54 protein-coding genes and 2 tRNA genes (2 of these 56 running past the window's edge) are annotated in these 57671 nt (G+C 71.6%); 27 read left to right on the top strand and 29 right to left on the bottom strand.

Annotated elements, in window-relative coordinates:
• Positions 1–575, bottom strand: partial view of a TetR/AcrR family transcriptional regulator gene (locus RMN56_RS11560; RefSeq protein ID WP_313723805.1) — the 5' portion only. The gene continues 151 nt to the left of window position 1, outside the view; 575 of the gene's 726 nt are visible here — the first part of the coding sequence; the start codon lies at positions 573–575; the stop codon falls past the left edge of the window.
• Between the two features lie 24 nt (positions 576–599).
• Between RMN56_RS11560 and RMN56_RS11565 the strand changes: the two genes are divergently transcribed.
• The 8 genes from RMN56_RS11565 (at position 600) to RMN56_RS11600 (ending at position 7375) form a co-directional block, all read left to right on the top strand.
• On the top strand, positions 600–1730 hold the full coding sequence (locus tag RMN56_RS11565) for an FAD-dependent oxidoreductase (protein ID WP_313723806.1): 1131 nt from the start codon (positions 600–602) through the stop codon (positions 1728–1730).
• Positions 1731–1799: 69 nt separating this feature from the next.
• A complete protein-coding gene (locus RMN56_RS11570; protein WP_313723807.1) occupies positions 1800–2390 on the top strand; it encodes a GrpB family protein in 591 nt (196 codons plus the stop codon).
• Between the two features lie 137 nt (positions 2391–2527).
• Positions 2528–3352 (top strand): MarR family winged helix-turn-helix transcriptional regulator, encoded by an 825-nt coding sequence (locus RMN56_RS11575; RefSeq protein WP_313723808.1) that lies wholly within the window; start codon positions 2528–2530, stop codon positions 3350–3352.
• 81 nt (positions 3353–3433) lie between these two features.
• Positions 3434–3886 (top strand): tyrosine-type recombinase/integrase, encoded by a 453-nt coding sequence (locus RMN56_RS11580; RefSeq protein ID WP_313723809.1) that lies wholly within the window; start codon positions 3434–3436, stop codon positions 3884–3886.
• Between the two features lie 60 nt (positions 3887–3946).
• Positions 3947–4642 carry a hypothetical protein gene (locus tag RMN56_RS11585; protein WP_313723810.1) on the top strand — a complete coding sequence of 232 codons (696 nt, stop codon included), beginning with the start codon at positions 3947–3949 and terminating at the stop codon, positions 4640–4642.
• 368 nt (positions 4643–5010) lie between these two features.
• Positions 5011–5391: a VOC family protein gene (locus tag RMN56_RS11590; protein WP_313723811.1), complete on the top strand. Its 381-nt coding sequence runs from the start codon at positions 5011–5013 to the stop codon at positions 5389–5391.
• 691 nt (positions 5392–6082) lie between these two features.
• Positions 6083–6778, top strand: a complete 696-nt coding sequence (locus RMN56_RS11595; protein ID WP_313723812.1) for a hypothetical protein — start codon at positions 6083–6085, stop codon at positions 6776–6778.
• A 9-nt stretch (positions 6779–6787) separates the two neighbouring features.
• The gene (locus tag RMN56_RS11600) at positions 6788–7375 is read left to right on the top strand and encodes a TetR/AcrR family transcriptional regulator (protein ID WP_313723813.1); all 588 of its coding nucleotides are present in this window, start codon (positions 6788–6790) and stop codon (positions 7373–7375) included.
• Between the two features lie 390 nt (positions 7376–7765).
• Here RMN56_RS11600 and RMN56_RS11605 read toward each other — a convergent pair whose 3' ends face one another.
• Positions 7766–7942, bottom strand: a complete 177-nt coding sequence (locus tag RMN56_RS11605) for a hypothetical protein (RefSeq protein ID WP_313723814.1) — start codon at positions 7940–7942, stop codon at positions 7766–7768.
• Between the two features lie 30 nt (positions 7943–7972).
• Between RMN56_RS11605 and RMN56_RS11610 the strand changes: the two genes are divergently transcribed.
• On the top strand, positions 7973–8275 hold the full coding sequence (locus RMN56_RS11610; protein ID WP_313723815.1) for a hypothetical protein: 303 nt from the start codon (positions 7973–7975) through the stop codon (positions 8273–8275).
• A gap of 22 nt (positions 8276–8297) precedes the next feature.
• Positions 8298–8792: a site-specific integrase gene (locus RMN56_RS11615; RefSeq protein WP_313723816.1), complete on the top strand. Its 495-nt coding sequence runs from the start codon at positions 8298–8300 to the stop codon at positions 8790–8792.
• 62 nt (positions 8793–8854) lie between these two features.
• Here the strand turns inward: RMN56_RS11615 and RMN56_RS11620 are convergent.
• From RMN56_RS11620 to gyrB, 6 genes are all read right to left on the bottom strand, one after another.
• Positions 8855–8930: transfer RNA gene (locus tag RMN56_RS11620), tRNA-Ala, on the bottom strand.
• A gap of 39 nt (positions 8931–8969) precedes the next feature.
• The gene (locus tag RMN56_RS11625; protein WP_208818042.1) at positions 8970–9098 is read right to left on the bottom strand and encodes a DLW-39 family protein; all 129 of its coding nucleotides are present in this window, start codon (positions 9096–9098) and stop codon (positions 8970–8972) included.
• A gap of 43 nt (positions 9099–9141) precedes the next feature.
• Positions 9142–9215, bottom strand: a tRNA-Ile gene (locus RMN56_RS11630).
• 150 nt (positions 9216–9365) lie between these two features.
• Positions 9366–10283 carry a DUF3566 domain-containing protein gene (locus RMN56_RS11635; protein ID WP_313723817.1) on the bottom strand — a complete coding sequence of 306 codons (918 nt, stop codon included), beginning with the start codon at positions 10281–10283 and terminating at the stop codon, positions 9366–9368.
• Positions 10284–10286: 3 nt separating this feature from the next.
• Entirely contained in the window at positions 10287–12812 is a 2526-nt protein-coding gene (gyrA, locus tag RMN56_RS11640; protein ID WP_313723818.1) for a DNA gyrase subunit A, read from the bottom strand.
• Between the two features lie 130 nt (positions 12813–12942).
• A complete protein-coding gene (gene gyrB / locus RMN56_RS11645) occupies positions 12943–14889 on the bottom strand; it encodes a DNA topoisomerase (ATP-hydrolyzing) subunit B (RefSeq protein ID WP_313723819.1) in 1947 nt (648 codons plus the stop codon).
• Positions 14890–15472: 583 nt separating this feature from the next.
• Between gyrB and RMN56_RS11650 the strand changes: the two genes are divergently transcribed.
• Complete coding sequence (locus RMN56_RS11650) at positions 15473–16027, top strand: hypothetical protein (protein ID WP_313723820.1); 555 nt, start codon at positions 15473–15475, stop codon at positions 16025–16027.
• On the opposite strand, the gene RMN56_RS11655 is transcribed toward RMN56_RS11650, so the two are convergent.
• Positions 16012–16506: a MarR family winged helix-turn-helix transcriptional regulator gene (locus RMN56_RS11655; RefSeq protein WP_313723821.1), complete on the bottom strand. Its 495-nt coding sequence runs from the start codon at positions 16504–16506 to the stop codon at positions 16012–16014. The two genes, RMN56_RS11650 and RMN56_RS11655, sit on opposite strands and share 16 nt — an antisense overlap.
• A 95-nt stretch (positions 16507–16601) precedes the next feature.
• Here RMN56_RS11655 and RMN56_RS11660 point away from each other — a divergent pair, with 95 nt between their 5' ends.
• Positions 16602–16832: a hypothetical protein gene (locus RMN56_RS11660; RefSeq protein ID WP_313723822.1), complete on the top strand. Its 231-nt coding sequence runs from the start codon at positions 16602–16604 to the stop codon at positions 16830–16832.
• Between the two features lie 3 nt (positions 16833–16835).
• Here the strand turns inward: RMN56_RS11660 and RMN56_RS11665 are convergent, their stop codons facing one another.
• The 5 genes from RMN56_RS11665 to dnaA form a co-directional block, all read right to left on the bottom strand.
• Positions 16836–17450 (bottom strand): DciA family protein, encoded by a 615-nt coding sequence (locus tag RMN56_RS11665; RefSeq protein ID WP_376787293.1) that lies wholly within the window; start codon positions 17448–17450, stop codon positions 16836–16838.
• Positions 17440–18573, bottom strand: a complete 1134-nt coding sequence (gene recF / locus RMN56_RS11670; RefSeq protein WP_313723823.1) for a DNA replication/repair protein RecF — start codon at positions 18571–18573, stop codon at positions 17440–17442. Before recF ends, RMN56_RS11665 begins: the two co-directional genes overlap by 11 nt.
• Positions 18574–18589: 16 nt before the next feature.
• Complete coding sequence (gnd, locus tag RMN56_RS11675; RefSeq protein WP_313723824.1) at positions 18590–19462, bottom strand: phosphogluconate dehydrogenase (NAD(+)-dependent, decarboxylating); 873 nt, start codon at positions 19460–19462, stop codon at positions 18590–18592.
• A gap of 40 nt (positions 19463–19502) precedes the next feature.
• Positions 19503–20636: a DNA polymerase III subunit beta gene (gene dnaN, locus RMN56_RS11680; protein WP_313723825.1), complete on the bottom strand. Its 1134-nt coding sequence runs from the start codon at positions 20634–20636 to the stop codon at positions 19503–19505.
• Positions 20637–21396: 760 nt separating this feature from the next.
• A complete protein-coding gene (gene dnaA / locus RMN56_RS11685; protein ID WP_313723826.1) occupies positions 21397–23232 on the bottom strand; it encodes a chromosomal replication initiator protein DnaA in 1836 nt (611 codons plus the stop codon).
• Between the two features lie 573 nt (positions 23233–23805).
• Between dnaA and rpmH the strand changes: the two genes are divergently transcribed.
• The 9 genes from rpmH (at position 23806) to RMN56_RS11730 (ending at position 33898) form a co-directional block, all read left to right on the top strand.
• Positions 23806–23943, top strand: a complete 138-nt coding sequence (gene rpmH / locus RMN56_RS11690) for a 50S ribosomal protein L34 (protein ID WP_117668129.1) — start codon at positions 23806–23808, stop codon at positions 23941–23943.
• A 34-nt stretch (positions 23944–23977) separates the two neighbouring features.
• Positions 23978–24391: a ribonuclease P protein component gene (rnpA, locus tag RMN56_RS11695; protein ID WP_313723827.1), complete on the top strand. Its 414-nt coding sequence runs from the start codon at positions 23978–23980 to the stop codon at positions 24389–24391.
• A 41-nt stretch (positions 24392–24432) separates the two neighbouring features.
• On the top strand, positions 24433–24672 hold the full coding sequence (gene yidD / locus RMN56_RS11700; RefSeq protein ID WP_262285170.1) for a membrane protein insertion efficiency factor YidD: 240 nt from the start codon (positions 24433–24435) through the stop codon (positions 24670–24672).
• Positions 24673–25674: a membrane protein insertase YidC gene (gene yidC / locus RMN56_RS11705; RefSeq protein WP_313723828.1), complete on the top strand. Its 1002-nt coding sequence runs from the start codon at positions 24673–24675 to the stop codon at positions 25672–25674.
• A 218-nt stretch (positions 25675–25892) separates the two neighbouring features.
• On the top strand, positions 25893–26477 hold the full coding sequence (locus tag RMN56_RS11710; RefSeq protein ID WP_313723829.1) for a Jag family protein: 585 nt from the start codon (positions 25893–25895) through the stop codon (positions 26475–26477).
• Between the two features lie 434 nt (positions 26478–26911).
• Entirely contained in the window at positions 26912–27691 is a 780-nt protein-coding gene (rsmG, locus tag RMN56_RS11715; RefSeq protein ID WP_313724719.1) for a 16S rRNA (guanine(527)-N(7))-methyltransferase RsmG, read from the top strand.
• A gap of 248 nt (positions 27692–27939) precedes the next feature.
• Entirely contained in the window at positions 27940–29304 is a 1365-nt protein-coding gene (locus tag RMN56_RS11720) for a ParA family protein (protein ID WP_313723830.1), read from the top strand.
• A 27-nt stretch (positions 29305–29331) separates the two neighbouring features.
• A complete protein-coding gene (locus RMN56_RS11725) occupies positions 29332–30399 on the top strand; it encodes a ParB/RepB/Spo0J family partition protein (RefSeq protein WP_313723831.1) in 1068 nt (355 codons plus the stop codon).
• 2644 nt (positions 30400–33043) lie between these two features.
• A complete protein-coding gene (locus RMN56_RS11730; RefSeq protein ID WP_313723832.1) occupies positions 33044–33898 on the top strand; it encodes a hypothetical protein in 855 nt (284 codons plus the stop codon).
• 23 nt (positions 33899–33921) lie between these two features.
• Here the strand turns inward: RMN56_RS11730 and RMN56_RS11735 are convergent, their stop codons facing one another.
• Entirely contained in the window at positions 33922–34920 is a 999-nt protein-coding gene (locus tag RMN56_RS11735) for a D-alanine--D-alanine ligase family protein (protein WP_262285010.1), read from the bottom strand.
• A gap of 7 nt (positions 34921–34927) precedes the next feature.
• Entirely contained in the window at positions 34928–36241 is a 1314-nt protein-coding gene (locus RMN56_RS11740; protein ID WP_313723833.1) for an aminotransferase-like domain-containing protein, read from the bottom strand.
• Between the two features lie 295 nt (positions 36242–36536).
• Between RMN56_RS11740 and RMN56_RS11745 the strand changes: the two genes are divergently transcribed.
• Positions 36537–37202 carry a GNAT family N-acetyltransferase gene (locus RMN56_RS11745; RefSeq protein ID WP_313723834.1) on the top strand — a complete coding sequence of 222 codons (666 nt, stop codon included), beginning with the start codon at positions 36537–36539 and terminating at the stop codon, positions 37200–37202.
• A gap of 14 nt (positions 37203–37216) precedes the next feature.
• Here RMN56_RS11745 and RMN56_RS11750 read toward each other — a convergent pair whose 3' ends face one another.
• From RMN56_RS11750 to murJ, 7 genes are all read right to left on the bottom strand, one after another.
• Entirely contained in the window at positions 37217–38377 is a 1161-nt protein-coding gene (locus RMN56_RS11750) for an N-acetylmuramoyl-L-alanine amidase (protein ID WP_313723835.1), read from the bottom strand.
• A 188-nt stretch (positions 38378–38565) separates the two neighbouring features.
• Positions 38566–38889: a thioredoxin gene (trxA, locus tag RMN56_RS11755; protein ID WP_073836974.1), complete on the bottom strand. Its 324-nt coding sequence runs from the start codon at positions 38887–38889 to the stop codon at positions 38566–38568.
• A 38-nt stretch (positions 38890–38927) separates the two neighbouring features.
• Positions 38928–39881, bottom strand: coding sequence for a thioredoxin-disulfide reductase (gene trxB, locus RMN56_RS11760; protein ID WP_313723836.1), 954 nt, complete (start codon positions 39879–39881; stop codon positions 38928–38930).
• Between the two features lie 179 nt (positions 39882–40060).
• Positions 40061–41029: an RsmA family anti-sigma factor gene (locus RMN56_RS11765; protein ID WP_313723837.1), complete on the bottom strand. Its 969-nt coding sequence runs from the start codon at positions 41027–41029 to the stop codon at positions 40061–40063.
• Complete coding sequence (gene sigM, locus RMN56_RS11770) at positions 41026–41757, bottom strand: RNA polymerase sigma factor SigM (RefSeq protein ID WP_376787294.1); 732 nt, start codon at positions 41755–41757, stop codon at positions 41026–41028. The genes RMN56_RS11765 and sigM overlap by 4 nt, the downstream gene beginning before the upstream one ends.
• Positions 41758–41800: 43 nt before the next feature.
• Positions 41801–43414, bottom strand: coding sequence for a protein kinase family protein (locus RMN56_RS11775; RefSeq protein ID WP_313723839.1), 1614 nt, complete (start codon positions 43412–43414; stop codon positions 41801–41803).
• Positions 43415–43843: 429 nt separating this feature from the next.
• Positions 43844–45583 carry a murein biosynthesis integral membrane protein MurJ gene (murJ, locus tag RMN56_RS11780; RefSeq protein ID WP_313723840.1) on the bottom strand — a complete coding sequence of 580 codons (1740 nt, stop codon included), beginning with the start codon at positions 45581–45583 and terminating at the stop codon, positions 43844–43846.
• Positions 45584–45715: 132 nt separating this feature from the next.
• Between murJ and RMN56_RS11785 the strand changes: the two genes are divergently transcribed.
• Both RMN56_RS11785 and RMN56_RS11790 read left to right on the top strand, forming a co-directional pair.
• Entirely contained in the window at positions 45716–47176 is a 1461-nt protein-coding gene (locus RMN56_RS11785; protein WP_313723841.1) for a CCA tRNA nucleotidyltransferase, read from the top strand.
• Positions 47177–47351: 175 nt separating this feature from the next.
• On the top strand, positions 47352–49397 hold the full coding sequence (locus RMN56_RS11790) for a S8 family serine peptidase (RefSeq protein ID WP_313723842.1): 2046 nt from the start codon (positions 47352–47354) through the stop codon (positions 49395–49397).
• A 59-nt stretch (positions 49398–49456) separates the two neighbouring features.
• On the opposite strand, the gene RMN56_RS11795 is transcribed toward RMN56_RS11790, so the two are convergent.
• The 4 genes from RMN56_RS11795 to RMN56_RS11810 are packed head-to-tail and all read right to left on the bottom strand — an operon-like array spanning position 49457 to position 53145.
• A complete protein-coding gene (locus RMN56_RS11795) occupies positions 49457–50962 on the bottom strand; it encodes a flotillin family protein (protein WP_313723843.1) in 1506 nt (501 codons plus the stop codon).
• A gap of 25 nt (positions 50963–50987) precedes the next feature.
• Positions 50988–51530 (bottom strand): NfeD C-terminal domain-containing protein, encoded by a 543-nt coding sequence (locus RMN56_RS11800; protein ID WP_313723844.1) that lies wholly within the window; start codon positions 51528–51530, stop codon positions 50988–50990.
• A 17-nt stretch (positions 51531–51547) separates the two neighbouring features.
• Positions 51548–52639 carry a TolB-like translocation protein gene (locus tag RMN56_RS11805; protein ID WP_313723845.1) on the bottom strand — a complete coding sequence of 364 codons (1092 nt, stop codon included), beginning with the start codon at positions 52637–52639 and terminating at the stop codon, positions 51548–51550.
• Entirely contained in the window at positions 52636–53145 is a 510-nt protein-coding gene (locus RMN56_RS11810) for a SigE family RNA polymerase sigma factor (RefSeq protein WP_313723846.1), read from the bottom strand. The genes RMN56_RS11805 and RMN56_RS11810 overlap by 4 nt, the downstream gene beginning before the upstream one ends.
• Positions 53146–53215: 70 nt before the next feature.
• Here RMN56_RS11810 and RMN56_RS11815 point away from each other — a divergent pair, with 70 nt between their 5' ends.
• Positions 53216–53695 carry a methylated-DNA--[protein]-cysteine S-methyltransferase gene (locus RMN56_RS11815; protein ID WP_313723847.1) on the top strand — a complete coding sequence of 160 codons (480 nt, stop codon included), beginning with the start codon at positions 53216–53218 and terminating at the stop codon, positions 53693–53695.
• Between the two features lie 63 nt (positions 53696–53758).
• Here RMN56_RS11815 and RMN56_RS11820 read toward each other — a convergent pair whose 3' ends face one another.
• A complete protein-coding gene (locus RMN56_RS11820) occupies positions 53759–54838 on the bottom strand; it encodes an inositol-3-phosphate synthase (protein ID WP_091264990.1) in 1080 nt (359 codons plus the stop codon).
• Between the two features lie 24 nt (positions 54839–54862).
• The gene (locus tag RMN56_RS11825) at positions 54863–55501 is read right to left on the bottom strand and encodes a PadR family transcriptional regulator (protein WP_313723848.1); all 639 of its coding nucleotides are present in this window, start codon (positions 55499–55501) and stop codon (positions 54863–54865) included.
• A 174-nt stretch (positions 55502–55675) separates the two neighbouring features.
• Here RMN56_RS11825 and RMN56_RS11830 point away from each other — a divergent pair, with 174 nt between their 5' ends.
• Positions 55676–56122: a DUF5318 domain-containing protein gene (locus tag RMN56_RS11830; RefSeq protein ID WP_313723849.1), complete on the top strand. Its 447-nt coding sequence runs from the start codon at positions 55676–55678 to the stop codon at positions 56120–56122.
• Positions 56123–56316: 194 nt separating this feature from the next.
• On the top strand, positions 56317–57671 hold the beginning of the coding sequence (locus RMN56_RS11835) for a transglycosylase domain-containing protein (RefSeq protein ID WP_313723850.1). Its footprint extends 1468 nt past the window's final position; only the first 1355 of its 2823 coding nucleotides appear in the window; it begins with the start codon at positions 56317–56319; the stop codon falls past the right edge of the window.

Below are 57671 nucleotides of genomic sequence, written 5' to 3' on the forward strand. Positions count from 1 at the left end.
AGACTTGCCTGCCAGGCGGACAGGTCGGTGCCGGTGGAACGGGCGGTGCGTCGCTCGGTGACCTCTCTGCGGAGCGCTCCGGTGATGAAGGCGTTGAGGGCGCCCAGGGCTCGCTGGAGGTCGTCGATGTCACGTACGCCCGGGGCCTGACTGAGCGCCGCCGCGGTCGATTCGCCCACGGCGAGCGCGTGGGGTCCCAGATGTGGCCTTGCGCCGAGCAGGTCGGCGAACCACTCGTGCGCGAGGGCGGCGTCACGGGTCCGGTGAACGATGGCCAGGACCGTGGCGCGCCACCCGGATGGCTGGCCGGCCTCGGCGATCTCGGCGTAGACGGCGTCGACCATCAGGTCGAGCAGCTCGGATCTGTTGACCACGTAGTCGTAGAGCCGCATCGGACCGACGCCGAGCTCCTTGGCGATCTTGCGTACGGACAGCCCGTCGAGGCCGTGTGCGTCGGCGAGCCGGATCGCCGTGGCGGCGATCTTCTCGCGGCTCAGCGGCACGGGCGCCGCCCGGGGCTGGGGCTCGGGTCGTTCCCACACGGGCACGGGTGAGCTACCGTACGGCGTATCCACGAGATACAGCGTACGGTAACGGAGATGAAGATGCGAATCGCGATCGCCGGTGGCGGCCTCGGCGGCCTGACCCTGGCCCGGATCCTCCACCGGCACGGCATCGACGCGGTGGTGTACGAGCGCGAGGCGACCCGTTCCGCGCGCACGCAGGGCGGATCGCTCGACCTGCACCCGGAGTCCGGGCAACTGGCCCTGGCCGAGGCGGGTCTCGCCGGCCGGTTCCGCACCGAGGCGCGGCCGGAGGGCGAGGAACACCGCATCCTCGACCCGGCCGGACGCACCCTCGTGCACCACAGGCCACAGCCCGGTTCGTTCTCCGGACGTCCCGAGATCGACCGGAGGGCACTGCGGGATCTCCTGCTCGATTCGCTGCCGGGCGATGCGGTCGCGTGGCAGCACCGGCTCGTCGCGGCGACCCCACGACCCGACGGGGGCTTCGAGCTGACGTTCGATGGCGGCCACCGCGCCGACTGCGACATCCTCATCGGCGCGGACGGCGCGCGCTCGGTCGTCCGGTCGCTGCTGACCGACGCAAAGCTGTCCTACGTGTCCACCGTGGTGGAGCTGACCATCAGCGACGCCGACCGGCGCCACCCGGATCTCGCCGAGCTGGTCGGCCCCGGGAACCTGTGGTGCGTCGGCGTGAGCCAGATCCTTGCCGCGCAACGCCTCGGCGACGGCACCATACGAGTCGGGATCTCCCTGCGCGCAGAAGATCGCGACCTCGAGACCTACCGCAGCAAGCGGGCTCTGCTGGACCTGTTCGAAGGCTGGGACCCGGGCCTCACCGCACTCATCGAAGCCGGCGACGGCACGCCGACGCCTCGCCGGATCGAAGCGATGCCCATCGGCACGCGCTGGGCCCACCAGCCGGGCATCACCCTCATCGGTGACGCCGCGCATCTCATGCCGCCGGTCGGCGAGGGCGCCAATCAGGCCATGCTCGACGCCGCCGAACTCGCCGGCGAACTCGCCGCCAACCCCGCCGACCCCGACTCGGCGATCCGGGCGTACGAGGAGGCGATGTTCACCAGGACCCACGCGATCGCCGAGATGTCCGCGCGGGTCCAGGCCATGATGCTGTCTCCCACCGCGGCGGAAGAAATCACGCGATTCTTCACCCCGCGCCCCAGCGAGCCGGCACCCGCAGGATGAGAACGCAGGGGACTCCCGGCCAGGCGAACAGGGCGGTGAATCACGGGCGACCTCACTAAGGTGCCTCCGATGCGCATTCCACCTCTGCCTGAGGCATCGCTGGATCTCACCGGCGACAAGGCCGCGAAGCGAGCAGTCGGCAACCGGCCGGCGAACGTCACCTCACCCATCACGATCGACGCCTACAACCCGGAGTGGCCGGCAATGTTCGCCAAGGAGGCGGCGGCCATCCGGACCGCGCTCGGCGACAGGGCGCTTGCGGTCGAACACGTCGGGTCGACCGCTGTGCCCGGTCTCGCGGCCAAGAACCGACTCGACATCGACCTCATCGTTGCCGACCCGGCGGATGAAGACGCGTACGTGCCGCCGCTCGAGGCCGCCGGCTACTTCCTCCGCACCCGTGACCCCGACTGGTACCAGCACCGCTGCCTCTGGACCCACGACCACGGCGTGAACCTGCACGTCTTCGGCCCTGACTGCGATGAGTATCTCCGGCACCTGCTCCTCAGAGACTGGCTCCGCAACCACCCGGAAGATCGCGATCGCTACGCGGCCGAGAAGTATCGAGTCGCCCAGGAACACCCGATGGACATGGCGTTGTACGTCCAAGGCAAGTCGGCGATCATCATCGACATCCTCAAGCGCTGCGGGCTGCGCTGAACAGCACAGGGACATCATCGGCAGGATGGGCCGCGCCTGTTGCACCCCCGGAGTTGTCGTATCCGGGCCGCGTTGTTCGTAGCTACGGTGAGAGGCGGTCCACAAAGGCGCCGTCACGACCACAGGAGCTGCGACCGATGACGCACCCGCAGACCAAGGTCCACCGCATGTTCGAGCTCGTCGAGCCGATCGCGACCGTCACCTTCTCCGAGGTGCCGAACGAGGCGTTCCTGGCCATCGGCATGCGCAACTACTGGGACGGATACTTCGCGGGCCGGGCCGCGCCGCTGGGGCTGGCACCGGCCGCGGTGGTGCACGCGGTCTTCTACAACTTCGCCGACGGCGAGGTGGCGCGCCACATCCCGTGGGTCTGGGGGAAGACCACCCCGCAGGAGGCGATCGCGGTGCGCGAGCGGGGCAGCGCCGCCGCGCTGCGGCAGATGATCGGGCAGCTCGCCGACTCCCCCGATCTGGTGCGGGTCGCCGACCTCGCCACGCGAGCAGCGGTCAGCGCGCCGACCGAGGGCCGGGCGCTGTACGCAGGACTCCGGGCGCTCGACGTGCCCGCGGAGCCGGTGGCCAGGCTTTGGCACGCGGCGACGCTGCTGCGAGAGCACCGCGGGGACGGCCACAACGCCGCCCTCCTCGCCCACGGCATCGGCGGCACCGAGGCCCATGTCCTCCTCGCTCTCTCCCTCGGAATGCGGGCGGAGGAGTTCGGCCGGATCCACCACCTGCCCAAGGCGCAGCTGGCCGCTGTCGTCGACAGGCTGCGCGGCCGCGGCCTCGTGAGCTCGGCTGGCGGATTCACCGACGCCGGCCGGGAGACCAGGGAGCGGATCGAGGCCCTCACCGACGAGCTGGCGGCGCCGGCGTACGACGTACTCAGCGTGGACGAGCTCGACGAGCTGGTCGCGGGGCTCGAGCCGATCGCCGCCGCGGTACAGGCCGTCGACGGCTGAAGGGGTGCATCAGGCGACGGCCACGACCCCCGCCCGCTGCCACTGTGGGTGCCGGCTGTCCGGGCGTTCGAGTCGCAGCGGGTGCGCCAGGCCAAGGAACGGCTCGCCGCCGGTGAGGTGCGGTCGGATCTGAACCTGGTCTTCGCCAGCACCATCGGCACGGCGATGGAACCGCGGAACGTCAACCGGCGCTTCGAGCAGCTGCGCACGGCGGCCGCTCTGGACTGGCTCCACCTGCACGACCTGCGGCACACCTTCGCCACGTTCCTGTGCTGGTGGAGCCCAGGGGACTTGAACCCCAAAAACGCGATCATGGAACGTCGGAGGTGTGAGCGGTCTCTGACCTGCTGTTACCTCCGATCGACTTCCATCGCCCGAGATCTGTTTGCGGCCTCAGCTGGTCCCGATGTGGTCCCGATGATCTTGCCGGTCCTATCTCAGCCCACCCCTGCCTCGCAAAAGATCAAGACGTATGTCCGGCTACGTCGGCTACTGCGGCTGACCTGCTCGTTCCGTCGGCTCGCGTCGACGTAGGACCGGCTAGGTCTGCTGGCTTGGCTGTACGGTTGGCTGTACAGCCAACAGGATGGGACTGTGCACGCCGAACCGACGATGCTCCTCGTCCACAGTCCGCTCCTCACCTCGGCGACGTGGGACGCCCTGCGGCCACACCTCGAAGCAGCGGGGTGGCGCACGGCGGTACTGGACCTTCGCCCCTTGGTCGAGGCACCGTCCTTTCACGCGGCGGTCTGCGCGGAAGCGGCAACCAGCGTCTCCCCTGGCGCGCTTACCGTCGTCGGCCATAGCCGCGCAGGTGCTTACCTGCCCGGCATCGCCGACGCAGTCGGCAGCCACCGGCTAGACGTCGTCTTCCTCGACGCCCGCCTGCCGCACCCCGGCACCAGCTGGGTTGGGTCACTACCGCGGGAGCGGGCCACGTGGCTGCGGGAGATGGCGGTCTCGGGCCGGCTGCCGACGTGGGATACCTGGTTCCCCACCGCCTCCCTTGACGATCTCCTGCCCGACCCCGGCCAGCGGCGCCATGTCCTGCACGACTTACCCGAGCTGCCTTGGAAGCTCGTCTCCGAGGTGCTGCCCGCGCCAGGCGCAACGTGGAACTCCGCCAGGCGGATCTACCTCCAACTGAGCGCTGCATACGGGTCCACGGCAGAGCGGGCGGAAGAAGGCGGCTACCTGGTCCGGCGCATGGACGGCGATCACCTGGCGATGGTCACGCAACCCGCGATGGTCACGGATCTGCTTCTGTCGGCGATCGGGACGTCCGACTGAAAAGCAGCCGCCCGGTAGCATCGGAGGGCTAGGACGGCGGCTTCTACCTGAGTACGCCCAAGGGCGGCTCGGCCGGCACGATCGACCTGGACCAAAGGCGGCTCCACACAGTTGATGCTTGCTGATCAATGCCGACGACTGGTGTTGTCGTCCGGGACTTTGCTGTCCCGTACCAACGGTTGACGGCTGTTGGCGTCTCGCTGACTTCCTGCTGACTGACGGCCGTCAGGGCTCAGCCCGACGGGCACCTTCGTCCAGCCCCGCTCGCCTCGCCCGGTAGGATCGCGAGCTTGTTCGCACTGCAGGGAGCCCATGAGTTCCGCGTACGGCCGCCCCGGCAGTTCCCATGCTGAGAGTAGGTTTCGTCAATGGCATGCCGTATCGGTGAGCTCGTGCTCAAGTGCCACGACCCCGAGGTGCTGGCGCGGTTCTGGTGCGAGGTCTTGGACTTCATAGAGCTCGATCGCGAAGAGGGGGTCTACATCGAGATAGGCCCGCGCGAAGGGTTCGGCGGCCCGCAGCCGACGATCTTCCTCATCCGCGACGACGAGCCGAAGAACGGGCATGCCCGGCTGCACATCGACGTCAACCCCACCGACCGCGATCAGGACGCCGAGCTCGAGCGCCTCCTGGCCGCCGGGGCCAAACTCGTCGACATCGGTCAGCCTGCGGATGCGTCCTGGCACGTCCTCGCCGATCCGGAAGGCAACGAGTTCTGCCTGCTCAAGCGCCGCCTCGACCCACTCTGACCGCCCTCGCCCAAACGATCGACGTAGCCGCCACCCTGCAGCCGCCGACAAGATCTGGCGACCCCATCAATAGCTGGGGGGCCGGGTGGATGCTCGACCCGCCCCGTGTCGCATGCGTGTGCCTTGACGCACGGACGCTGGCGGTCCCGGCGGCGGTCTGCTCGGCTCGCCCCGGGTCTTCGGCGGCGGGATGGCGCTACCGCAACCAGCACGGACCGCGACCCGCCGACGGAGCCCCGGGCCATCCTGGAGCCGGAGCGCCCCCGCCGGAGGCGCACTAGCCGCAACCCCGCGACCGCCGCCAGCTCGCCGACGCGGGCCGGTGTGCGCTCCCTTACGCCGCGCGGGCACGTGGCCGCGCGGCCCGGCCGGCTGCCGGCCCACCCCTCACTCGTCAACGATCTGTCGTTCTGCGGCGGCCCCCGGACTTCCCGCTGTCCGCGCCAGCCGCCGGGCGTCAGGCGTGACGGCCGCATTGCGGCCTCAGGTGGTCCCGATGTGGTCCCGATGATCTTGCCGATCGAGGCGGCCCGAGCCGGCGCCGTCCGCCTGGTCCTCGACGGCTCGGTCAAGTCCGCCCCGGTGGCTCCACGCGTGGCTCCCAAAGGCCCCTCATGGGGCGACTTGACACGCGAGGTTAATGGGCCTAACTTCTAGGTTAACTCCACTAACAAGCCGCCAGGAGCTGGTCATGGCCATGCTGTCGTCCCTTACCAACCTCGACGCCGCCGCGTCACGGCAATCCACCTCGACGCCGCCCCGGCGGCGCGTGGCCCCCGTGCTCGCCGGCGTCGGCTACTCGCTCGCCTGGATCGCCGGCCTGACCGTCGCGTCCGCCTCCACCGACGTGACCTCCACGGGCGCGGCGCTGGTGGCGGATTCCGCCGGCCACGAGGTCGCCTCGATCACGCAGTACGTGCTGACCGAGGGCGTCGCCGCGGTCCTCCTGGCCGTGGTGGTCGTGCTGCTGGGCCGGGCCGTGGGCGAACACCGAGGTTCCCGGCTGCTCACCGGCACGGGCCTGGTCGCGGCCGGCATCTCACTGGTGCAGTGCGCGCTGGGCGTCACGCTCGCCGGCTGGGCGGCGCCCGCAGGCCATGCCGACGTCGCCGGGGCGCTCTTCGAGACGGTCAACCGGCTCGACGGGCTGAAGATGTTTGTGCTAGCCGCGATGGCGCTGGCAGGTGCCGGCCTGGCCCGGCGCGCCGCCATTCTGCCCCACTGGTTCGGGTACCTCGGACTGGCGCTCGCCGTCACGCTGGTCGCCTCCGGCGTGGGCTATCTGTTCCTGATGAGCACCACGGCGCTGGCGGCGTACGTGTCGTTGCCGTTGCTGCTGGTCTGGGTGACGATGGCGGGCCTGCTCGTGCGTCGGACCGGTCGGTAGGCTGCGGTAATGCCCCGTTCGGGTCTGACCCGCGACCGCGTGGTCGCACAGGCCGCGACGGTGGCCGACGAGGTGGGCTTCGACCGGCTCGCTCTGGCCACCGTCGCGAAGCGACTGAACGTCTCCCTGCCCGCGCTCTACAAGCACATCGACAGCCTGGCCGGGCTGCAACGCGACGTGGCCGTGCTCGGCGTGCGGGAGCTGACCGTAGCGATCTCCACCGCCACGGTGGGCCGGTCCGGTCGCGACGCCCTGCACGCGGCGGCACGGGCGTACCGCGAGTACGCGCTCGCGCATCCCGGCCGCGCCGCCGCCGCCGTCCGGGCACCGGACCCGGCGGACGCCGAGCACCTGGTCGTCGGGCGGGCGGCGGTCGAGGTGCTGCTCGCCTTGCTGAGGGGCTACGACATCACCGGGGACGACGCGATCCACGCGGTACGCGCGATGCGCGTGGTCCTGCACGGGTTCGTGACCCTGGAGGCGGCCGGCGGGTTCGGGCTGCCGCAGTCCCTCGACGAGACGTTCGACCGGCTGGTCGACTCCCTGGACGCTACGTTCCGCGCCTGGGCGGCTGGCGTGCCGACGAAACCGTCGTAGCCGTCTGCGGGTAGGCGTCGAGCAGTCCCTTCGGTGCCAGTCCCGGCGCTGTTCTGGGCCGCGTTCACGATCCTCGAAGGACAAGGTGGAGCGCCCTACCGGACGAGTCTCAATGGCGGTTGTCAAGCGGCGGCGGCGGCAGGAGTGGCCTGGGGGTTAGAAGAAGATCGCGGATGGCTGGTCAGGTAGCTGCTTCCCTGGTCCGCTCGTCTGCCGTTGTCGGGTGGCGTCGTCTTCAGCGGGTGGTCTTGGCTGTACGGCTGGCTGTATGGGCGCACGGTGTAGGAATTGTGGACACGGCCGAAAGTCGCTCGGCAATGACCGGCTTGACCTGCGCCGCCGTACCGTCCGGCACGTCCAGGAGGTGACCGCTGTTGACCGTCGCCTTCCTCATTTGCTCGACGGCATCGGCTCGCCGAACAGGACCCCGTAGACGAGACCGATCAGAATCATTACGCCGACCGCAGCGAAGATCACGCCAATCGCCCGTTCCAGCAGAACGAAGCGCGCCAGACGCTTGTCGTACTGGGCATCCGGAAGCCAGCGCCACGGCGGAAGCTGGACCAAGGCGAGCGGAACGTTACCTTCGCCGTGTACGTGGACCGTTGGCGCCTGGCCCGGAACATCGGATGGGCGTTGGAGACTCGGCGGCGCATCGAGTCGAACGTGCGGCGGCACCTGATCCCGGACAACCCGTGTGATGGGATCAAGCTGTCGCAGGTGTTCCGGGGACTCAGCCGCGCGCCGAAGTGGGTGCCCGATGAGAGCGACGTGCTCCGTCTGTTCGATGCGGTGCCCGACCGCTATCACGGGCTGCTGTGGCTCGGCGCGGGCGCGGGTCTGCGGATCAGTGAGGCGCTCGGTTTTGAGCACGGGCCGCTGCCTGGACACGGAGCGTGAGGAGCTACACATCGTCCAGCAGTTGCGGTACGCGCCGCAGGAGTACCAGGGCGGCTTCTACCTCAGTACGCCCAAGGATGGCTCGGCCGGCACGATCGACCTGGACCCGATGGTCGCCTCCGCGCTGCGCCGCCATGTGCAGGAGTACCCACCGACCGAGGTCGAAATGATCGATGTGACCTCGGGCAATCCGGTGCGCCGTCGCGTCCCGCTGCTGTTCACCACTACCCACAAGAACCCGTTCACCGACCGCACCTGGTCGGCGGAGTGGGTCAAGTGGCGGGAGAAGGCGGGCTGGCCCAAGGAGCACGGTGGCTTTCACGCTCTGCGGCACTTCTTCGCCACGACGCTGATCACCAACCACGTGGACCCGAAGGAAGTCCAACGGGCACTGCGGCACAGCACGCTACAAATCACCCTGGAGACTTACGTCCACTTCTGGCCACGCCGAGAGCGTCGGCGCGGTGTCGTGGGTGACGTGCTGCGGGCCGCCGTCAGCCGTCGGGACCATCGGTAACGTGGTCCCGGTGTGGTCCGAACGATCTTGCGAGGTGTTCCGCCGCAGGTCAGAGGCGAGTTTGGTGGAGCCCAGGGGACTTGAACCCCTAACCCCTGCCTTGCAAAGGCAGTGCTCTGCCAGTTGAGCTAGGGCCCCGAGGCGGGCGGATTCGCCCGGTGCTGAGGTCAGGCGTGGTCAGCGCAGGTCGGGCGCGGTGGTCGCCTCGTGCCAGAGAGCGCGCTCGTCGTTCGAGGCCTTGATCTTCTTGGCCACGACGGCGGCGACGCCGACGACGCCGGCCAGGATCAGGAGCTTCTTGAACATGGGCTTGACCCCTCGCGCTCGACGACCGTCGGACGGTGTGCGGTGGGGCTAGCTGGAATCGAACCAGCGACCTCAGAGTTATCAGCTCTGCGCTCTAACCGACTGAGCTATAGCCCCGCGTAGCGACGAGCAAGGTTAACCCATCGCCGCCGTGCCGCCCAAATCGGGGGGCCGTGGCGGCGTACTCACCCGCGCCACTTCGAAACTACCCGGATACGCGACGCCGGGGCGACCGCTTTACGCGGTGCCCCGGCGTCGTACGTCAGGTCAGTCCCGCTCGGCGAGCGTCAGCTCGATCCCGCCGACCAGGTCGGCGCAGACGTTGTAGACGAACGCGCCCAGCGTCGCCAGCGCGGTGAAGAGCACGACGTTGACCAGACCGATCAGCGCGGAGCTGAGGATCACGCCCTTGGCGGTGATCCGGAAGCCGCCGCCGCCCTGACCGCCGCCGGCGTTCACCAGGTCGGTGAGGCTGTCGTTGACGCTCTTGAACACACCCATCGCGTCCAGCGCCAGGTAAAGCACCGAGGTGGCCACGACCACCACGATGAAGAGCACCACGGAGACCGCGAACGCGAACTTCATCACGGACCACGGGTCGATCCGCTTGAGGTTCAGCCGGGCCCGGCGCGGTCCGCGCGACGCGGCCGAGCTGACCGAGGTACGCGCGGCGCGTACCGCCTCACCCACGCGGGCGGCCCCGACGGCGGCCGCACCACTGATGCCCGGCGGCAGGCCGCCCCCGTTTGCGGGGCGGCCCGTGGCGGCGGGACGGCCGCCGTCCGGTGACGGCTTCGGCGCGGTGCCCAGGCCGGCGCCGACGCGCGGCTGGGTGCCGGTCGTGCCGGTCGTGCCGGTGGACGGCCGGGCGGCCGCCGCGGGCTTGGGCGGCTGCGGGGTCGTGCCGGGCTTCGCGGCGGCCGGCGCGGCCAGGCCGTCGGCCGACGTCGGAGCGTCGACCTTCGTCTCGGCCTGGTCGGCCGGCGGCGATCCCTCGCCGGAGGTTTCCGGCGGCGGGGCCATGCCAGGAGCCCGGGTGAATTTCGGGGCAGGCGCGTCGGCGGGGACGGTGGCCCGACCCACGGCCGCGCGGCCGGTCGCTGGTGTACCGCCCTGTGCGGCCTCCTCGTCGACCGGGTTGGCCGAGGTCCCCGTGTTCCCCGACTTCGCCTGTGTCTCCGTCATCAACTAGTCCTGTTCGTCAGGCTCGTCGGCATTGCGAGCAATCGCCACGATAGTCACGCCGTCCGGGAGGTCCATCAGCTTGACCCCCATTGTGTTCCGGTCACGCGTACGGCGTACAGGCTTCACCGGAGTCCGGATGACGCCACCGTTGCTGGTGATGGCGAACAACTCGTCGTCCGGGTTGATCACCACCGCGCCGACCAGGCCACCGCGTCGCTCGGTGATCTTCGCAGTCAGCACGCCCTTACCTCCCCGGCCCTGGACCGGGTATTCCTCGATCGGGGTTCGTTTCGCGTACCCCCCGTTCGTCGCGACCAGCACGTCCATATCCATGCCCTCGCGGACGACCTCCATCGCCAGCAGGACATCCTCGTCGCTGAACCGCATGCCGATCACCCCGGACGTGGCCCGGCCCATCGGGCGCAGCGCCTCATCGCTCGCGTTGAAGCGAATGGCCTGGGCGTTCTTGGAGACCAGCAGCAGGTCGTCGGTCGGGGCAACGAGGGCAGCACCGACCAGCTCGTCCTCATCGCGCAGGTTGATCGCGATGACTCCGCCGGAACGGTTGGAGTCGAACTCCTCGAGCCGCGTCTTCTTCACCAGGCCGTTCTTCGTGGCCAGTACCAGGTAGGGCGCCACCTGGTAGTTCGGGATTTCGATGATCTGCGCGATCTGCTCGTCCGCTTGGAAGGCGAGCAGGTTGGCCACGTGCTGGCCCTTGGCCACCCTACTGGCTTCGGGAAGCTCGTACGCCTTGGCCCGGTAGACCCGGCCCTTGTTCGTGAAGAACAGGATCCAGTCGTGGGTGGAGCATACGAAGAAATGGCTGACGATGTCGTCCTGCCGCAGCGTGGCCCCGCTGACGCCCTTGCCGCCCCGTCGCTGCGAGCGGTAGAGGTCGACCTTGGTGCGCTTGGCGTACCCGGTGCGGGTGATCGTGACGACCACGTCCTCGCGGGCGATGAGGTCCTCCATGGAGACCTCGCCGTCGAACGGCACGATCTTGGTGCGCCGGTCGTCGCCCCACTTGGCGACGATCTCGCCCAGTTCCTCGGAGACGATCCGGCGCTGCCGCTCGGGCTTGGCCAGGATGTCCTTGAGGTCGGCGATCTCCACCTCGAGCTTGGTCAGGTCGTCCAGGATCCGCTGCCGCTCCAGGGCGGCCAGCCGGCGCAGCTGCATGTCCAGGATCGCGGTCGCCTGGACCTCGTCGATCTCCAGCAGCCGGATGAGGCCCTGACGGGCGTCCTCGACGGTGGGCGAGCGCCGGATCAGGGCGATCACCTCGTCGAGCGCGTCCAGCGCCTTGGCCAGACCGCGCAGGATGTGCGCCCGCTCCTCGGCCTTCCGCAGGCGGAACGCGGTCCGCCGGCGGATGACCTCGATCTGGTGCTCGACGTAGTAGCGGATGAACTGGGCCAGGTTGAGCGTGCGCGGCACGCCGTCGACCAGCGCCAGCATGTTGGCGCCGAAGGTCTCCTGGAGCTGGGTGTGCTTGTAGAGGTTGTTCAGCACCACCTTGGCGACCGCGTCGCGCTTGAGCACGAGCACGATCCGCATGCCGGTACGACCGGAGGACTCGTCGCGGATGTCGGCGATCCCGGCGAGCTTGCCCTCCTTGATCAGCTCGGCGATCCGCTCGGCCAGGTTGTCCGGGTTGACCTGGTAGGGCAGCTCGCTGACCACCAGCGCCGGCCGGCCGCGCTTGTCCTCCTCGACCTCGACCACGGCGCGCATGCGGATCGAGCCGCGCCCGGTCCGGTAGGCGTCCTGGATGCCGGCCTGGCCGACGATCAGGCCGTGGGTCGGGAAGTCCGGGCCCTTGACGATCTCCAGCAGCGCCTCGAGGGTGGTGGCCTCGTCGGCCTCCGGGTTCTCCAGGCACCACTGCACGGCCGCGCCGATCTCGCGCAGGTTGTGCGGCGGGATCTTGGTGGCCATGCCGACCGCGATGCCCTCGGAACCGTTGATCAGCAGGTTGGGGATGCGGGACGGCAGGATGGTGGGTTCCTTGGCCCGGCCGTCGTAGTTGTCCTGGAGGTCGACGGTGTCCTCGTCGATGTCCCGGAGCATCTCCATGGCCAGCGGGTCGAGCTTGCACTCGGTGTACCGCATGGCCGCGGCCGGGTCGTTGCCCGGCGAGCCGAAGTTGCCGTTGCCGTCGACCAGCGGGTAGCGCAGCGACCAGGGCTGCGCCATCCGGACCAGCGCGTCGTAGATGGCCGAGTCGCCGTGCGGGTGGAACTGGCCCATCACGTCACCGACGACCCGGGAGCACTTCACGTAGCCGCGGTCCGGGCGGTAGCCGGAGTCGAACATCGCGTAGAGGATCTTGCGGTGGACCGGCTTGAGCCCGTCCCGGACGTCCGGCAGGGCCCGACCGACGATCACGCTCATCGCGTAGTCGAGGTACGAGCGCTGCATCTCGACCTCGAGCCCGACCGGCTCGATGCGGTCGTGCGCGACGACCGCGGCCAGTGTCTCCGGGGTCTCCGGCTCGTTCGGCGTGGACTCGGGAGTATCGGTCACTGTTAACCCTTATCAGACTCAGAGTCGTTTTCGTGCTGTGGATAACGGCTGTGGATACCGGTCAGACTGTGGATAACTCTGTGGACCGCCGGGCCGGCCGGTGGATCTCCGGCCGGCCCGGCGAGGTCCGTCAGATGTCCAGGAACCGCACGTCCTTGGCGTTGCGCTGGATGAACGACCGGCGCGCCTCGACGTCCTCACCCATCAGGACGCTGAACAGCTCGTCGGCGGTTGCGGCGTCGTCGAGCGTCACCTGGCGCAGCGTGCGGGTGGCCGGGTTCATCGTGGTCTCCCACAGCTCGGGATAGTTCATCTCGCCGAGACCCTTGAACCGCTGGATGTCGTCCGGCCGGGCGTTGGGCTTCTTCTGCTGGCGCAGCGCGATGAGCCCGTCACGCTCCCGGTCCGAGTACGCGTACTGCGCGTCGTCGCCCTTCTTGTTCCACTTGATCTTGTAGAGCGGCGGGGCGGCCAGGTAGACGTGCCCCAGCTCGACCAGCGGACGCATGAAGCGGAACAGCAGGGTGAGCAGCAGCGTCTGGATGTGCTGGCCGTCGACGTCGGCGTCGGCCATCAGCACGATCTTGTGGTAGCGCAGCTTCTCGATGTCGAAGTCGTCGTGGATGCCGGTGCCCAGCGCGGTGATGAGCGCCTGGACCTCGTTGTTCTTCAGCACCCGGTCGATCCGGGCCTTCTCCACGTTGAGGATCTTGCCGCGGATCGGCAGGATCGCCTGGGTGCGCGGGTCGCGCCCCTGCTTGGCCGAGCCGCCGGCGGAGTCACCCTCGACGATGAACACCTCGGACTCGCGCGGGTCAGTCGACTGGCAGTCGGCCAGCTTGCCGGGCATCGAGCCGGACTCCAGCAGCGACTTGCGCCGGGCCAGCTTGCGCGCCTGCTGGGCGGCGATACGGGCCCGCGCCGCCTGGGACGCCTTCTGGATGATGGTCTTGGCCTCGGCCGGGTTCCGGTCGAACCAGTCGACCAGCCACTCGTTGCAGACCCGCTGCACGAAGCTCTTGACCGGGGTGTTGCCGAGCTTGGTCTTGGTCTGGCCCTCGAACTGCGGGTTGGCCAGCTTGACCGAGATGATCGCGGCCAGACCCTCGCGGATGTCCTCGCCGGAGAGCTTCTCGTCGCCCTTGAGCAGCTTCTTGTCCGTGCCGTAGCGGTTGACCACGCTGGTCAGCGCGGCGCGGAAGCCCTCCTCGTGGGTGCCGCCCTCGTGCGTGTTGATCGTGTTGGCGAAGGTGTAGACCGACTCGCCGTAGGACTCGTTCCACTGCATGGCGATCTCGACCGACATGCCCTCCTCCTCGGCCCCGAACTCGACCACCGTCTTGTGGATCGGGTTCTTGGAGGCGTTGAGGTGCCGGACGAAGTCGGCGATGCCGCCCTTGTAGAGGAAGGTCACCTCGCGCTGCTTGCCCTCCTCACCGTCGGACACCCGCTCGTCGAGCAGGTGGATGGTGAGGCCCCGGTTGAGGAAGGCCATCTCCTGCAGGCGCCGGTAGATGGTCTGGAAGTCGAAGTCGACCGTCTCGAACACGTCGGCGTCGGGCCAGAAGGAGACCGCCGAACCGGTCCGGTCGGTCGTCTCGCCCTTCTCCAGCGGGGTGGGCTTGGAGTTGTGGTACTGCTGCCGCCAGACGAAGCCGTCCTTGTGGATCTCCACGGCCATCCGGGTGGAGAGGGCGTTCACCACCGAGACGCCGACGCCGTGCAGGCCGCCGGAGACCGCGTACGCCTTGCCGTCGAACTTGCCGCCCGCGTGCAGCACGGTCAGCGCGACCTCGACACCCGGCTTCTTCAGCTTGGGGTGGAGGTCGACCGGGAAGCCACGCCCGTTGTCGGTGACCCGGACGCCGCCGTCGGCCAGCAGCACCACGTCGATGGTGTCGCAGTAGCCGGCCAGCGCCTCGTCCACGGCGTTGTCGACGACCTCCCATACGAGGTGGTGCAGACCGCGTTCACCGGTGGACCCGATGTACATACCGGGCCGCTTCCGGACCGCCTCCAGGCCCTCGAGAACGGTGATCGACTCGGCGCCGTACTTCTTGTTGTCCTCCGCTGCCACCCTCGGCCACTTTCTCGCGCCGGCCGCGCCAGGGCGCGGGGCGCGGGTTCGGCGGACAGGACGCGACGTCGGCGCGCACAAACCGGTCCCCGGATCTCCAGGTCACGGATCGCGTACGCCGGTCGACGCGGTTGCCCGCGGATCGCGATCGGCTCGACCCGATGCGGGACAATGATCAAGGGCCCGGGTGGGCCCGTGTCCGTCGCTCCGTGTCGGGTCTTTCGTCTCGCCCTCAATCTTACTGTGCGCAGCCGACCAAACCGCCACTCGGCACCCCTCCGGGGCGGCTGAGAATGCCGTAGGAGCCCGAACTGTGCTATCCGCGACTCCCCCTACACGCCTTCGGCGGCTTCCGGTCGCGGCACGGCGTCAGACGCACCGGGCTGACGTCGCCGGCACCCCTGATCGAGGACGCGGCCGGCGCCGGATCGGTGCCGGCGGGTGACCGACCGGGGGTCGCGGCGAGACCGGACGTGCCGTACCTTTTGCGGCGCCGCCACCTGCGGTCTTGATCTTTCGCGGCCGGAACCGGGACGATCGACCCGATCGGTCGGACAACGTGCTTGCTGAGAGGTGACGCCAGATGGGGCTGGACAACGTCGCGGTGCACTGGCCGCGGACCGGCCGCTTCTACGATCCGGTCGCGCCGGCCGAGTTCGTCGACTTCGGCGAGATCGTGGACATGCCACGCATCTCGGCACCGACCGCCGCGCTCGCCGAACTGATCGCGAAGACCGGCACGGTACGGGCGACCGCGTACACCGAGCTGGTCGACCTCATCCTGGGCCTGGAAAATGTGCTCTACGCCACGGAGAACTCGGCCGAGGACGAAGACCCGGTGATCGACCCGGACGGCTGCTCCTGGATCGCCGAGGGCGTGGAGAAGTTCGTCACCCGGCACCGCCCCTTCGGGGAGGCGGTCACCTTCGAGTCGGTGAGCGAGGTGCTGCGCTCGCTGCTCGGTGACGGGCGCCTGGCCGAGCAGCAGCTCCGCTGGCTGGACAGCCGGCTGGACAAGCTGCGCGACGAGAGCGGCGAGCCGCCGCAGTGGAACTTCACCTGCGCCGAGCTGAGCGTGCTGGCCGCCTTCTACCGGCGCTGCGCCGAGCGCGGCTTCGCGGTCTACGCCGACGGCTGACCCGGCTGCCCGGCCTCGCCGGGTCCGGCCGTCGTGGCCCGGTTGGCCGCCGCGATCACCTCGGTGAGCACCGTGTGCAGGTGCCGCAGGTCCGCCAGCGGCAGGCCGAGCCGCTGCACGATCGCCGGCGGGATCCGCTCGGCCTCCGCCCGGAGCGCGCGCCCGCTGGCGGTGAGCGAGACGGCCAGGCTGCGCTCGTCCGAGGCGTCGCGCTCGCGCCGCACGTAGCCGGCGGCTTCCAGCCGCTTGAGCAGCGGTGACAGGGTGCCCGGGTCGAGCTGGAGCAGCCGGCTCAGCTCCCGGACCGACAGCGGCGCGTGCTGCCAGAGCGCCAGCATGACCAGGTACTGCGGGTGGGTCAGCCCCATCGGTTCCAGCAGCGGCCGGTAGACCGCGACGACGCCGCGCGCGGCGACGGAGAGCGCGAAGCACACCTGCTCCTCCAGCGCCAGGGGATCACCCTCCAGCCGGTCGGCCACCCTCGTCCTCCTCGTCGGTCGTTGCGATCGTAGCAACGATTGGTGTACCAATTATTGGGGCACCAATCGTACGGTCGGCGAGGGAGAGTGCGGCGATGAGCGGCGACGAGCAGCAGGTGGGCGACACTTCCGGCAGGGGCGGTCGCCTGATGGGCTGGGTCTTCCAGAACCTCGCCGGCCCGTCCCAGGTGCAGGGCGCCGTGCAGGGCGGCTCCCGGCTGGCGCGCGAGGCCTGGAAGCAGGACCTCGAGCGGCGCAAGCAGTGGAGCCGCGAACAGCGGGAGCTCAAGCGCGCCCAACGGGAGGCACGCCGCGGCGAGCGGTGACGGTCAGCCGTAGGTGTCGCGCGGCCCTCGACCACGCACCCGGCGCGGGCCGCGCGACCAGGACGGCGCCGCCGGTCCGTGGATGTGCAGCTTGCGCACGACGTTGTGGCCCACCTCGCTGGCGATCTGCTTGAGCAGCGAGCCGGCGAGCAGCCGCAGCTGGGTGGCCCAGGCCGTCGAGCGGGCCTCCACGGTCAGCTCGCCGTTCTCCAGCTTCACGGGGCGGCTGTGCTGCGCCACCTCCTCGCCGACCACCCGCTCCCAGGCGCCGAAGACCGTCGCCTCGGCCGCCGGCTGCTGCCAGCCGCGCGCCTTGACCAGCTTGTCCAGCACCGCGCCGAGCGGCTGCGGGTCCCGCGGGTCCGGCCCCGGCCCGGAGTAGCCGCGCAGCCGCTTCTCGCCGTCGCCGCGGACCGCGCTGCGCCGCCGCGTGCCGGCCGCCGCCTGCCGGCGGGCCTTCGCCGCGTCCAGCACGGCCCGGGCCAGCTCCGGCCCGGCCGCCCCGTCCGGCCGGTCCGCGCCGGCCTCACCGCCCGGCTTCGCCTCCGGCCCCTCGGGAGTACGCCCACCGCGTCCCGGCCCCAACCGTGCGGGCGGGAGCTCCACCTCATCCGACACGACGTACCGTCCCCTCGCCCACCGCGTACCGGGTGCCCCGCAGGGTCGCCGGCACGTCGTCGTCGACCGCACAGGTCACCAGGAGCTGGCTCGCGCCGCCGACCAGCTCGGCCAGCCGCTCCCGCCGGCCGGCGTCCAGCTCGGCGAAGACGTCGTCCAGCACCAGCACCGGCTCGATCCCGTCGGCGCGCAGCAGGTCGTAGCCGGCCAGCCGCAGCGCCAGCGCGTACGACCAGGATTCACCATGGCTGGCGTAGCCCTTGGCGGGCAGCGGGCCGAGGGTGAGCGCCAGGTCGTCCCGGTGCGGGCCCACCAGGGTGGTGCCCCGCTCGATCTCCGCCGACCGGCTCGCGCTCAGCGCGGCGGTGAGCGACTCCACCAGCGCCGCCCGGTCCGTGGTCGACTCGGGCAGCTCCAGCGACGGCCGGTACGCGATCCCCGCCGCCCCGCGGCCCGCCGCCACCGCGTCGTACGCCTTCGCCACGTGCGGGGTCAGCGCGGCCACCAGCTCGAGCCGGCCGGCGAGCAGCTCCGCGCCGTGGTGCGCCAGGTGCGTGTCCCACACGGCGAGGGTGGACAGGTCCCCGCCCCGCGACCCGCCGGTCTTCCGGGCCAGGTACGCCGTCCGCAACAGCGCGTTGCGCTGCTTGACCACCCGGTCGTAGTCGGCCCGCACCCCGGCGTAACGGGGCTGGCGGGTGACCAGAAGGTCGTCCAGGTAGCGGCGGCGCTCGGCCGGGTCGCCGCGGACGAGCTCCAGATCCTCCGGCGCGAACAGCACGAGCCGCAGCGCGCCCAGCACGTCCCGGGCACGGCGGGCCGGGGAGCGACCCAGCCGGGCCCGGTTGGCCTTGCCCGGAACGATCTCCAGCTCGATCAGGAGCTCCCGGCCCTCGTGCACCACCGCACAGCGGATCACCGCCGAGGTGGCGCCCATCCGGACCAGCGGGGCGTCCGTGGCGACCCGGTGCGAGTCCAGGGTCGCCACGTAGCCCAACGCCTCGACCAGGTTGGTCTTGCCGACACCGTTCGCGCCGACCAGCACGTTCGGGCCCGGCTCCAGGTCGACGCCGACCCGCTCGTACGAGCGGAAGTCGACCAGTTCGAGCCGGCGGACGTACACAGGCTGTGGATACCGGTCAGCGCTTGTGGACGGCGTGCCCGCCGAACTGCTGGCGCAGCGCGGCGACGGCCTTCATGGCGGGCGAGTCGTCCTGCCGGGAGGCGAACCGGGCGAACAGCGAGGCGGTGATGACGTTCAGCGGCACGGCGAGCCGCACCGCCTCGTCGACCGTCCACCGGCCCTCGCCGGTGTCCTCGGTGTAGCCGCTCAGCTCGGCCAGCTCCGGGTCCTCGTCCAGCGCCCGGTCGAGCAGGTCGAGCAGCCAGGACCGGACGACGGTGCCCTCGCGCCAGGACTTGAAGACGCCCGGCACGTTGGTCACCAGCTCGGAGGCGGCCAGCAGCTCGTAGCCCTCGGCGTAGGCGTGCATGAGGCCGTACTCGATGCCGTTGTGCACCATCTTGGCGTAGTGGCCGGCGCCGACCGGGCCGGCGTGCACGAAGCCGAACTCGCCCGCGGGCTTGAGCGCCTCGAAGATCGGCATGAGCCGCTCGACGTGCTCCTGGGCGCCGCCGACCATCAGGGCGTAGCCGTTCTGCTTGCCCCAGACGCCGCCGGAGACGCCGACGTCGATGTAGCCGATGCCCTGCTCGTTGAGGCGCTCGGCGCGCGGGGCGTCGTCGCTGAACCGGGAGTTGCCGCCGTCGATGATGATGTCGCCCTCGCCGAGGACACCGGCGAGCTCGTCGATGGTGGCGTCGGTGACGCCGGCCGGGACCATCACCCAGACGGCGCGCGGCGATTCCAGCTTCTCGGCCAGCTCCGCGAGGCTCGCGACGTCGCTCAGCTCCGCGTTGCGGTCGTAGCCGACCACCTCGTGACCGGCGGCGCGCAACCGCTCGCGCATGTTGCCGCCCATCCGGCCGAGTCCTACCAGGCCGAGCTGCATCTGCTCCTACCTCCGTACGTCTGGGTCGTGCTGCCGTCGATCAGCGGGACACGCGGATCGGCATGATGAGGTACCGGTACCCCGGGATGACCTCGCCATCCTCGCCCGCGGGGGAAATCACCGCGGGCTTGAAGGCGTCGACGAACGCCAGCTGGGCGTGCTGGGCGCCCAGGTTGGTGAGGCCGTCGATCAGGTACTGCGGGTTGAAGCCGATGGTCAGCGGGTCGCCCGTGAAGGTCGCCTCCATGGCCTCGCTGGCCCGGGCCTCCTCGGTGCCGCCGGCCTCGACCACCAGGCCGTCGGAGCTGAAGCTGAGCAGCACCGGGGTGGTGCGCTCGGCGACGAGCGCCACGCGCTTGACCACCTCGATGAGCGTGGCGACCGGGACGCGGGCCTCGGCGTTGTGGCTGGCCGGGAAGAGCGAGCGCACCGGCGGGTAGTTCGCCCCGTCGAGCAGCCGGCTGGTGGTCCGCCGGGTGCCGCCGGAGAAGCCGATCATGCCCTCGCCGGCACCGCCCTGGGAGAGCGCCATGGTGACGTGGCCGCCCAGCGGGCCGAGGGCCTTGGCGGTGTCGTGCAGCGTCCGGGCGGGCACCAGCGCGTTGATGCTGATCTCCGGGTCGTCCGGGTTCCAGTCCATCTCACGCAGGGCCAGCCGGTAGCGGTCGGTGGCGAGCATCGCCAGCGTGCTGCCGGACAGCTCGATCCGGACGCCGGTCATCATCGGCAGCGTCTCGTCCCGGCCGGCGGCCACGGCCACCTGGGCCACGGCGGCGGCGAAGGCGGCCGCGTCGACGGTGCCGGCGCTCTCCGGCATCTCCGGCAGGGTCGGGTAGTCCTCGACCGGCATGGTCGGCAGGGTGAACCGGGCGCTGCCGCACACCAGCTCCAGGTGCGCGCCGACGGCGGCGATGTCCACCGGCTTGGCCGGGAGCGCCTTGGTGATTTCGGCGAGCAGCCGGCCGGAGACCAGGGCGGCCCCGTCGGCGTCACCCTGCACCTCGACGGTGACCTGGCTGGAAACCTCGTAGTCGAAGCCGGAGACCTGGAGGTTTCCGTCGGTCACCCGGAGCATCACCCCGGCCAGCACCGGCACGGAAGGTCGGTTGGGCAGGCTCTTGGCGGTCCACGCGACCGCCTCGGCGAGCGCGTCGCGCTCCACTCGGAACTTCATCAATGCCTCCGCGTCGACGTCAGCGACAACTCTCTCATGCCGACCGCTGCAACCCGTCCCGCCCGACCGTGCGGGTACCCCTCGCACCTTAGGGCGCGTGGGCATCGGCTGTGCGCCCGACCCCGTGGATCCAGGTGCCCGGGTGACTGCCGGCGGCAGTGCTCCGGCCCGATCCACAGGAAGTCCAACGGTGATGATTGGTTTTTGTTGTTTAGAAGAGATAACTCATCGTCTTCATCGCACCTGTGCAAACTGTGGAGAACCGGCGTCCGCCCAGGTCAGACAGGTTATCCACCGGTGGTTTGGCTGTGGAGAACCAGGGGTACAACCCGTGTCCCGGTCCACAGCCGTCGCCAGCCGCCGGGTTTTCCACGGCTGTCCACCGGTTGTCCACCGCTAATCCACCGGTTTTCTCCCCAGTGCTGTGGACAGCGGCGACGGCGTCGACCGCCGTCGTCCCCAGAACCTTCAACAGGTCGCCCACAGGCCGACCGTCGTCGGTGGACAACCCGACCCTCGTCCCCAGGCGTCCACAGGCTCGTCCCCAGGGGTTGTCCACAGTCTGTGGGTAACCGGGCGGAGACCGAGCGTGGTTTTCCACCGTCTGTGGAACAGGGGGTGTGGACAACCGGGCCGAGGTGTGGATGAACACGACACCGATCGTGGACCCTGCACCGGGTCGAGGGTCAAGCGCCGGATCTCCACAGGCACGAAAAAGCCCGGCCGGTGGGCCCGGCCGGGCGTCGCGTCGGCGTACGGATCAGGTGGTCTGCTTGATCCGGTTGGTCAACTCCGCGATCTGGTTGTAGAGCGAGCGCCGCTCCGCCATCTGCTGGCGGATCTTCCGGTCGGCGTGCATGACGGTGGTGTGGTCCCGGCCGCCGAACGCCTGCCCGATCCGGGGCAGCGACAGGTCGGTCAGCTCGCGGCACAGGTACATGGCCACCTGGCGGGCGTTGACCAGCACGCGGGACCGGGAGTGGCCCCGCAGGTCCTCCAGGCTCACACCGAAGTAGTCCGCGGTGGAGACCATGATCTGGTCGGCGGTGATCTCCGGGCCGGCGCCGTCCGGGATGAAGTCCCGCAGCACCTCCTCGGCCAGCGACAGCTCGACCGACGAGCGGGTGAGGCTGGCGAACGCGGTGACCCGGATCAGCGCGCCCTCCAGTTCCCGGATCGAGTTCGACACCCGGGAGGCGATGAACTCCAGCACGTCCGGCGGGGCGTACAGCCGCTCCTGCGCCGCCTTCTTCTGCAGGATCGCGATCCGGGTCTCCAGGTCCGGCGGCTGGATGTCGGCGAGCAGCCCCCACTCGAACCGGGTCCGCAGCCGGTCCTCCAGCGTCGCCAGCTGCTTGGGCGAGCGGTCGGAGGTGATCACGATCTGCTTGTTGGCGTTGTGCAGGGTGTTGAAGGTGTGGAAGAACTCCTCCTGGGTCCGCTCCCGGTTCTCCAGGAACTGGATGTCGTCGATCAGGAGGATGTCCACGTCCCGGTAGCGGCGCTGGAACGCGCTGGTCTTGTCGTCCCGCAGCGAGTTGATGAAGTCGTTGGTGAACTCCTCGGTCGAGACGTACCGGACCGAGCGGGCGTTGCCCAGCGTCGTGGCGTAGTGCCCGATGGCGTGCAGCAGGTGGGTCTTGCCCAGCCCGGAGCTGCCGTAGATGAAGAGCGGGTTGTACGCCTTCGCCGGCGACTCGGCCACCGCGACGCTCGCCGCGTGGGCGAAGCGGTTGGACGAGCCGATGACGAACGTCTCGAACATGTACTTCGGGTTGAGCCGGTTGCCGCCGCTCTCCGCGCCGCCGGGCATCCGCCGGTCGGCCTGGCCGCCCGGGCGGTGGTCGGGGCCGCCGCGGCCGGGGCCGCTGTCCGTGGCGCCGTCCCGGGGCAGGCCCCGCAGCGGCGGAGCGTCGGCCGGGCCGGGCGCCTCCCGGTAACGGGGCTCGTAGCCGCCGGTGTCGCGGCCGGTCGGCTCCACCCGGGACCGCTCGTCGTAGCCACGACGCTCCGGGGTGGCGCGCAACGGCTCGGCGAAGGCGGTGCTGAACAGCGTGTCCTGCCCGTCGCGGCTGGCCGGGATGAGCTGCGGCCGGGCGCCGTCGGCGGTGCGCTGCCGGGGGGCCGGCTCCTCGGCGGGCGGCTCCGGACGCGGGTCGGCGTACGCCGGGGCCTCCGGCCGGGCCGGGGGGAAACCCAGGTCGGGGAAGCCGGGCGCGGCGTCGGCCGGGCCGGGTTGGTCGAAGCCGGTGAGCAGATCCGGTGGGCCGTCGGGCCCGGGGGCGGGCTCGGGGTTGCTGCGGTAGACGGTGCCGGGCGGGCGGCTGCCCGGATCCTCGGCGACGCGCACCGTGACGGCCACCTGGATGGGCCGGCCGAGCCGGCGGCTCAACGCCTCGGTGATGGCCGGGCGGAGGCGGGACTCGATCACGTCCCGGGTGAACGCGTCGGGCACGGAGAGCAGTGCGGTGTCCTCGACGATCGCCCGCAGCCGGGTGAGCCGGAGGTATGCCCGCTGCTGCGCGGAGATGATCTCGTCGGCGAGCTCGTCGGTCGTCGCCGTCCACACCGCGGCAAGGTCGGTCGCTCCGGTCACCGTCGTGCCACCCCCTCGCCTCTGCTCACGCCCGCCCGGACGGCTGACCGGTCGTTATCCACAAGTTATCCACAGCCTGTGTGTACCGACCGATTGTGGCCGCCCACCGGACGCGGGTCGGACCTGCCCCCTGGTTCTGGAGGCAACGAAGCGGGTTCACCGTGCCGAACGATTCACTACCTTGTCCGGTCTTGCCAGCCAGCGACAACCGAGACCCCCGACGCTGACCGCAATCGGGCACGCTAACAGCGCGGACCCCGCGCCATCAACCGTCGACACCGGGGCAGCCTTGTCAACATCAGTGAAAACCGCCCCTTCGGTCGCGCTCCCGGCGCAGGTAGCGGCCCTGGTGTGAGGTTTGACGGTCATTGCCCCCCTGCGTAGGCTGGAACGGCTGCTCTCTCGCCCTCTGCTAGGGTGATGGGTGCTTGCTGTCCGCGGTCACCTCCCCGCATCGCCGGGGCCCCAGGTCGCCGGGCAGCACCGATCGGAGGCCACCGGCGAGGTGGCCTGGACCACCACACGACCCCGGGCGATCCCCCGCGCGAGGTCTACGACAACGGAGATCCTGACGTGAGCAAGCGCACCTACCAGCCGAACAACCGCCGGCGCGCGAAGACCCACGGCTTCCGGCTGCGCATGCGCACCCGTGCCGGCCGCGCCATCATCTCGACCCGTCGCAGCAAGGGCCGCACGCGCCTGTCGGCCTGAGGCCGACCGGTCCGGTCCGGGGACGTGGGCAGTCGTGCTGGCCGCCGCGCAGCGACTGCGGCGTAGTAGCGACTTCGCCGCAGCGGTCCGGGGTGGCCGACGCGTCGGCCGTGGTGCCGTCGTGGTGCACCTGACCCTCCCCGAGCAGACCGGATCCACCGCGACAACCTCGCCGGAGCCGGCGCGGAGCGGCGGTGCGGAGACTTCCGCGCCGCGCCGCGCCGGCTTCGTCGTGTCCAAGGCCGTCGGCAACGCCGTGGTCCGCAACACGGTCCGCCGCCGGCTCCGCCACCTGGTCCGCGAGCGGCTGGCCGACCTGCCCGCCGGCAGCACCCTGGTGGTACGCGCGCTGCCGCCGGCCGCCCATGCGTCGTACGCCCGGCTCGGCGCCGACCTGGACGCCGCCCTCGGGGCCGCGCGCTCTCCCCGGGGACGGCGGTCCCGGTGACCGAGCACACTGCCGCGCCGCGGCCCTCTGCCGGTGCCCGCATGCTGATGGCGCCCATCATCGCGTACCGTCGGTGGATAAGTCCGGCACTGCCGGCCCGCTGCCGGTTCTACCCGTCGTGCAGTGCCTACGCCGTCGAGGCGGTGTCCCGGCACGGCGCGGCGCGCGGAGCCTGGCTGACGGTCCGTCGGCTGTCGCGCTGCCACCCCTTCCACCCTGGTGGACACGACCCGGTCCCGGAGCCGGGCGACCGCCGCCGTTCCGACGTGACTGGAGCCTGAGTGTTTAGTCTCGACTGGATCTACTACGCGATCTCGTGGATCCTGCTGACCTGGCACTCGGCCTGGGACGCCATCGGGGTCTCGGTCGGAGCCGTCATCGGCACGAACTGGGCGTGGATCCTCTCCATCATCTTCCTGGTGGTCACCGTCCGGGTGATCCTCTTCCCGGTCTTCGTCAAGCAGATCAAGTCGCAGCGGGCCATGCAGGCGCTCCAGCCCAAGGTCAAGGAGCTGCAGGAGAAGCACAAGGGTGACCGGGAGACGCTCCAGAAGGAGATGATGGAGCTCTACCGGAAGGAAAAGGCCAACCCGCTGATGGGCTGCCTTCCGATGTTCCTCCAGATTCCGGTCTTCCTCGGCCTGTTCCACACGCTCAAGCGGCTCAACCCGGACAACCAGGGCAAGACCCTGTACGGCTGGACCGTCGAGCAGTTCAACAGTGCCTCCAGCGCGAAGCTCTTCACCGCCCCGATCTCCGGCCGGTTCGGCTCCACGCCCGACGAGCTGGCGAACCTGGGCGCGAACAGCACCACGGTCAAGGTCGTTGCCGGCATCCTGGTGCTCATCATGATCGCCACGACCTACCTGACCAGCCGGCAGATGATCCTCAAGACCGGCTGGGCCGAGGACCCGCAGCAGCGGATGGTCCAGCGGCTGATGCTCTACGGCATCCCCGTCTCGCTGCTCATCTCGGGCTCGATCTTCCCGATCGGTGTGATCATCTACTGGGTCACCAACAACCTCTTCACCCTCGGCCAGCAGCAGTGGGTGCTGCGGAAGTTCCCGCCGCTGGTGCCGCCGAAGAGCAGCACCGCCGGCAAGGCCACCGCGGGCAAGGCCACCGCCCAGCCGGCCCGGGTCGGCGGCCTGCTCGGCCGCAAGACCGCCCAGCCGGCCGTCAAGGCCCCGGCCGCCGCCCCCAAGGTGGCCGGCCCGAAGCCCGGCGCCAAGCCGGTCAACCCGAAGAAGAGCAGCGGCCGACCCGCCAAGCGACAGGGCTGAGCCTTACCGGGCCGCCGCCGGACACCGGTGGCGGCCCGTTCTGGTCCCCGAGCTGCCACCCTCCGGAGTCGGCGCCGGGCCGGAACCGCCGCGCGGAGCGCGGTCACGGGCGAAACTGGCCCGTACAGACGTGCCCGAGGGCACCGGCGAACCTCCCGCCGGCCCCCGGGAGACCAGCGGACCCGACGGTCCGGCCGAGCGAGTACGGAGATGAGACCGTGACCGACACCAGCATCCCCAGCGCGGACCAGTCCCTGGACGAGGAGACCGCGCCGGCCGCCACCACGGACGAGGCCGAGGACACCCAGGCCGAGGCCCGGGAGAAGAAGGCACCCGCCGACAGCGACCTGTTCCGGCAGAGCGAGATCGCCGCCGACTACGTCGAGGGCCTGCTCGACATCCTCGACTACGACGGCGACATCGACGAGCTGGTCTCCGGCGGCCGCCCGGTCGTCGAGGTGGTCGGGGGTCGCCTGCAGAACCTGGTCGGCCAGCGCGGCGCCACCCTGGAGGCGCTCCAGGAACTGGCCCGGCTGGCGGTGTTCCGGCAGACCGGTTCGCCCAGCCGCCTGCTGCTCGACGTCGGCGGCTACCGCGCAGCCCGGCGCAAGGAACTGGCCGCGGTCGCCAAGAACGCGGTGGAGAAGGTCAAGGAGCACGGCGAGGCGGTGCGCCTCGAGCCGATGTCCGCGTTCGAGCGCAAGTGCGTGCACGACGTGGTCAACGCGATGAGCGGTGTGGAGAGCGAGTCCGAGGGCGTCGAGCCGAACCGCCGGATCATCGTCCGGCCGGTTACGGACTGACGTAGGTGGCTTCCGACGAGACAACGGCGGGTGCCGTGACCGGCCCGGGCGGTACCCCGCCCGGGCCGTCGCCTGTCCGCACCGATCCGGCCGTCGACCCGGTCTTCTCCGAGGGCGATGCCCCGGCCCACCCGGCGACCCCGGTCCCGCCCGCAGGCCCGGTCGACCCGGCCTTCTCGAGCGAGCCGGCCTACGCGGGCGATCCGGTTCCGGCCACCGTGCAGCCGGCCGCCGGGGCCGACCCCGCCACCGGCGTGACACCGGCCTTCTCCAGCGAGCCGGGAGGACGGCCCGAGTCGTCGGCGCCGGTGGAGGCACCGGCCGCACCGGCCTCGGGAGGCGCGATCGACCCGCTGTTCGCCGAGCCGGCCACCGCCGGCCCCGACCTGGACGACCGGCCCTCCGACGAGCGAGACGACTCCGGACCGTCCCTCATGGACGGTGACGGTCCGCCCTCCGGCGCCCAGCCGGCCCCGGGGGAGGCGACGTTGCCGCCCGAGTTGGCCGAGGCCGCCCGTACCCTCTTCGGCGACCGGCTCGACCTGGCGGCCGCGTACGCCGAACTGCTGGCCACGGACGGCGTCGTGCGCGGCCTCATCGGCCCCCGCGAGACGCCGCGGCTCTGGGAGCGTCACCTGCTCAACTGCGCGGCGCTGGCCGAGCGCATCCCGGAGGGCGCCAGCCTGATCGACGTCGGCTCCGGGGCCGGCCTGCCCGGTCTGGTGCTGGCCATCGCGCGGCCGGATCTGACCGTGACGCTCGTCGAGCCGCTCGCCCGGCGCACCGCCTTCCTCATCGAGGCGGTGCAGCACCTGGGGCTGACCAAGTCGGTCCGGGTGTTTCGTGGCCGAGCCGAGGAGGCCGCGGTCGGCTCCCGCGACCGGCAGCCGCTGTCCGCCGACATCGTCACCGCGCGGGCGGTGGCTCCGCTGGACCGGCTCGCCGGCTGGTGCCTGCCGCTGGCGGTGCCCGGCGGCCGGCTGGTCGCGCTCAAGGGCGCCTCCGCCGCCGAGGAGATCGCCGAGCACGCCGCGGCGGTGGCCCGGCTCGGCGGCGGCCAGCCGGAGCTGCACCGGTGCGGTGTCGACGTGATCGACCCGCCCGCGACGGTGATCGAGGTGGTCCGCGAGCGGGTGGTCGGCCCGGCCAGGAAGAAGGCGCCCAAGCGCTCGCGGGGTGGTCGTCGCCGCGGCACCCAGGGCCGGGATCGCTGACGCGGCAAGGCTTTCCGGACGCCCGCCCGGTCGTTGGACCGGGTGGGCGTGAGCTGGTCGATCAGAACCCGACGTGGACCCGCTACGCCCGTCGGCCGTAGGCTGGCCGCGCGCCGATAGTGTGGAGCGGCGGTGCCGGGCGGCACCCGAACCCGACCGTTCCCACCAGGCCGGTGACGCCGTGCGGCGAGCGCGGGGGCCTGAATGACGGGTGCGGACCGACCATCCGGAGCGGGCAGGGATGACAGGTGCATGACGACGGCAGGTACGACGATCCACGGGTGACCGGGCCAGGCGGACGACCCTCGGCCGACGGCCCCGTTTCACGTGAAACCAACTTCCAGGGCTGGCCGTCTAACGGCGAGCCACACGACCCGTCCACGCGGCCCCCGGACTGTGACCCGGTGGTGCGGCGGGACGTGCCTCCGGCCGGCGCCGTGCGGCCGACCTCGTCCGTGCCGGCGAACGTCCCGCCAGCGCGGGACCCGCACGATCCGAGCGACGGCCCGGTGAACGCGCCCGCCGCCCGTCCGGCCCCGGTACGCGGGAACGCCGCCGTCCCCGCACGGTTCGAGCCGCAGCCGCCGGCCGTGGTCGTGCCGCAACAGCCCACCCCGGAGTCCGCGCCGGACGTGTCCGCGACCCCGGCTCCTCCCGACACGCCACCGGATACCGGCTACGGTGCCGAGGCCCCGGCGAGCACGTACGTTTCACGTGAAACCCCGACGCGCGAAGAGGATGACCCACCGTTGGCTATGGAGGCTATGCGCGCCGTGCAGATCCTGAACCCCAGTGGTGAGGTCACCATGCCGCGCCCCGAACGGACCCGGGTGATGTGCGTCGCCAACCAGAAGGGCGGCGTGGGCAAGACCACCACCACGGTGAACCTGGCAGTGGCGCTCGCCCTGCACGGCAACCGGGTGCTGGTCGTCGACCTCGACCCGCAGGGCAACGCCTCCACCGGGCTCAACGTGCCGCACCACACCGGCGTGCCGGACGTCTACGACTGCCTCATCGACAGCGTGCCGCTGGAGGAGGTGGCCCAGGCCGTCGAGGGCATCCCGAACCTGTGGTGCGTACCGGCCACCATCGACCTGGCGGGTGCCGAGATCGAGCTGGTCTCCGTCGTCGCCCGGGAGTCCCGGCTGGCTCGGGCCATCGCCGCGTACCCCGGGCACTTCGACTACGTGTTCATCGACTGCCCGCCCTCGCTCGGTCTGCTGACCGTCAACGCGTTGGTCGCCGCGCAGGAGGTGCTGATCCCGATCCAGTGCGAGTACTACGCGCTGGAGGGCCTCAACCAGCTCATCCAGAACATCAACCTCGTCCGGCAGCACCTGAACCCGAAGCTCGAGGTGTCCACGATCCTGCTCACCATGTACGACCGGCGTACCCGGCTGGCCGACGCGGTGGAGCAGGACGTCCGGAACCACTTCGGGGACAAGGTGCTCCAGGCCGTGATCCCCCGGAACGTACGGGTCTCCGAGGCGCCCAGCTACGGGCAGTCGGTGATGACCTACGATCCCGGTTCGCGGGGGGCCACGAGCTACTTCGAGGCCGCCCAGGAGATCGCGGAGCGGGGCGTCAAGGAGCCGGTGAGCCGGAATGCGTAGTACGGAGAAGTCGCTGGGAGGCGTCGCATGAAGAACCGTCCTCGCGGCGGTCTGGGCCGAGGGCTCGGCGCCCTCATCCCCACCGGGCCCGTGCCGGGCAGTGCCCCGGCGACCGCCGAAACCGAGAACGGTACGGCGGCGGCCGTCCCGGCCACCCCGATCGGTGGCGCCACGGCGGCCGTGACGGGAGCCAACGGCGTCGGTGACGTTGCCGCCCCGGCGGCCCCGGCGGCCCCGACCGCCGAGCCGGAGCCGCAACTGAGCCCGGTCCCCGGAGCCCGCTTCGCCGAGATCCCGGTCGACAGCATCGTGCCGAACCCCAAGCAGCCCCGGCACGTCTTCGACGAGGAGGCGCTGGAGGAGCTGAAGACCTCGATCCAGGAGGTCGGCTTCCTCCAGCCGATCGTCGTCCGCCAGCTCGACAGCGAGAAGTACGAGCTCGTCATGGGTGAGCGGCGCTGGCGCGCGGCCCAGGCGGTCGGCCGGGAGAGCATCCCCGCCATCGTCCGGGACACCAAGGACGACGCGATGCTCCGGGATGCGCTGCTGGAGAACATCCACCGCGCGAACCTCAACCCGCTGGAAGAGGCCGCCGCGTACCAGCAACTGCTGGAGGAGTTCGGCGCGACCCACGAGGAACTGGCCCGCCGGATCGGCCGGAGCCGGCCGCAGATCTCCAACACCATCCGGCTGATGAACCTCCCCGCCCAGGTGCAGCGCCGGGTCGCCGCCGGCGTGCTCTCCGCCGGCCACGCCCGCGCCCTGCTCAGCCTCGACGACTCCGAGGCGCAGGAGCAGCTCGCCAAGCGCATCGTCGCCGAAGGCATCTCCGTACGCGCCACCGAGGAACTGGTGGCGCTGGCGCTCGCCGACGGCCCGGCGAAGGCCCCGGCCGCGAAGCGCCGGCCGAAGCCGCACGCGCCCGCGCTCACGGACCTCGCCGACCGGCTGTCCGATCGCTTCGACACCCGGGTGAAGGTCGACATCGGCCGGAGCAAGGGCAAGATCACGATCGAGTTCGCGACCGTCGACGACCTGGAACGGATCGTGGGAATCATCGGCGTCGGGCAGGAGGAGCAGCCGCCCGGGGAGTGAACAGCCCGCTGTCGGTCTCGGCCGCGTGGTCCCTCCGGGGGCGACGCGGCCGAGCCGTTTCCGGCCCGGCGGACCGGGGTGCCCGGGACCTGTTGGAGGGTGTCGGTGATGCCGGAGCGTGCTCGCTCCGACCTGCTCGCTGCGGACCGGGGTGCTGGCCGTCTCCTGGCGTCCGCTTCCGGGCTCGGATCCGGCGGTTTCGCTTCCGGGCTCGGATCCGGCGGGCTGCTCTCGCTTGCCGAGTGCCCTCGTAGCTGTCGTGTCGTAGGAGGCGTCTGCGCGGCGTCCTCATGGGCCGCTGGGCGGGCTGACATCTCCCGGACGGGGTGTCGGGACACCGCGGCTGTGTTCGGCGCTGGCGGCCTTCTGAAGGCGCCGGCGTTGGCGGGAGCTGTTCGACGGCCATGGACGGGATCGCCTGGGCCGTACTCATCGGCCTCCTTGTTGTCGCCTGATCGTCAGACCTGGTGTCGTCGCGACGATCACGGCGAACGGGTGCTGGCCGTCGGCGACCGCCGCCCGGTGCGCGGCGTCCTGGTTGGCGTGACGAGGTGAGTGCCCGTCGCCCAGGCCGTTGCGACCGACGAGTCACCTCCCCGCCCGCGGCGCGGGTAGCGCAGGTCGGCCTGCCGGTCCCGCCAACTGGCCGTCGACGCCAACAACCGCAGCGACCGGGCGTTGCGATTCGCGCGGCACCGATGGCCGCGAGTTCTGGGAGGGAGGCAGCCCTGCGTCGCCGTTTCACGTGAAACACGTCCGCCGCCGCGTGGCGCATCCGCCGGCGGGTTGCGGCGCAACGGCGTGCCGCAGTCAGCTGGGTGGCGGAGCGGCCTGCTACCCCGGGCTGGATGGCGACGGGGCCGCTACCGGGCTAGGTGGCAACGCGGTGCCGCAACGGGGCTGGGTGGCGACGCCATGCGCCGCAACCGGCTGGGTGGTCGCCCGGGCGGGGTGCCACGACTGACCTCGCTGATTACTGACGCCCCGTTTCACGTGAAACGGGGAGCGCGGCCGCGACCGCGCCAAGCCACAGCTAGCCGTTGGCGAGTGGCGCCGGCAGTTGGGCACCGGCAAACATGCCCCAACGGATCGGGCAAGCGCGGGTACGGACGGGCGGAGGAAGACGCCTAGCTGAGCGAGTGAACGGCGGACTCCGGACATCGGCCTCGGAGCACCCCGGCCGCGCCATCGATGGGCGGACGCGCGCGGGGTGTCAATTCGCCTCCACACCCGGTCGGTCGGTTGGTGGTCGACGGAAGTGCCGCAGCCGCCCAGGGTGTGGTGGGAGTCGGGCCGCCAGGCATGACGTGCCACCGGCAACCGCCAGGCGCAGCCAGCGAGCAGGGCACGTCCCTGCCATGGAAGCCTTCTGCCCACGGCGGCGTGCTGGTGGGCCCGTTGAGCGGTGCGGTAGTCCACCAGGATCGCCCCAACCGCTTGGAGGCGGCGGGCGGTCCAGCCGTCCACCCAGTCACTGCGCCCGCCGCTTGAAGGTCGAACTACTCGCCAAATTGGCCGGAGCCAGGCGGCAAGGCGTCGACCGGACGAAGGCGCTGAACGGTGCTTCTCGTTCCGGCCGTCATCCGACTCAGTTGGACGCGCCGCTGTGGAGAGGTCGGCGAACCAGAGACCGAACTCATCTAAGGGCCGTCGCCTCACGGCCGGGCTGTCGCCTCTCGGCCGACTGGGCTCTGAGCATCCTGACGCTGCCTATCGTCCTTGCCGATCCAGAGCGCCTACCGCTGAGCCGTCGCCGGTTCCTGGGGCGCCGAGCGGCGCCGGGCCGGTCGTCTCCCAACGTGGCCGCCGCCTCTTGCGCGTCGAATCCTCACCGCCGACCATGAGGACCGCGCCGGCCGGCCTGGAGAGGGCCCAGCCCGTCCCCGGCCAGCGCTTCGCGACGCCGCATCCGTTTCCTGTTTCACGTGGAACGCAGCTCGACCGGATGGCCGGGCAGACAGTCGCCGCCACTACTGATCAAGACCTGCCGACGGCTTCACTCGTGCGTCGGCCGAAGTCTCGTGAACCGCCGCCCAGCCACGCCTGGAGCCGCGCGGCAAAATCACCGGAGGCTGCTCACCGGAGGCCTCTCACCGGACGTCGCTCACCGGACGCTGGTCGCGGGAACGTCGCTCACCGGACCTCGCTCACCGGAGGAGGCCCTCCTCGTTCTCCGTGATCACCGTCGGCAGCCTCGATCCTGCCCCCCACGGCTGGCGGGCGGGCCGCTGATCGGGCGCGCCGCGCACCCGATAGCGCTCACGCGCGCCGCCGTTTCACGTGAAACACGGCCGCCAACCGCCACCTGCCGGGCCTCACCCAGCGCCTCGGAGACCCCCTCGGAAACCACCACCTCCGGTCGGTGCGGATCGCCCGCGTCGCTCGTTGGGAAGGAAGGACCGAGCCACCCCGAAGGCCGGTAGACGCTCCCAACGTTATCCACAGCAGTTGTCCACAGGCTCTCCCCGTTCCACGTGGAACATCGCGCGGAAACCCTTGCTGAGCAGTGGATGACGCGCTGTGCTGGTGATCTCAGCGACCTGTGGACAACGTGGTGGACAACCCGTTGTGGATCGATGAGGAACGCTCAGCGGCCCGCACTCGGGTAGGGACAGGCATCGCCAACTCGGCTAGGGTCAGCGTCGTGCAGGACACCTCTCCCTCAGTCCCGGACTTCACCCAGTGGCCCTCCTTTCCCTTCGAGGGCGATCTCCACGTCAAGCAGCTCGACGAGCCGGTGCTGGTCGAGCCTCCCCGCCGCGGCGAGGGGAATCGGGAGTGCACCGCCTGCAACGCGCCGGACGAGGCGTACATCTGGGTGGGTGAACGATGGCGGGTCCGGGCCATGGATCGGCCCACAGGCCTGCCCATGGTGCTGATCCTGGAGTCCCGGTCGCACCTCGACCTCGGCGACCTGCCGAACCTGCTCGCCGCCGAGTTGGGCGTCATGACCGTGCGCCTGGAGCGGGCCATCCGGTCGCTGGACGGCGTGGCCCGGGTGCACGTGAACCGCTGGGGTGACGGCTCGGCGCACCTGCACATGTGGTTCCTGGCTCGGCCGTACGGGCGGCTGCAGCTGCGGGGCACGTTCCTGTCCCTGTGGGACTCGATCCTGCCGCCGATCTCCGAGGCGCAGTGGCGGGAGAACCTGGCGATGGTCGCCGCGTGGCTGGCCGAGTTCGGTGGCCGTCCGCTCGCCGAGCCGCCCCGCATCCAGTGGCAGGCGCCGTCGAGCTTCAACGCCGCGTCGACCGGCGGGGCGACCGAGGAGCCCGAGGAGGAGATCGCTTCGGTGATCGAAGCCGCGGACGAGATTCCCGAGGCCGAGGAGGCAGAGGAGCGGGCCACGCCCGAACAGGCCGAGCACCCGGATCGGGCGTCCGAGCCGGAGCAGGTCGGGCAGCGGGATCGGGCGGGAACGCCGGAACGGCCCGAGGTCCCGCAGCAGGCGGCCGCGCCGGAACAGGTCGAGCAGCCGCAGCGGGCCGAGACGCCGTAGCGCGCGACCGGGTCAGCCGGACGTCAGGGGCGGCGGGCGGCGGCGCGGCTCACCAGGGTGCCCAGCGCGCGCCCGAAGTCCAGGCCCGCCGCCTGGACGGCCAGCGGCAGCAGCGAGGTCTCGGTCATCCCGGGGGAGACGTTTACCTCCAGCACGTGCGGCTGCCCGTCCGCGTCGACGATCAGGTCGACGCGGGACAGGTCGCGGAGGCCCAGCGCGGCGTGCGCGGCGAGCGCCACCCGGGTCACGCGCTCGGTCGTCTCCGGGTCGAGGCGGGCCGGCGCGTGCCAGGTGGTGCGGCCGGCCGTGTAGCGGGCCGCGTAGTCGTAGACGCCGTTGCGGGGCACGATCTCGACCGGGGGCAGGGCCTGCGGACCCTCGCCCAGGTCCAGCACGGAGACCGCCACGTCCATCCCGGGCACGTAGCGCTCCACCAGCGCCGTCTGGTCGTACGCGAAACAGCCGACCATGGCGGCCGGCAGCGACGTGGCGTCCCGGACCACGGCGGCGCCGAGCCCGGAACCGCCCTGCGCGGGCTTGACCATCAGCGGCAGGCCGAGCCGGTCGGCGATCCGGTCCAGGACGGCCACCGCGCCCAGTTCCGAGAAGCGGTCGTGCGGCAGCGCCACCCAGTCGGGCGTCGGGATGCCCGCCTCGCGCAGCACCGCCTTGGCGGAGGGCTTGTCCCAGGCGAGCCGGGACGCGCGGGCGTCGCAGCCGACGTAGGGCACGTCGCAGAGGTCGAGCACGCCGCGCAGCGAGCCGTCCTCGCCGGTGGCGCCGTGCAGGGCGATCACCACGGCATCCGGCGGGTCGGCGGCCAGGGCGGGCAGCAGCGCCACGTCAGCGTCCCGCAGCTCGGCCTCCACGCCGACCGCGCGCAGCGCGTCGAGCACCCGCCGGCCGGACCGGAGCGAGACGTCCCGCTCGTAGGAGAGACCGCCGGCGAGCACCAGCACGTGCAGTTCGTCGGTGGCGGCGGGTCCGGTCACGGAAGTGTGTGCGGCAGGGCTGACGGACATGCGGGAATCATGCCAAGTCGGGACCGGGCGCGTCCGAGCCGCCCTGCCGGCGCCGCGGACCCGCCCCGCCGACCGCGCCGAAGACCTTGCGCATGGCGATCTCCTGCTCCATCACGCCGGCGAGCCGGCGGACGCCCTCACGGATCCGCTCCGGCGGCGGGAAGGAGAAGTTGAGCCGCATGTTGCCCGCACCGGTCCCGTCGGCGTAGAAGCCGGTGCCCGGCACGTAGGCGACCCGGGCGGCGACCGCCCGCGGCATCATCGCCTTGGAGTCGAGGCCGTCCGGCAGGGTCGCCCAGACGAAGAGGCCGCCGGCCGGGGTGGTCCAGGTGGTGCCCTCCGGCATCAGGTCCGCGAGCGCGTCGAGCAGCGCGTCCCGGCGCTCCCGGTAGACCTCGCGGTAGACCTTGAGCTGCTGCCGCCAGGGCATGGTGCCCAGGTACGTCGAGACGGCGGCCTGGGCGAAGCCGCTGGGGCAGAGGATCTGGGCCTCGCTGGCGATGACCAGCTTGTCGCGGACCGCGTGCGGGGCGAGGATCCAGCCCACCCGCAGGCCCGGCGCGAAGGTCTTGGAGAAGGTGCTCAGGTAGAAGACCCCGTCGCGCCGCCGGGCCCGCAGCGGCGCGGGCGCCTCGCCCTCGAAACCGAGCTGACCGTACGGGTCGTCCTCGACCACCAGCAGCCCGGCGCGCTCGCAGATGTCGAGCACCCGCTCGCGCCGCTCCTCGCTCAGCGTCACGCCGGTGGGGTTCTGGTAGGTCGGGATGGTGTAGAGGAACTTGACCCGCCGGCCGGCGCGGGCCAGGTCGGCGATGGCCACCTCCAGCGCCTCCGGGATCAGCCCCTCGGAGTCCATCGGCACGTGCGCCACCTGGGCCTGGGCGGCCTGGAACACTCCGAGTGCGCCGACGTACGTCGGCCCCTCGGCGAGCACCACGTCACCCGGGTCCAGGAAGAGCCGGGCCACCAGGTCGAGCGCCTGTTGCCCGCCGACGGTGACCACCACGTCCTCCGGCGAGGCGCCGCACGACGCGTCGATCCCGGACAGCGCCATCACCTCGCAGATCCGCTCGCGCAGCTCCGGGGTGCCCTGGCCGATGCCGTACTGGAGGGTGGTGGCGCCATGCTCGGCGCCGAGCCGGCCGAGCATCTCGCCGACCGCGTCGAGCGGCAGCGCCGCGATGTAGGGCGCCCCACCGGCGAGCGAGACCACCTCCGGCCGGCTGGCCACCGCGAAGAGTGCCCGGATCTCGGAGGCCGTCATCCCCCGGACCCGCCGGGCGTACCGGTCGGTGTAGTCGTCGAGCGTCGTGCCGGTCATGACATCACCTCGATCGGGTGTCGGCGGGGCTGCCGCCCGGTGTGGTACCCGCGATGCCGGCAACCATGGCGGCGCGCGGGAAAAGCCGGTTGGTCGATCGTAGTCGCCGCCGGCCAGCACCGGGCCCACCGTGTGGGTACGTCCACATCCCGGACCGGCCCTCTCCCCGGCGCGGGTGGGGGTTCGCGCGTCCTCTCCCGTAGCGCCGGGCGGAAGCGTACGATCGCTCGTCGGGGGCAGGAAGGCGGCGGGAGACCGCGGGGGTCTCCGCTCCGGGCCTATGGGTGGGGTGCTCATGTCGCGACGTCTGGTCAGTCTGACCCTGGACACGCTGGAGGACCTGCCCCGATCCTGCCGGCAGTGCGTCTACTGGGAGCTGGACCCGGTCTCGGCCGAGCGCGCGTGCGCCGCCGGCGACCCGGGGCTGGAGAAGGAGGCCTGGGTCTCCCAGACGCTCCTGGAGTGGGGTTCCTGCGGCAAGCTCGCGTACGTGGACGGCATGCCCGCCGGTTTCGTCATGTACGCCCCGCCGGCCTACGTTCCGCGCTCGATGGCCTTCCCCACCTCGCCCGTCTCGGCGGACGCCGCGCTGCTCATGACGGCGCACGTGGTGCCCGCCTTCGCCGGCGGCGGCCTGGGCCGGATGCTGGTCCAGGGGGTCGCCCGGGATCTCACCAAGCGCGGGATCAAGGCCATCGAGGCGTTCGGCGACGCGAAGTTCGGCGACGACGGGGACGACCCGGGGCGGGCCTGCCTGGCGCCGGCCGACTTCTTCCTCTCGGTGGGCTTCAAGACGGTCCGCCCGCACCCGCGCTATCCCCGGCTCCGGCTGGAACTGCGCACGGCGTTGAGCTGGAAGTCCGACGTCGAGTACGCGCTGGAGAAGCTTCTCGGCTCGATGAGCCCGGAGACGCTGCTCCGCCCGGTCCGCCCGGCGCCCGCCACCCGCTCGATGAGCTGACGCGCGGGGCCGGCTCAGTCGACCACCGTGCCGGCGGCCACCACCGCCCGCAGCTCGCTCACGTCGATCGAGCCGGTGGGCACGTCCCGCTCGATCGGGTAGTACATCCGCTGCACGGCGGCGACGATCGCCTCGACCAGCCGGTCCCGGAACCGGGGGTCCACGAGCCGGTGGCGGTCGGCCGGTGAGGTCAGGTAGCCCACCTCGACCCGGACCGCGGGCATCCGGGTCAGCCGCAGCAGGTCCCAGGTCTTGGCGTGGGTGCGGCAGTCCCGCAGCCCGGTGCGGGCCACGATCTCCCGCTGCACCAGCCCGGCCAGCCGCTCCCCGGTGGCGGAGGTGACGCCGTTGTCGGTGCCGTAGTGGTAGGTGGCCACCCCGTCGGCCGCCGGGTTGGCGTGCCCGTCGGTGTGCAGGGAGATGAAGACGTCGGCGCCGAGGGAGTTGGCGAGCTGGGCGCGGTCCGCGTCCGGCAGGCAGGTCCGCGGGGACGGGCCCCGGGTGAGCTGCACGCGTACGCCGGCCGCGGCGAGCCGCCCCTCCAGCCGGCTGGCCAGGTCGTGCACGAGGTCCGCCTCGGTCCAGCGCAGCGGGCCGTCGGGCACGACCACGCCCGGGTCGGTGCCGCCGTGCCCCGGGTCGATGACCACGGTCCGCCCGACCAGGGTCGGGCCGGCCTGCCGGATGGCGTCGGACTCGCGGAGCCACTGCGGCCGCCCGCCGACCACCTTCCGGCCCAGGCGGCGCAGCGCGTTGATGGTGTGCGGACCACACGTCCCGTCCGGTTTCAACCCCATCTCCCGCTGGAACTGGGCTACCGCGCGGGAGGTGCGGATGCCGTAGATGGCGTCGGCGCGGCCCGCGTCGTACCCCATCTCCAGGAGCCGTTCCTGGAGTGACCGGACGTCCTCGCCGGTCAGCGGCTCGGGGACCGCGTGGTAGAGGGTGCGCGCGCCGAACCGCCAGCGGGCCGCGTCCAGCGCCTGCCAGGTCTCCGTGCCCACCCGCCCGTCCACGCTGAGGCCGCGGGACTGCTGGAACGCCCGGACGGCGCGCTCGGTCTCCGCGTCGAACTCCTCGCCGCCGCGGCCGGCCGGGAGCAGCTCCAGGCCGGTGAGGACGGTGCGGATCTCGGCCACCGCGGGTCCCCGGTCACCGGGTCGGATGGGACGCACGATGACCCCCCTCTGCACGGACGCTGGCTGGCCGGAGACTCCGACGGAGGTGCTTCCCCGCTGGGGAGACCTTACGGAGCGTACCGTGGCCGGTCACCGGCGATTGTGGGTTCGCCGCAGGTCAGAAACGCGGAACCCCCGTCGCCCGGGTCGGGCGGACGGGGGTTCCGGCGGTGTCGGGTGTCGGCTCAGAGCGCCGACTCGATGAGCTTGACCAGCTCACCCTTCGGCTTGGCGCCGGCGATGGACTGCACCGGCTCGCCGTTCTTGAAGATGGTCAGGGTCGGCACGGACATCACCCGGTAGGTGCGCGCCGTCTCGGGGTTCTCGTCGATGTTGAGCTTGACGATGGTGACCTGGTCACCCATCTCGCCCGCGATCTCCTCCAGCAGCGGCGAGACCTTGCGGCACGGACCGCACCACTCCGCCCAGAAGTCGACCAGAACCGGCTTGTCGGACTTCAGCACGTCGCTCGCGAAGCTCGCGTCCGTGACCGCCTTGGTTGCTCCCACTATGAACCCCTCCTCCGGGACCTGTACGTGAAAATGTTTCAGCCTTGCAGGGTGGCGATGAAGCGCTCGGCGTCGAGCGCGGCGGCACAGCCCGTGCCGGCCGCCGTGATGGCCTGCCGGTAGATGTGGTCGACCACGTCACCGGCGGCGAAGACACCCGGGATGCTGGTCCGGGTGCTCGGCGCCTGCACCTTCACGTACCCCTCGTCGTCGAGCTCCACCTGGCCGCGGAAGAGCTCGCTGCGCGGGTCGTGGCCGATCGCCACGAAGACGCCGGTGACGTCGAGCACCTTGCTCTCACCGCTGTGCACGTTGCGCAGCCGTACGCCGCTGACCTTGCCGTCCTCGCCGAGGATCTCCTCGATCACGCTGTTCCACTCGACCTTGATCTTCTCGTTGCCGAGGGCGCGAGCAGCCATGATCTTGCTGGCGCGGAACGAGTCGCGGCGGTGGATGATCGTCACCGACTCGGCGAACCGGGTGAGGAAGCTGGCCTCCTCCATCGCCGAGTCGCCGCCGCCGACCACCACGATGTGCTGGTTCCGGAAGAAGAAGCCGTCACAGGTCGCGCAGGACGACACCCCGTGGCCCAGGTACTCCTGCTCGCCCGGCACGCCCAGCGGGCGCCAGGCCGAGCCGGTGGAGAGGATGACCGCCTTGCTCCGGTAGGCGGTCTCGCCCACCCAGACGGTGCTCAACTCCGGCGAGCCGGTGTCACCGGTGTCCTTCAGCTCGACCCGGGTCACGTCGTCGGTGAGGAACTCGGCGCCGAACCGCTCGGCCTGCTTGCGCATGTTGTCCATCAGCTCGGGGCCGAGGATGCCGTCCGCGAAACCGGGGAAGTTCTCCACCTCGGTGGTGGTCATCAGCGCACCGCCGGACTGCACGCCCTCGATGACCAGCGGCTTGAGGTTGGCGCGCGCGGCGTAGACCGCCGCCGTGTAACCGGCCGGCCCGGAGCCGATGATGATCAGGTTGCGGACCTCGTCCACTGCCGTCTCCCGATGTGTGTGTTCGTCACCGGCGCGCACCGATGTCCGATCCCGAGTGCCGACGGCTCAGCGGCGTCGGCACCTGACTTGCAGAACGTCATCGTACGAAGCGGGGATTCCCGAGCCGGTCATCCGGTGGGTCACGTCACGCGGCGGAACCCGCCCGGGTGACCGCGACCTCACCCTACCCGCGCGGTGAAGCGGGTGTCCGCGCCGGACCCGGGGACCCCGCACTCGGGTCCGCTCACCCAGGCCCAGCGGGCGCCGCCCCCGTCCGTGAAGGTCACCACCAGCGCCGGGCTGCCCCGGAACCGGGCGTAGTCGACCAGCTGGACGGCGAGCGGGCCGGCGCGGTGCTCCGCGCCGATCTCGGACAGGCAGCCGGCCAGCGCCTCGGGGCGTTCGAGCCGGTCCAGCCCGGTGGTCTCGAATACCCGGTGCTCGTCCTGACCGCCCGCCGGGTTCGCCCGGTCGCTCGCCTTCGTCGAGGGCCCGGCGAACCCGCCCGGGATCCGGGCGATCGCGTCCGAGGTGTAGTCGGTGCCGCTGTGCAGGGCCGGCCCGGTGGTCTGGAACGGCCCGGCGGCCAGCGGAGCGGCACCGCCCTCGGCCCGGCTGCCCGCGCTGTCGGCCGTCCCGGTGATCCCGCCGGCACCCGCGTCGACCAGGTGGCTGACCCCGAACCCGACCGCGGTCACCGAGGCCGCGGCCAGCGCGACCGGACCGGCGAGCCGCGTCCAGCGCCGGGAGCGGCGCCCCGGCCCGGTGTTCCGGCCGGGCCGGCCCGTCACGCCGGCCGGATGGGCGCCGCGGCCGGGCTGTGCCGGCACGGCGGCCGGCGTCGAGCCGTGCTCGGGTGGGTCGGATGCCAGATCGCCCGTCGGGGCCGGGCCGGCGCCGGCGAGCGCCGCGGTGATCCGGTCCGCCACGGCCGGCGGCAGCTCCGGGCCGGGCTCGGCGGCCCAACCGGCCAGGTCCGCGTGGACCAGCTCGACCGCCCGGGCCAGGGCCGCGTACGCGTCGCCCCAGGTCGGGTCCTGCTCGACCAGCCGGGCGACGGTCGCCTGCTCCGGGGTGCCGTCCAGCGCCCCGCCGAGGTAGTCGGCGAGCAGGTCGTGGTCGACCTCGCTGAACTCCGGGGAAGTCACGTCTCCTCCTGGCTGGCATCCCGCCGGGACCACCCCGACGTGGATCCGACGCCCTCGGGCGGCCGGGGGTTCCCACCGGTGACCCTGGGCACGTCCGGGGCCCCGTCGGAGCCGGTCCGCAGATGCCCGAGAAGCACGGCGAGCCGGGCCCGGCCCCGGGCGCACCGGCTTTTCACCGTCCCCTCGGCGACCCCGAGCATCCGGGCCACCTCGGCCACCGGATAGCCCTGCACGTCCACCAGGACCAGCGCGGCCCGCTGCTCGACCGGCAGCGCGGCGAGGGCCTGCCGGACCACCAGGGCGGTGTCGTGGTCCCGGGCCGGCGCGGCCGGCTCCACCCCGCCGGTGTGCCGGCCGGGCTCCCCGTCGGTGTGGACGCCGTCGGGCAGCGGGACCGTGGCGTGCGTCTGGCGCCGCCGGATCCGGTCCAGGCAGGCGTTGACCACGATCCGGTGCAGCCAGGTGGTGACCGCCGAGTCGCCCCGGAACCGGGCCGCGGCGCGGTGCGCTGACAGCAGCGCGTCCTGGAGGGCGTCGGCCGCCTCCTCGCGGTCGCCGACCGTCCGCAGGGCCACCGCCCAGAGCCGGTCCCGGTGCCGGTGGAACAGCTCGGTGAAGGCGTCCCGGTCGCCGGCGACGTGCGCCCGTAGCAGGTCGAGGTCGGACATCCCGGCCGGCGGGCCGTCACCGGTCGCCGGCCCGGGCGCACGCCCACCGCGACCCGCCATCACCACGTCCGGCGGAGGTGGTGCACCGGGTGCGGCGTACGGCTCACGAGCCCTGGACCGTGATTTCCTGGACGCCGAGCTTCCAGCCGCCGCCGCCCTCCTTCTCCGGCAGCTCGGTGATCCAGAAGAGGAGGTACTGGTACTTCTCCTCCGGGTTGAACCCGTCGAAGACCATCGTGGTGCCGTCGTGGTCCTCGAACGGCTGCCCGATGCGCTCGGTGTAGGCGGCGACGAGCTGCGTGTCACCCGAGGAACTGGACGGGAACTCCTTCTTGCCCGCGCGCAGCTCGGCGGAGGCGCCGGTGGACGACAGGGTGGCCTGGATCGCCTTGACCGTGTGCGGGGCACCGAGGTCGATCCAGATCCCCATGCCGTCCTTCAGGCCGCCGAACTTGCCGTTGTTCCGGTAGCTCTGGGTCTCCCAGCCCTCGTTCGGGTCACCGTCGATGACCTTCTCGGCGTCCCGCACCTCGGCGCGGTCCCGGCTGTCCGGGTCGATGATCCGGACATCCTGGATGTTGAGCTTGCGGACCGGGGCCGCCGGCACGCTGGTGCCGCCGGCGGCGGGCGCGCTGCTGGACGGCTGCCCCACCGGCTCCTTGCCCTGGTCCTTGTCGTCGCCGAGGGCGTTGATGCCGATGAGCAGCCCGACCAGGGCCACCGCCAGCAGAGCGGCGATGCCCAGGGCGACCTTCCGACCGCCGGCCGCGGCCAGCGGCGAGGGCTCGTCCTCGGTGTCGGCCGTGAAGCGCAGCGGACCGGCCTGCTCCAGGAAGTGCTCGTCGGCGGGGATGTCGAGCCGGTTCAGCTCGGCCGACAGGACATCGGACGAGGGCGGGGCGATCTCCGGGTCGAGCAGGTCCATGGTGAGGTCGTCGAGGTACGCCGGCACCCCGGCGCGCACCTGACGGGGGGCGGCGATGGCGCCGCCGGCGTCCCGGACGGCGTCGGGAAGGGCGGCGCGGCCGTGGCCGGCGGTGGCGCCGTGCAACGGGGCCTCGCCGTGCGGCCAGTGGCCGGTGAGGGCGAAGTAGAGCACCCCGCCGACCGCCCGCAGGTCGTTCTCCTGACTGTCGGCCCCGTCGGTGCGCGCGTCGGCCAGCACCACGCGGCCGTCGTCGCTGATCATCACGGTGCCGGGGTGGACGTTGCCGTGGACCATGCCGGTGGCGTGCACGGCGGCGAGGGCGCTGGCGACGGCGCTGCCGATGGCCGTGGCCCGGGCCGGGTCCATCGGACCGTCGGCGGTCACCATCTCGCGCAGCGACTGCCCGTCCACCCATTCGCGGACCACGTAGGCCCGGTCGGCCTCGTCGATCGCGTCGTAGACGCCGACCAGGTTGGGGTGGATCACCCGGCTGGCCGCGACGGCCGCCTGGAGCATCTCGGTGGCGGAATCGCCACCCGGGTAGCGGAGGACCACCGCGACCGGTCGGCGCAGCACGACGTCGACCCCGCGCCAGACCAGCCGGCCCGCGCTGTCGTTGTTGATGTGCTCGACCAGCTCATACCGCTCGGCCAGGACCTCACCGACCGCGGGAGCACCGAAGGTCGCGACCGGCGGAGAGGTCTCCTCCGCCTCCTGACCCTCGCCGACCTGGGTCACCCGTCCTCCCTCGGTGATCGTGTCGATCGATGGACCCGTGCTGCTGGGCATGTGGCTTCCCGCTCTGCCTTGGCTGGAACCGGCAGACCGGTGTCGACGCCCGCGTCGGCACCCGCCGTGCCCGTCGAGAGTGACCTTACCCGGGATGCCCGGTTCTCCGACATGTCATCTTCCCGCCCGAGTCGGTGGGACGCCAGTGACCGTGGGGATCGGCCGGGTAACGACCCGGCCGGGTCACGTCGCTGGGACACGCACGCCCAATCTAGATGTTGACGGCAAGTAGTCGGCGCAGGGGCGCACCGGTGTGGCGGCCTCCGTGACGCGGTTGGATTTCCCCTGCTCCGGCCGGTCACCCTCAGCCGTACGGCTGGTTGTCCACAGGCCGAGAGGCCCATTGGGCGGGGGAACCCTGAGTTATCCACAGCCGTATCCCCAGGCTGGTGATCGTCGTTCACCGTCCGTCATCGGCGCTGGTCGAGGTCATCGCCCGAGCCGGCGGCGGACCATACCGACCACCTCGGTGATCTCGCCGATGCGCAGCACCATGGCCAGCCCGAGGTACGTCACGCCGATCACCGCGCCGCCGATCACCAGCTGGGCCGCGGCGGCGAGCCAGCTCAGGTGCGCCGGGTCGCCGGGGAGCACCTTCACCACGAGCAGGCCGACCAGCGCGGCGCCCAACGCGGCGAGCACCACCCGGCCCATGGTCCGCATGATCCCGCCCAGCCCGATCCGGCCCACCCGCGGCCGCAGCAGCAGCGCCGAGACGACCGCCGCCGCCACGTACGAGATCGCGTTGCCGAGCATCATGCCCGCCGCCGCGAAGGTGGCCGAGAAGGCCAGGTAGAGGCCCACCTGGAGGAGCACCCGCAGGGCCACCACCGGGATGTTGACCAGGGCCGGGGTGCGGGTGTCCGGCAGCGCGTAGAAGGCGAAGGTGAAGAGCTGGCTGATCGAGAACGGCACCAGGCCGACCGCCGCCACCAGCAGCACGGTCGAGGTGGCCACGGCGTTGTCGCCGGTGAAGGCGCCGTACCGGAAGACCACCACCGAGATCGGGCCGGCCAGCACCGCGTAGCAGACCGCGACGGGAGCGAGCACCGCGGTGACCATCCGGGTGCCCCGGGACAGGTCGGCGGTGACGTCGTGGAACCGGCCGTCGGCGGCGGCCCCGCTCATCCGGGGCATCAGCGCGGTGATGATCGAGACGGCGATGATGCCGTGCGCCATCATCAGCAGCAGGAAGACGTTGTTGTAGATCAGCAGACCGGCGCTGTCCTCGCCGGCCGCCCGGGTGAGCAGGTTGACCACCACGAAGAGGCCGAGCTGGTTGACCGCGACGTAGCAGAACATCCAGGCGCCGAGCTGGGCCAGCTCGCGCAGCCCCAGCTCCCGGAAGTCGAAGCGCAGCTTCCACCGGAAGCCGACCTTGCGCAGGGCCGGCAGCAGGCCGGCCGCCTGGACCGCCACGCCGAGCAGGGCACCGCCGCCGACGAGCAGGATCTGCCCCCAGCCCATGTCCTCCGGCCGGATCGCCTCCGCGCCGTAGACCAGGATGTAGAGGCCGAAAGCGCCGATCACCACGAGGTTGTTGAGGATCGGCGCCCACATCGGGGCGGCGAAGTGCCCCCGGGTGTTCAGCACCGCGGCGATCAGCGCGCTCAGGCCGGTGAAGAACAGCATCGGCAGCATGAGGTAGGACAGGTTGGTGACCAGGCCCGTGTAGTTCGCATCCTTGCCGCTGGCGTAGAGCGCCGTGAGCACCGGCGCGCCGGCCATGGCGATCAGCGCGGCGGCGGCCAGGGCGAGCACCGCCAGGGTCAGCAGCCGCTGGGCGTACGCCTCGCCCCGGTCCGGGTCGGTCTTGCGGCGGCGGACCAGCACCGGGATCAGCACGCTGGTGAGCACGCCGCCGAGCAGGAACTCGTAGACCTGGTTCGGCAGGAACTGGGCGGTGGTGAAGACGTTGCCCACGAGGTTGCCCAGGGCCGCCCCGACCATCAGGTTGCGGACGAAGCCGGTGCCCCGGCTGACCAGGCTGCCGACCGCCATCACCGCGCTGTTCGCCGCGGCGCTGGTCTCCGCCACCACCTCCTGGGGCGGCGCGGTGGCCTCGACCCCCGGCTGGTTCAGCGGCTCCGCCGAGATGAAGGTGGCGCCGTCGGCCGGCGGCAGGCCGTCGCCGTGCGCGTTCGCGCTGCGGTAGAGCCCGCCGCTCATCTACCAGCCTCCAAGGGGTACGTCAGAGCCGGGCCTCGCCGGTCCCGCCCAACCGAGACCTTAGTCAACCTCGGTCCGTTACCCGCGCCCGGCGCAGGAGATGCGGTCCGGGACCGATAGGCTGGCGATCCCATGTCCGAAGTTCCCGCCTCCCACGCCGCCGACCGCCGCGACCTGACCGCCGCGCAGCGCAACGCCGTCGCCGAGCTGCTCCGCGTCTCGCCGGTCGCCGACGAGCTGGGCCGACGTTTCGCCCAGGCCGGTCACGAGCTGCACCTGGTGGGCGGTTCCGTCCGCGACGCCCTGCTCGGTCGCCTCGGTGACGATCTGGACTTCTGCACCGACGCCCACCCGGACGAGACCATCCGGGTGATCCGCGGCTGGGCCGAGTCGATCTGGGAGACCGGGCGGGAGTTCGGCACCATCGGCTGCCAGCGCGACGGGCTCCGCCTGGAGATCACCACCTTCCGCGCGGAGGCGTACGACCAGGTCAGCCGGAATCCCGTCGTCGAGTACGGGACCAACCTGGTCGACGACCTCAAGCGCCGGGACTTCACCGTCAACGCCATGGCGGTCAGCGTTCCCGAGCACCGGTTCACCGACCCGTACGGCGGGCTGGCCGACCTGGCCGCGAAGATCATCCGTACGCCCGGCACGCCGCAGGAGTCGTTCCGGGACGACCCGCTGCGGATGCTGCGCGCGGCCCGGTTCGCCGCCCAGCTGCGCTTCACGGTCCACCCGGACGTCCGCGCGGCGATGACCCGGATGGCCGCCGACCTGGACCGGATCACCGCCGAGCGGATCCGGGACGAGTTCACCAAGCTGCTCTGCGGCGCCGACCCGATCACCGGACTGCGGCTGCTGGTCGACACCGGCCTGGCCGAGCGCTTCCTGCCCGAGCTGACCGGGCTGAAGCTGGAGATCGACGAGCACGCCCAGCACAAGGACGTCTACGAGCACACGCTGACCGTGGTCGCCAACGCCATGTCGATGGAGGAGGACGGCTGCGACTTCGTGCTGCGGATGGCCGCGCTCATGCACGACGTCGGCAAGCCGGGGACCAAGGCGGTCGGCCACGACGGCCGGGTCAGCTTCCACCACCACGAGGTGGTCGGCGCCCGGCTGACGAAGGCCCGGATGAAGGCCATGCGCTACCCCAAGGACGTGACGTCCCAGGTGGTCAAGCTGGTCGGCCTGCACCTGCGCTTCTACGGGTACGGCCGGGGCGAGTGGACCGACTCGGCGGTCCGGCGGTACGTCACCGACGCCGGTGACCTGCTGACCCGCCTGCACAAGCTGACCCGCTCCGACTGCACCACCCGCAACCGGCGCAAGGCGGCCCAGCTCGCGGCCGACTACGACGCGCTGGAGGAGCGGATCGCCCGGATCGCCGCCGAGGAGGACCTGGCGCGGGTCCGACCCGATCTCGACGGCAACGCGATCATGGAGTTGCTCGGGGTGCCGCCGGGACCGGTCGTCGGGCGTGCCTGGCAGTACCTCAAGGAGCTGCGACTGGAACGCGGCCCGCTGGAGCGGGACGAGGCCGAGGCCGAGCTGCTGCGCTGGGCCCGCGACCAGGGCGTCCTCGGCTGACGCCGGCGGCCGGCTGACGACGATACGCCGGCGTGTCGACCGAACGGTTGACGCGCGAGGCTCGATGTGTCCCGCATGATGTCGGTCATCACCGACCTCCCGTTCGAGGGTGAGGCGGTTCTGATCGCATCCGCCGTCCGGTTCGGACGGTCCCTGGACACGGGGAGAATCCTCAGTGAGAAACCACGGTGCGTTGCGCCGCTCTGCCCTCGTGGGGCTCGCCCTCACCTCGGCAACCTCCATCATGTGCGCCGCCACGAGCGGCCCCGCGCTCGCCGATCCGGCCGGCCCGAAGCGTGCCCCGGTCCGGGGCGCCGACGCGGCCGAGGCGGTCCCCGGCCGCTACATCGTCGTCCTGAAGGACGGCAAGGCCAGTGCCGCGAAGGTGCGGTCCGCCGCGTCGGCCCTCGCCGGCGAGCACGGCGGCACCGTCCGCCGGGTGTTCGGCAAGGCGCTGCACGGCTACTCCGCCAGCATGGACCGCCGGCAGGCCGAGCGCCTCGCCGCGGACCCGGACGTCGCGTACGTCCAGCAGGTGCAGCGCTGGTCGGCCACCGGCAGCCAGAGCGGCACGCCGTCCTGGGGTCTGGACCGCATCGACCAGACCACTGCGAAGGCCAACGGCGTCTACACCTACCCGGCCACCGGGGCCGGCGTGACCGCCTACGTCATCGACACCGGCATCGACATCGCCCACCAGGACTTCGGCGGGCGGGCCAGTTACGGCTACGACGCCGTCGACCAGGACGACGTGGCCCAGGACTGCCACGGTCACGGCACGCACGTGGCCGGCACCATCGGCGGCACGAAGTACGGCGTGGCCAAGGACGTCAACCTCGTCGCCGTGCGGGTGCTCGACTGCGCGGGCAGCGGCGACAGCGAGCAGGTGATCGCCGGCATCGACTGGGTCACCGCGCACGCCGCCAAGCCGGCCGTGGCCAACATGAGCCTCGGCTTCACCGCCACCGACCAGGCCGTCAACGACGCGGTCACCCGCTCCATCGCCTCCGGCATCACGTACGCCGTCGCGGCCGGCAACAGCTGGGAGGACGCCTGCGGTGTCTCCCCGGCGAACGTGCCGGCGGCCATCACGGTCGGCGCCACCGACCAGGTGGACTTCCGGGCGTGGTTCTCCAACTACGGCCGCTGCCTGGACACCTTCGCGCCGGGCACCGGCATCGTCTCGGCGAAGATGGGTACCACCGACGGCTCGGTGGCCATGAACGGCACCTCGATGGCCTCGCCGCACGTGGCGGGCGCCGCCGCGCTGCTGCTGGAGGCGCACCCGACCTGGACCCCGCAGCAGGTGCGGGACTCCGTCGTCACCACCGGTGTGGGCGGCGCGGTGCACGACACCATGGGGTCCGTCGACCGGCTCCTGCACGTCGGCACGGTCCCGACAGCCCGCGCCTCCTACGGTCTGAAGGCCCGGGTCAACGGCCGCTACGTGACCGCGGAGAGCGCCGGCACCAAGCCGCTTATCGCCCGGGGCACCAGCATCGGGGCGTGGGAGAAGTACGACGTGGTCGACGCCGGCAGCGGCCTGGTCGGGCTGCGGGCGCGGGCGAACAACAAGTTCGTGACCGCGGAGAGCGCGGGCGCGAAGCCGCTGATCGCCCGGTCCGCCTCGATCGGCGCCTGGGAGACCTTCCAGATCGTCGACAACACCGACGGCACGATCAGCCTGAAGGCGACCATCAACGGCAGGTACGTCACCGCGCCGAGCACCACCTCCCCGCTGATCGCCAGCAAGACCACCATCGGCACGGCGGAGAAGTTCGACTTCGACGCGCCCGCCCCGGTCGTCGGCATCAAGTCGCTGGCGAATGGCAAGTTCGTGACCGCGGAGAGCGCGGGCGCGAAGCCGCTGATCGCCCGGTCCGCCAGCGTCGGCGCCTGGGAGAAGTTCGAGATCGTCAGCGCCGGCGACGGCTACATCGGCATCCGGTCGCTGGCCAACAACATGTTCGTCGTCGCGGAGAGCGCGGGCGCGAAGCCGCTGATCGCCCGGTCCGCCGCGATCGGCCCGTGGGAGACGTTCGACTTCCTCGACTACAACCCGGACGGCTCCGTCTACCTGCGGGCGGACATCGACGGGCAGGCGGTCACCGCCGGCAGCACCGGTGCCAGCGAGCTCATCTCCAGCCGCACCATCGACTGGGACAACACCGAGACCCTGGGTCTCGGCATCGGCGAGAAGTTCGTCGTCGCGGTCATCTGACCGTTCACATAACGGCGCCCGCCGGAACCCCAGCAGGGGAACCGGCGGGCGCCGTCGTGTCACGGGGTGACGGTGGTGCCGTCCACGGTGTTCTTGCCGTTCGTGTGCGCGCTGCCCAGCTTGGCGAGCAGCCCGGCCAGGTCGATGCCGGTGAGGTCGCTGCCGAGCTGGAGGCCCTGCGCCACGTTGCCGGCGACCGACTTGGTCAGCGACGAGGCGCCATCGGTGGAGATGACCGTCATCTTGTCGATCGCGCCGATCGGGGCGCTGGCCGCCTCGACCACCTGCGGCAGCACCTTCACCAGCAGGTCCAGCACGGCGGCCTCGCCGTACGCGGCGAACGCCTCGGCCTTGCGGGCCATCGCGTCGGCCTCCGCCTGGCCCCTGGCCAGGATGGCCGCGGCCTCGGCCTGACCCTCGCGCTCGACTGCCTCGGCGATCGCGGAACGCCGGCGCTGCTCCGCCTCACCCTCCTTGGCGCCCTCGATCGCGTTCGCCTCGGCCAGCGCGGCCCGGCGGGCCCGCTCGCCCTCACCGGTGAGCCGGGCCTGCTCGGCGGCGGCCTGGGCGGCGGCGATGGTGGCCTGCCGCTGCGCGTCCGCGTTGAGCACCGCCGCGTTGCGGGACGCCTCGGCCTCCTGCTCGACCTTGTAGCGGGCCGCGTCCGCCGGCTTGCGCACCTCGGTGTCGAGCTGGCGCTGCTTCAGCTCGGCGTTGCGCTCGGCCACCTTCTGCTGCTCGGAGAGGATCGCCTGGTCCCGCTCGGCCTGGGCGAGCGGGCCGGCCGCCGCGGACCTCGCCTTGGCCGCGTCGATCTCGGCCTGGATGGCGGCCTGCTTGAGCGACAGGTTCCGGTTGGCCTCGGCGATCGCCTCCTCGGCGAGCAGCCGCTCCTGCTCGGCCTGCTGCCGGGCCCGCGCCTCGGCGATGGCCGCGTCCTTGAGCACCCGGGCGGCCTCCGGCCGGCCCAGGTCGGCCAGGTAGGACCCCTCGGCCAGGATGTCCTGGAGCTGGAACGTGTCGAGCACCAGGCCCTGGTTGGTCATCGAGTGCTCGGCCTCCTCGGCGACCGCGCTGGCGAAGGCGGCCCGGTCCCGGATGACCTCCTCGACGGTGAGCCGGCCGACGATCGAGCGCAGCGCGCCGGCCAGCACCTCCCGGGTGAAGTCCTCGATCTCGTCCTGCTGGTGCAGGAAGCGCTGGGCGGCCGCGCGGATGGCGTCCTCGGTGCCTCCGACCTTGACGATCGCGACGCCGTGCAGGTCGGCGCGGATGCCCTGCTTGCTGACCGCGCCCTTGATGCCGACGTCGATCCGCCGGCTGGACAGGTCGAGCGACTGGAGCTTCTGCACCACCGGCAGCACGAAGACCGACGCGCCGAGCACGACCTTCTGCCCCGACATGTCGGTGGAGCGTCCGCCGTCGGCGGTCTGGGTGGTCCGGCCCTTGCGGCCGGTGACGATGAACGCCTCGTTGGGGCCGGCCACCTTGATCCGGGAGAGCACGAAGAGGACGAGGACGACGGCGAGGAGGACCGCGCCGCCGATGGCGACGAGCAGGGGCATGGGAGTTCCCGTCTGTGCTGGGGGGTCAGTAGGTCTCGACGTGCACGCTGGTCTCGCTGAGCGCTTCGACCACGAAGATCCGGGCGCCGACCGGGATCGGATGGTCGGCGCGGGCGTTGAGTTTGACCGGCTGGCCGGCGAGGCGTACCCGGACCTCGCCGTAGCCGCCGGCGGGGACCGGGGTCACCACGAGGCCGATCGCGCCGGCCAGGTCGTCCCGCGTCGGCGTGGCGTCCGTGCGCATGTTGCGGGCCGCGCGGCTGAGCCGGGCCGCCAGCCAGCCGGTGGGCACGGCGGCGAGCGCGCCGCCGCCCACCGCCGCCGCGATCATTCCGGGGGTACGCCCACCGAGCAGCTCGTTGACGATCGCGGCGCCGAAGCCGAACGCGCCGGTGAACCCGGCGACCGCCTCCAGCGAAACCGGCCCGTCGACGTCCGGATGACCCAGGTGCAGCACGCCCGACCCGAGCAGGGCGAGCGTCAGCACCCCGACCCCGACCCCGCCGATGATCAGGAAGATGAGCGTCCCCGTGGCCACGACCTGCACGGTATCGATGCCGTGCAACATCAACGACCGCCGAACGGTCAGCGCGGAGCGACACTCACCTCAAGATCGACCAGCTGCTTCGGCAGTGGCTGGCGGACCAGTTCCCGGCCGGACGGATCGGCGAGCACGAAGTCCCGCGACCCGTACGGCCGCCGGTAGAGCAGCCGGTCGCCGGTGACCCAGACGACGTCGGCGGCGGGCAGCGGGTTCACCACCCGGCCGGTCGCCGTCTCGACGAGCAGCGGCTCGGTCAGGCCCTGGACGACCACGAACTTTCCGTCCGGCGACCAGGCATCCGGACCGGCCGGCCCGCCGGGCATGGTCACCAGGCGGGTGGGCCGGCCGTCGTCGACCGACAGGAGTTGTACGCCCTTGGCGAGATCCCGGGGCCAGCTCTCCGAGCGCCGCTTGCTCAGCGTCAGCGCCACCTCCCGGCCGTCCCGCATCCAGGTGAACTCGCAGGTGTCCGCGCACGGCCAGCCGAGGGGACCCACCGGGTGGGCCCGCCTCGTGCCGTCCAGGTGCAGCACGATGAAGCCGAAGTGGTCCAGCTGGTGGGTGGTGAACAGCAGCCGCTGCCCGTCCGGCGACCAGCGCGGCACGGAGAGCGCCCGGCCCACCTCGTACCAGCGGGTCTTTCCGCTGGCCAGGTCGAACAGACCGATCTCTCTGGGCCGGTCGTCGTCGCGGACCGCGACGAGCGAGCCGGTGGGCGCCGGGAAGATGCCGTCGTAGCGGTCGGTGGCGAAGTACCGGCCGCGGCCCCGGTCCAGCAGCATTCCGCTGCCCGACCCGCCGGCCACCTGCGCCCGGGTCACCACCCAGTCGCCGGGCAGCACCAGGGGTTTCCCGGCCCAGTCCGCGCCGGGCGTGGGCCGCATCGCCGGCGACGGGGTGACCGTCACCGGTGGCGTCGCCGGTGGCGGGGCCGGCCGGGGCCGGAACAGCACGAAGGGCAGGGTGACGGCAACGACCGCGACCAGGGCGGCACCGGCCGCGGCCACGCGGCGCCGGCGGCGCAGCCGGCGACCGCGGCCGAGCGCCCGGGCAGCCAGGTCCGGGGCGGGGCCGGCGCCGTCCGCGAGTTCGCGTACGGCCGCCCGGAGGGTCTCGTCCAGCGACGTGCTCATCGGGTCACCTCCGCTCGGCTGGTCCGTTCGTCCAGGCCCGGTACCAGCTGACGAAGCTTGGCCAGCGCCTTGGCGCTCTGGCTGGCCACCGTGCCGGCCCGGCAGCCGAGCAGCGCCGCGGTCTGTTCGACGCTCAGGTCCTCCAGGTAGCGCAGGGTCAGCACGGCCCGCTGCCGGGGCGGCAGCGCCCGCAGCGCGTCCCGCAGCAGCAGCCGCAGGTCGCTGTCCTCGCCGGCCGCCGCCTGCTCCGGCAGCTCCGCGAGCGGCACCTCGGGGCGCCGCGCCCGGCGCCGCCATCCGGAGACCTGGTCGTGGTAGAGGATCCGCTTCACGTACGGTTCGGCGTCGCCGCGGATGCGCGGCCAGCGGGCGTACGCCTTGGCCAGCGCGTTCTGGAGCAGGTCCTCCGCTGCGTGCTGGTTCCCGGCCAGCGCGTACGCGACGCGCAGCAGGGCTGCTCCCCGTTCGTTGACGAACGCGGTGAACTCCCCGTCGACCTCTGCCACCGCCCACCTCCGTAGCTCAGACGCCCGGGGCGGGAGGAACTTTGCCTCGTCGCGCGGGACAATGGGCGACATGCGCTGGACCGTGCTCGACTCGCCGATCGGGGAGTTCTCCGTCGGCACCGACTCCGACGCCGTGCGCGGGGCGCACTTCGGCCGGGTGGCGTCGGCGACCGACGAACCCGGCGACGAGGTCGCCCGGCGGGCGGTGGCCGAGCTGCGGGCGTACTTCGCCGGTGAGCTGACCGGGTTCACCGTGCCGGTGGTGGCGCCGCGTGGCTCGGAGTTCGAGCGCGCGGTCTGGCGGGAGATGACCCTCATCCCGTACGGGGAGACGAAGACCTACGGCGAGGTGGCGAAGGCGGTCGGGGACCCGGGCGCGGCCCGGGCGGTCGGGGTCGCCTGCAACCGCAACCCGATCCCGGTGATCGTGCCCTGCCACCGGATCGTCGGGGCGGGCGGCAAGCTGGTGGGCTTCGGCGGCGGGCTGCCGCGCAAGGTGACCCTGCTGGAACTGGAAGCGGCCGTGGCGCTGCGGCACGCCTGGTCCTGACGTACCCGAACAAGGAAGGCCGGGTCCGCGCGGACCCGGCCTTCCTTCGGTGTGCTCAGCGCGTCAGCGCTCGACCTCGCCGGCGATGAACGCCTCGACGGCGGCGTGCGCGTCGTGGTCGGCGTACTGCTTCGGCGGGGACTTCATGAAGTACGAGGAGGCGGAGAGGATCGGGCCACCGATCTTCCGGTCCAGCGCGATCTTCGCGGCCCGGACGGCGTCGATGATGACACCGGCCGAGTTCGGCGAGTCCCACACCTCGAGCTTGAGCTCGGCGTTCAGCGGGGTGTCACCGAAGGAGCGACCCTCCAGGCGGATGTACGCCCACTTGCGGTCGTCCAGCCACGGCACGTGGTCGGACGGGCCGATGTGCACGTCGCTCTTCTGCATCTCGTGCGGGATCTGGGAGGTCACCGACTGGGTCTTCGAGATCTTCTTCGAGACCAGGCGGTTGCGCTCCAGCATGTTCATGAAGTCCATGTTGCCGCCGAAGTTGAGCTGGTAGGTGCGCAGCAGCTCGACCCCGCGGTCCTCGAAGAGCTTCGCCAGGGCGCGGTGCACGATGGTGGCACCGACCTGGCTCTTGATGTCGTCACCGACGATCGGCAGGCCCGCGTCCTCGAACTTCTTCGCCCACTCGGGGTCGGAGGCGATGAAGACCGGCAGGGCGTTCACGAACGCGCAGCCCGCGTCGATGGCGGCCTGGGCGTAGAACTTGTCGGCCTGCTCGGAGCCCACCGGCAGGTAGGAGACGACCACGTCGACCTGCGCGTCGCGCAGCGCCTGGACCACGTCGACCGGCTCGGCGTCCGACTCCTCGATGATCTCGCGGTAGTACTGGCCGAGACCGTCGAAGGTCGGGCCGCGCTGCACGGTGACGCCGGTCGGCGGCACGTCGCACAGCTTGATGGTGTTGTTTTCGCTGGCCACGATGGCCTCGGCGAGGTCCATGCCCACCTTCTTGGCGTCCACGTCGAACGCCGCGACGAACTTCACGTCGGAGACGTGGTAGTCGCCGAAGGTGACGTGCATGAGACCCGGGACGCGGTCGTTCGGGTCGGCGTTCCGGTAGTACTCCACGCCCTGCACGAGGGACGAGGCGCAGTTACCCACACCGACGATGGCGACGCGGACGGAGCCCATAACGTCTGCCTCCTTCTTCTTTCATCACGGCCGCTTCGTCCTGGACTCTCCAGGCGGGGGCGGGCTGTCGTTTTCTCCTCGGCCGCCGGCCGTCCCGGTTTGGGGGACCGTCGGGGCCCGGCCGGAGCGCTCGTTGGCGATGAGCTCCTCCAGCCAGCGGACCTCGCGCTCACAGGCGTCGAGCCCGTGGCGTTGCAGTTCCAGGGTGTACGCGTCGAGCCGCTCGGCCGCCCGGCCGAGCACGTCACGAAGGCCTTCGCGACGCTCCTCGATCTTTCGACGACGACCTTCCAGGATCCGGAGCCGGGTGGCCTGGTCGGTCCGGGCGAAGAACGCGAAGTGCACGCCGAAGCCCGTGTCGTCGTACGTCTCGGGTCCAGCCTGCGCTATGAGCTGGGCGAAGCGTTCCTTGCCCTCGGCGGTAATGGTGTAGACCACCCGACCGCGTCGGCTGGTCAGCGCGGGAACCTCCTCGGCGGTGGCGGGTGTCTCGGCGGCTTCGGTGATCCATCCCGCCGCCTGCAGCCGGCGCAGGGTCGGGTAGAGCGAGCCGTAGCTGATCGCCGCCCGGATCGCGCCGAGCTTGGCGGTCAACTCCTTGCGCAGCTCGTAGCCGTGCATCGGAGCCTCCTGCAGGAGACCCAGGATGGCGAACTCGAGCACGGGCCATCCCTTCTTACCCCCGGCGCGGAGCGGTAACCGCCGCGATGTATCGAACCGATACATCGCACGTTAGCGGAGACGCATGATCAGGGCAAACCCTCGATTCCGAGGTTCTGCCGTCACGGATCGTGACGATGGTCGCCTCACCCCGCCGGACCGCGTACCCTTTCCCGCATGCGTACGCAGCGCCAGGTCGTCGACTACTCGCTCCAGAAGCGAGCGGTGCTGCGTGAACTCCTCACCGGGCGGATCGGCACCTACGACGTCTGCGATGCCTCGCCGTACCTGAAGAACGCCGCCCGCTTTCACGGCGAGCCCACCGACGAGCGCTGCCCGATCTGCCGCAGTGAGAACCTCATCCACGTCCACTACATTTACGGCGACGAACTCAAGCAGTCGGCCGGCCAGGCGCGCACCCGGGCGGAGTTGCCGGTCCTGGCCATGACGCTGCGTGAGTTCCAGGTGTTCGTGGTGGAGGTGTGCCCCGGCTGCGACTGGAACCATCTCGTCGAGCAGTTCCTGCTCGGCCGGGACGGGCTGGCCGGCGGCACGGACGACACGGTGGAGCAGGGGACCGCGACCAGCTCCACCCCTCGGCGAAGGCGAGAGGCGCAACGGTGAACCTGGCTGTCCCGCTCGATTCCGGCCCGACCCCAGGGCGGGACGACCGACAGCCATTAGGTCTGATAGATCCGAATAGGTCGGATTTGACGCCTGCGCCCGGGCGCTCCAGGGGTGTAGCGTCTCGTGTTCCATCTCACGGCAACCCGGTGGCGGCGCGCCCGCGCCCCACCGCGACCGGCAGGGTGTGAGGAATGAACTACGGCGATTCCAGTTCTTCGCGTGGGCGGGCCCAGATCCCGGGCCCGAACGGCGAGCCCGGTTCTCCCGGGAGCCCGCACGGGAACGGCTGGTCCTCCGGGTCCGACGGCGCTGCCTCGGCCCGGGCCTCCGTGACGCCGCGCGGCTCCGCGTCCGGTGGGCGGGCCTCGGTCGGCGGCGCGGCCCCGACATCTCGTGGCGCCGCGGGCTCGGCCTCGGTTGGCCGGGCCGGTGCGGGACGGGCCTCGGTGCCGGTCTCGCCGGCGCCCGGCGGTGCATCGGGGCGGGCCGGCTCCGGGCGGGCCTCCGTGCCGGTGTCCCCGGCCGGCCCCGCCGGGCGTGCCTCGGTCGGCGCGGCGAGCGTCGGCGCGGCCGGGCGGGCGAGCTTCGGTTCGGCGGCAGTGGGTGGCCGGGCCGCGGTGGCCCGCGCCGGGGTGCCCGGCATGGCCGGTGGCGGCCCCGGTGGGCCGGGCGGCCCGACCGGCCCGGGTCGCGGGGGCCGCGGTGGCCGCGGGGACGACCCCGCGTCGCGGGCCCGGGCGAAGAAGCGCCGCCGGATCAACATGATGATTGCCGGGTTCGCCGTCTTCATCATGCTCGCCGGCATGGGCGTGGTCGGCTTCACCTGGTACTCGCAGAAGGTGCTGCTTCCCGAGGACACCATCCCGCCGCTGTCGACCACCATCTACGACAAGACCGGCAAGACGGCCATCGCCAAGATCGGCGACCAGAACCGGCAGCTGGTGACCATCAACCAGATCCCGGAGCACGTCCAGCACGCCGTCGCCGCGGCCGAGGACCGGAACTTCTACCGGCACTCCGGTGTGGACTACAAGGGCATCGCCCGGGCCGCCTGGAACAACATCAGCGGCGGCGACAAGCAGGGCGCCTCGACGATCACGCAGCAGTACGCCCGCAACGCCTTCGACAACCTGAACCAGGACACGTACGGCCGCAAGGTGAAGGAGGCGATCCTCGCCTCCAAGCTGAACGACCGGTACGACAAGAAGACGATCATGCAGCACTACCTGAACGTCATCTACTTCGGTCGGGGCGCCTACGGCATCCAGGCCGCGGCGCAGACGTACTTCAAGAAGGACGTCTCCAAGCTGACCGTGGCGGAGGCCGCCGTGCTCGCCGCGCTCATCAAGCAGCCCGAGCCGAGCGCCACGCACAAGGGCTACGACCCGGCGATCAACCAGCAGGACGCGCTGGACCGGTGGAACTACGTCATCAACGGCATGATCGCCGAAAAGTGGCTCGACGCGCCGAAAATGCCGCCGCACCCCACCGAGTACCCGACCAAGACGCTGCAGAAGCCGTCGAAGAACAACGGCGGCGGGTTCGG

Origin of the sequence: Micromonospora halotolerans (assembly GCF_032108445.1) — a bacterium.
In the GTDB taxonomy this organism is placed as follows: Bacteria; Actinomycetota; Actinomycetes; order Mycobacteriales; family Micromonosporaceae; genus Micromonospora; species Micromonospora halotolerans.

Excerpts from the sequence above, each read along its gene's own strand:
- RMN56_RS11565 (WP_313723806.1), top strand. The coding sequence starts at position 600 with ATGAAGATGCGAATCGCGATCGCCGGTGGCGGCCTCGGCGGCCTGACC.
- RMN56_RS11570 (WP_313723807.1), top strand. The coding sequence starts at position 1,800 with ATGCGCATTCCACCTCTGCCTGAGGCATCGCTGGATCTCACCGGCGAC.
- RMN56_RS11575 (WP_313723808.1), top strand. The coding sequence starts at position 2,528 with ATGACGCACCCGCAGACCAAGGTCCACCGCATGTTCGAGCTCGTCGAG.
- RMN56_RS11590 (WP_313723811.1), top strand. The coding sequence starts at position 5,011 with ATGGCATGCCGTATCGGTGAGCTCGTGCTCAAGTGCCACGACCCCGAG.
- RMN56_RS11595 (WP_313723812.1), top strand. The coding sequence starts at position 6,083 with ATGGCCATGCTGTCGTCCCTTACCAACCTCGACGCCGCCGCGTCACGG.
- RMN56_RS11600 (WP_313723813.1), top strand. The coding sequence starts at position 6,788 with ATGCCCCGTTCGGGTCTGACCCGCGACCGCGTGGTCGCACAGGCCGCG.
- RMN56_RS11625 (WP_208818042.1), bottom strand. The coding sequence starts at position 9,098 with ATGTTCAAGAAGCTCCTGATCCTGGCCGGCGTCGTCGGCGTCGCCGCC.
- RMN56_RS11635 (WP_313723817.1), bottom strand. The coding sequence starts at position 10,283 with ATGACGGAGACACAGGCGAAGTCGGGGAACACGGGGACCTCGGCCAAC.
- RMN56_RS11650 (WP_313723820.1), top strand. The coding sequence starts at position 15,473 with ATGGGGCTGGACAACGTCGCGGTGCACTGGCCGCGGACCGGCCGCTTC.
- RMN56_RS11660 (WP_313723822.1), top strand. The coding sequence starts at position 16,602 with ATGAGCGGCGACGAGCAGCAGGTGGGCGACACTTCCGGCAGGGGCGGT.
- gnd (WP_313723824.1), bottom strand. The coding sequence starts at position 19,462 with ATGCAGCTCGGCCTGGTAGGACTCGGCCGGATGGGCGGCAACATGCGC.
- dnaN (WP_313723825.1), bottom strand. The coding sequence starts at position 20,636 with ATGAAGTTCCGAGTGGAGCGCGACGCGCTCGCCGAGGCGGTCGCGTGG.
- yidD (WP_262285170.1), top strand. The coding sequence starts at position 24,433 with ATGCTGATGGCGCCCATCATCGCGTACCGTCGGTGGATAAGTCCGGCA.
- rsmG (WP_313724719.1), top strand. The coding sequence starts at position 26,912 with ATGGACGGTGACGGTCCGCCCTCCGGCGCCCAGCCGGCCCCGGGGGAG.
- RMN56_RS11725 (WP_313723831.1), top strand. The coding sequence starts at position 29,332 with ATGAAGAACCGTCCTCGCGGCGGTCTGGGCCGAGGGCTCGGCGCCCTC.
- RMN56_RS11735 (WP_262285010.1), bottom strand. The coding sequence starts at position 34,920 with ATGTCCGTCAGCCCTGCCGCACACACTTCCGTGACCGGACCCGCCGCC.
- RMN56_RS11740 (WP_313723833.1), bottom strand. The coding sequence starts at position 36,241 with ATGACCGGCACGACGCTCGACGACTACACCGACCGGTACGCCCGGCGG.
- RMN56_RS11745 (WP_313723834.1), top strand. The coding sequence starts at position 36,537 with ATGTCGCGACGTCTGGTCAGTCTGACCCTGGACACGCTGGAGGACCTG.
- sigM (WP_376787294.1), bottom strand. The coding sequence starts at position 41,757 with ATGGCGGGTCGCGGTGGGCGTGCGCCCGGGCCGGCGACCGGTGACGGC.
- RMN56_RS11775 (WP_313723839.1), bottom strand. The coding sequence starts at position 43,414 with ATGCCCAGCAGCACGGGTCCATCGATCGACACGATCACCGAGGGAGGA.
- murJ (WP_313723840.1), bottom strand. The coding sequence starts at position 45,583 with ATGAGCGGCGGGCTCTACCGCAGCGCGAACGCGCACGGCGACGGCCTG.
- RMN56_RS11785 (WP_313723841.1), top strand. The coding sequence starts at position 45,716 with ATGTCCGAAGTTCCCGCCTCCCACGCCGCCGACCGCCGCGACCTGACC.
- RMN56_RS11795 (WP_313723843.1), bottom strand. The coding sequence starts at position 50,962 with ATGCCCCTGCTCGTCGCCATCGGCGGCGCGGTCCTCCTCGCCGTCGTC.
- RMN56_RS11800 (WP_313723844.1), bottom strand. The coding sequence starts at position 51,530 with ATGTTGCACGGCATCGATACCGTGCAGGTCGTGGCCACGGGGACGCTC.
- RMN56_RS11805 (WP_313723845.1), bottom strand. The coding sequence starts at position 52,639 with ATGAGCACGTCGCTGGACGAGACCCTCCGGGCGGCCGTACGCGAACTC.
- RMN56_RS11815 (WP_313723847.1), top strand. The coding sequence starts at position 53,216 with ATGCGCTGGACCGTGCTCGACTCGCCGATCGGGGAGTTCTCCGTCGGC.
- RMN56_RS11820 (WP_091264990.1), bottom strand. The coding sequence starts at position 54,838 with ATGGGCTCCGTCCGCGTCGCCATCGTCGGTGTGGGTAACTGCGCCTCG.
- RMN56_RS11830 (WP_313723849.1), top strand. The coding sequence starts at position 55,676 with ATGCGTACGCAGCGCCAGGTCGTCGACTACTCGCTCCAGAAGCGAGCG.